A 55,157-nucleotide genomic window follows, 5' to 3' on the forward strand; every position below is an offset into this window, starting at 1 on the left:
CGCAGGGCGGTCGTGCCGGCGCGCGACCGTCCGTCGACCAGGGGCCCTACGGCGCGCCCGAAGACCGGCACCAGCGGGGCGCACAGGGTGATCGCCACCGCGGCGCCGAGCTCGAAGAACCGGAAGCCGGCCGTGAACTGGCCGAGCTCGGCCGCGCCCGCGAAGGCGGCCAGCATCATCAGGCTGATCCGGCCGTTGAGCGAGCCGAGGGCGTTCGAGACGCCCACCCCCGCCGCGGCCCGGATCGTCGCGAGCGCGTGCGGCAGCGAGGCGGGGCGGGCGGGCACGAGGCGCAGCGCCAACGCCAGCCCGACCGCGCCGTACGCGATGCCGGCGGCCACCGCCACGAGGCTGAGCGCCGCCTCCGGAAGCTGCAGCCAGAGCGCGAGTGCCGTCCCGCCGACCAGCAGGGCGGCGTTGGCGAGCGACGGCCAGACGGACCAGCCCGGCCGCCCGCAGACCTGGAACAGGGCGTCGAGGAAGCGGGCGGCCGCGAGCGGCATGAGGAGAGCGGCCAGCGCCAGGGCGGGCCGGATCGCGTCCGGCAGCATCGGCAGGACACCGAGGAGTGCGGCGCCGGTCCCGAGACCGAGGACGAGGCGCGCCGACAGCATTCGGCCGAATTCGGCCGCCCGCATCTCTGGCCCGATCGCGCCGAGCCGCGCCCCGAAGGTCAGGGTGGTGCCGAAATCCGCCGCGATCAGCGCCACCGCGAGGATCGCCAGGGCGAGGCCGTAGCGGCCCAGCGCCGCCGGGCCGGCGAAATGGCCGACCATCACGAAGGCCGCGAAGCCGGCCGCGAGGTAGACGCCGCGCCCCGCCGCCTGACCGAGCAGGTTCGCGCCGTAGCGCAGCCCGCCGGCGCGCCTCCGTCCCGACAATCGGTTTACCAAGCGAAGCATCTCTCGGTGAAGCCTGACTGAAAACTGCGACCTACGATTGCATCGTGGCAGGCTGCGTATGGCTTGCAACCGCAAGCTCAATTTATGGTTGCAGAGTTGTCGCGTTGGGAAAAACCGGAGGACTGCGTATGTCCGAGACAGCCGCTGGACCGGATCTGCGTCTCTCGCGCGGAGTGGACGCGGAGGCGGGGCGTCTCCGGTGGGCCGAGGTGCGGGCTGCCCTGTCCGCCGACCGCGATCACTGGCGCCGCCGCGGCGGCGGACCGGCCCGCCTGCGCCGGGGCTACCACGCGGTCTGGCTCTACCGCCTGTCCCGCTACGCCCACGAGCGCGGCTGGCGGGTGGCGGCGTGGCTGCTGTGGCTGGTGAACGGCTGGTGGACGGGCGCCGACATTCCGCCCTCCAGCCGCATCGCCGGCGGCCTGTTCCTGCCGCAGCCCTACGGGACGGTCATCGCCGGCGCCGTGGGCCGCGACGCCGCCTTCGGGATCCAGGCCTCCATCGGCGGCCTGCTGAAGGAGCCCGATCACGACATCGGCGGCGGCCCCGGCCTGCCGGTGCTGGGCGACGACGTCGTCCTGGAGGCCGGCGCCATCGTGCTCGGCGCCGTCCCGATCGGTGACCGGGCCCGGATCGGCCCGCGGACCACCATCCTCAAGCCCGTCCAGGCCGACGAGGAGGTCATGCCGCAGCCCTGGCGGCCGCTTCCCGGCCGGGGGGGCGCGGCGTGAGCGGCCCGATGACCGACCACGTCACCCTGCCGGGCCTGCGGCGCCTCCTGGCGGCCGACTTCGCCCGCGTCCTGCGCCAGACGACGGGCGGCAAGCCGACCTCGCGGCTGCGGCGCGCGATGCACCTCACGCTGCCGGCCATGCAGGTGGCGATCCTCCACCGGACCGCGCACCTGCTGCACGGCCGGGGCTGGCGCCGCTGCGCCGCCCTGGTGGCGGACCTGTCCCTGCGGCTGACCGGCGCCTGCCTGCATCCGGGCTCGCGCGTCGGGCCCGGCCTGTTCGTGCCGCACCCGGCGCGGGTCGCCTTCTGCGGCACCGGGGGCGCCGACCTGACGCTCCTGCCCGGCACCCTGGTCGGGCCGCGGGACTGGGTCTTCCCGAGCCAGCCGTTCCCCGCCGACGGCCCCCGTCTCGGCGACGGCGCCGTGGTCGGCGCGCACGCCGCCGTGCAGGGGGCGGTCGCCATCGGCGCGGGCGCGACGATCGGGATCGGGGTCTGCAGCCTCCGCGATGTCCCGGCCGGCACCGTGACGATGCTGGTCCAGCGGCAGCTCCGCAGCGGCGGGCGCGGCCCGGAGGCGGGCCGTGGGCGCTAGATCCGGACGCGCCGGGCCGGTGCCCGGCTCACGCGCGCCCGTGCTCCCGCCGGACGGCCGGCCGGGCCTCCCGGCCCTGGCGCCTGGGCGCCAGCTGGCGGCGCAGCACGCGCTCGTAGGCGTCGAAGATGCCGCGCCACGTGAACGCCTCGGCGTGGCGGCGACGGGACGCCTCGCCCATGACCTCGAGGCGGCGCGGCCCGGCCCGCACCAGGCCGAGGATGCCCCGCCGCAGCTCGGTCTCGTCACCGAAGTACAGCGCCTGCGGCCCTGCCACCCAGCGGTTGAACGGGTTGTCGTGGGCGAGGATCGGCGAGCCCGCCCCCAGCGCCTCGACCAGCGACGGGTTGGTCCCGCCCACGGTGTGGCCGTGGATGTGGAACCGGGCGTGGAAGCGGAGCGCGGCCACGCGCTCGGCCTCGTAGATCGCGCCGGCGAAGATCACGTCCGGCCCGCCTGCCGCGCGGACGGCGCGGTGGTACGGGTCAGACTCCGCGAGCTTGCCCAGCACGAGCAGCGGCAGGCCCGGCCGGACCTCGCTCCAGGCCCGGACGATCTGGAGCACGAGGTTCTCGGGCACCACCCGGGCGATCAGCAGGCCGTAATCCCGCGGGCGCAGGCCGAACGTCGCCAGCGGCTCGGTCGAGGCTTCCAGCACCGGGTCGGCGCCGTACGCGATGGTGGTGATCCGGGCGGCCGAGGTCCGGCGGGCGAGGTGCCGGGCGATCTCCGGATGGTCCGCCACGAGGTGGGTCGAGAACAGGCTGCCGAGCCGCTCGTTCAGCCAGAACCAGGCCTTGGCGGGCTTCGACCAGCGGTCGCGCTTCCACTCGATGCCGTCCATGTTCATCACGCTGCGCTTGGCGGTCAGCCGGTAGAGCAGCGAGAACACCGCGGTGTTGTAGCCGAGCACGAGGGGCAGGGCCGGACGGAAGGCCGCCCGCAGGGTGCATTTCAGGTCGAACACGATCGTCGAGACGGCGCCGTCGCCCCGGACCGCGACCGGGATCAGCAGGATCCCGCGCCAGACCATCGGCGGCGCCGGCTCGCGCACTTGGCAATAGACCTCGACCCGCCAGCCGCGCGCCACGAGCTCCAGCGCGAGGCGCTCCGCCAGCGTCTCGAACCCCCCGTGCGCCGCCGGCACCCCGCGGGTGCCGAGGATCGCCACCGTCGGGCGCCCGCCCGATCCCCCGGATTTCATATGCGCCGTCGGCGCAGCACGTTCAGAGGAGCCTGAGGCATGGTCACGGTCGAACAGCGTCTGTTCCGGGAGATGGGGGCCGGGGGCTATTCCCGGCACGACCACCGGATGGAGTACATCGTGCGCGTCAACGCGCTGCTCCGCTCCGACATGCGGGTCATGGAGTTCGGCGCGGGGCGCGGCAAGTGGAGCGATGACCCGGTCCCACTGCGGCGGCACCTCGGCGACTTCCGGGGGCGCTGCGCCCAGGTCGTCGCCTGCGACGTCGACGAGGCGGTCCTCGGCAACCGGTCGGCCGACGAGGTCCGGCTGATCGGTCACGACGGGGTGCTGCCATTTCCGGACGTGAGCTTCGACCTGATCTCGGCCTTCTCGGTCCTCGAGCATATCGAGCACCCCGAGGTCACCGCGGCGGAGCTCGGCCGGGTGCTCGCGCCGGGCGGCTGGCTCTGCGCCTGGACGCCGAACCGCTGGGGCTATGTCGGGATCGGGGCGCGGCTCGTGCCGAAGCGGCTGCACGCCCGGGTGCTGCGCCTCGTCGAGCCGCGGCGGGTCGAGATCGACTCGTTCGTGCCGCTCTACACGATGAACACGGAGGCGGCGCGGAAGCGGCTTTTCCCAACTGACCGGTTCGAGCACTTCACCTACAGTTTCGACGGGCAGCCGTTCTATCATGGCGAGAACATCGTCCTGGGCAAGTTCTGGGAGCTGCTGTTCCGGCTCACGCCGGGTCCCTTCAAGGGCTACCACATGGTGTTCATCCGCAAACGGCCGTGACGGTTCATCGCGGTCGGAGACGAAGACTGCGCAGGTGCCCGGAGAACCTGCGCATGTCCTCGGCCTTGCGGGCGAGGTCCGGCTGCCGGCGCAGCCGGGCCGCGACACCGTAGGCCACGGCCCGCAGGGTGAAGCCGAGCCGGAGCGGGCCGGAGAAGAAGACGGGCGACGACAGGAGCCGCCCGGCATTGCGCAGGCTGTAGATGGCCGCCAGCCCGTCGAGCCAGCGGGCCGAGCGGGCGCTTCCCGAGCCGCCCTGGAGGTGGGTGACGGCGATGTCCGGGCGGTAGGCGACGCGCAGGCCGGCATCGCGCAGGCGGCAGCCCCAGTCCACGTCCTCGCCGTAGAGGAACATCGGGCTCTCCAGGCCGCCGATCGCGGCGATCGCCGAGCGGCGCAGGAGCAGGCAGGCCCCGCAGATCCAGTCGACGTCGAGGGCCCGCGCCCCCCTGGCCTGGCGGCTCGCGAGGTAGAGGCCGCGCAGCCCGAGGCGGCCCGACAGGCCGGCGGCGTGCACCAGGATCGAGAGCGGGCGCGGCTCGTAGCCGGCGTCACCGACCTGATGCGTCCCGTCCGGGAAGGTCAGGCGCGGGCCGACCGCCCCGACATCCGGATGCGCATCGAGATGGTCCAGGAGGCCCGAGAGCGCGTCCGGGTCGTGCAGGAACGCGTCGGGGTTGAGGAGCAGGATCGCGGTGCCGCGCGCGTGCTCCAGCGCGCGCGCGTTGCCGCCCGCGAAGCCGTGATTGGTCGGCTCGGCGATGACCCGCACCCAGGGAAACGCCCGCGCGACGCGCTCCGGCGTCCCGTCGGTCGAGGCGTTGTCGACCAGGATCACCTCGTAGGGGCGTCTCACCCCGCTCGCCGCCAGCAGGTCCAGGCAGGTCTCGATGTCCCGGCCGGCATTGTAGGTGACGATCAGGACGCTGAGGCTGACGGCGCTCACGGACGGTCTCCGTACGCTGCGAGGGAGGGGCGACAGCCGGACGGCGAGGGGATCCGCTCCGGTCGCGCGCGCGCCGCGCCGATCGGGCCCGTCGACGCGACCGCCCGGGACGCCGCGACGGCCCTGCGCCGCTGCGCCGCCCGCACCCCGGCGATCAGCCCGAGGCCGGTGTAGAGCAGCTCGGCGATCCCGAGATTCAGGCGGAAGCCCGGATCGACCAGCCCGTGCAGCAGGTGCGCGATCAGGCCGACCGCGCAGGCGGCCGCGATCGCCGCGAGCGGATCGCCCACCGGCGCGCGGCGGGCGGCGCGGAAGCCCCGGGCGATGCCGATGCCGAAGACCAGCGCGAAGGCCGCGTAGCCGACGACCCCGACCTCGGTGAGGATCAGGATGTGCAGGTTGTGCACCACGTGGTTCGACCGGTCGAACAGTCCGGCGAGCCGGGACAGGCCGGTCCTGTCGAGGACCGCGAACTGGTTGCCGAAGTTGTTCAGGCCGACGCCGAAGATCGGGAACTGCTCGAACAGGGCGAGGGCCGCGGCGTTCAGCGGGCCGCGCTGGGCGGCCGAGCCGCCGTCGTCGGCGGTGAGCCGCTCCCAGATCAGCGGGCCGGCGTAGAGCGCCGCGACGGCGCCGACGACCGCCAGCAGGCCGAGGACGATCAGGCTCGTCCGGGAGAACAGGCGGTCGCGGTAGACCAGCAGGATCAGGAGGGCGGCCGAGACCGGGAAGGTCAGCCAGGACGCGCGCGACAGGGTCAGGACCACGCCGACCAAGGCCGAGGCGGCGCCCGCCGCCCCCGCGAGGCGCAGGAGCAGCGGGCCGCGCGACAGGGCCAGCGCCAGGGCGAGCGGCCAGACGAACTCGTAGTAGTAGCCGAGGATGTTCGGGTGGACCTTCAGTCCGCCGGCGCGGCGCTGAGCCGAGAAGTTGATGTTCTCCTCGACGATCTGTTCCTCGCCCAGCACCGAGAGGCCGAGTTCCGAGCCCGAGACGTATTGCAGGCCTGCCACCGCGGTCTGGACGAGGCAGAGGGCGCAGATCGCCAGCGCGAGGGTCCGGATGTCGGATTCGGACAGGTTCGAGACCGCGACCGAGACCAGGAGGAGGCCGGCGAAGCGCCACGTGTCGAACCAGAGATAGGCCGGGTCGGTGGCGTTGGAGAGCGAGAGCAGCCCCGCGATCAGGAAGCCGAGCTGCGTCAGCACGAGGGGCCGGTCGAGCCGCAGGCCCGGGGCATCCTCCCCGAGTCCGGTGAGCTTGGCGACGATCAGCGCCACGGCCACCAGCAGGGCGACGCTCACCGTCAGGCCGGCGCCGCCGCCGATGCTCGGCAGGTACTGCCCGACGGCCTCGAAATGCTGGAGGAAGCTGACGTCGAGCTTGACCGTCAGCCCGACCGCGAGGGCGACGAGCAGGAGCGGCGTGAGGCGATAGAGCCGCCCGACGATCAGGGCGCCGACCCCGCCGAAGGCCGCCGCGAGGCCGACGACGGCGAATTTGAGCGGTGCCGCGCTCAGGGCGATCGCCCCGGCCGCGGCCGCGAAGCCGATCCCGGCGAGCGGCAGGACCCGCAGCGCGCGGACGGGCGCCGCGCTCATCCGAGCCACCGGTAGAGCCATCGCGGGATCGGCCGCCGCGTGCGGTTCAGGACGACGCCGAGCGGCGCCCCGCCGGCGGCCTTGAGGTCGGCGAGGGCGCGCTGCGCCACGGCCCGACGGGTGCGCTCGGCGCCGATCACTACGATGAAGCCGTCCACGAAGGGGGAGAGCGCGGCGGCGTCGCCGATCTCGGTGATCGGCTCGCAATCCACGATCGCGAGCTCGAAGCGGTCGTCGACGAGCGCCAGGAAATCCTCCACGCGGCCGTCGTCCAGGGTTGCCTGGCGGATGGCCGACGGGCTGCCCGCGGGCACGACGCTGAGGTTGTCGGCGACCGGGTGGACGCCGCGGCTCGGGGCGACCGTGCCGGCGACGATGTCGGCGAAGCCCGGCTGGCCGGTCAGGCCGTAGGCCTCCGCCAGCGACGGGCGGGACCAGTTCGCCTCGATCAGCACGGCGCTGCGGCCCCGCCGGGCGTAGGCGCCGGCGAGTTCACGCGCGAGGGTGCTCACGCCCTCGCCGGGCTGGACCGCGGTGACGCCGACCCGGCGCACGCGCGCCTCGTGCCGGGTGAGCTGGACGAGGGCCGGCTCCAGGATCGCCGGATCGATCTTCGGCGCGATGGCGGCGGCGATCATGCGGCGGCTCCCGTCTGCAGCGGCACCGCGGCCAGCACCGGCACCCGCAGCGAGCGGGCGACCTCCGACGCGCTGCGGTAGGTCTGGGCCAGGATCTCCGCGAGGGCGACGTAGGCCAGGGCGGCGAGCAGGCCGAGACCGGCCGCGAGCCCGAGGATCAGCGGCCGGTTCGGGCCGGAGGGTAGCCGCGGCGGCACGGCGCGCGCCACGAGGGCCGAGGAGGTGACGGCCTGCGCGTCGAGACCCGTGCCGGTCTTCAGAGCGTCGATCCGCTTCTGGGTCTCGGTGATCTCGTCGGTGAGCAGGCCCTTCTGCTGGGTCAGCCGGCCGTAGGCCAGGGCGGCGTCGCTCTGGCCGATGGCCGCCCGGCGGCGACTCTGCTCGATCCCCGTGATGCTCTGGATCTTCTCGGCGAGGATGGCGAGCTTCGCCGTGTCGGCGGCGAGGAGCGCCTGATATTTCTGTCGGGCCAGGGCCGCGAGGTCCCGATCGAGGCTCACGAACTCGGGGGCGGTCGGCCGGAACCGCACCGCCAGCTCGGCGCGCTTCGTCCGCAGGTCCGCCCAGCGCTGGTCGAAGGCCGTGACCGTCGGGTCCGCGTCGGGCGGCGTTGGCTGCCAGCGGTCGGGTCCGGCCTCGCGGGTGCGCTTGAGCCGGGTCTCGACCACCTCGCGCTCGATCTGCGCCGCCGATTTCTGCTTGGCGAGGTCAGCGAGGGTGCCGAGGTCGTTCTGCTGCTCGATCTCGAAGCTCGCGGTGTTGTTGCCCTTGAGGTAGGTCGAGAGCTGCGCGTCGATGGCGGCGAGGTCGGCCCGGGCGCGCTCCAGCTTGCTCTGGTAGAACGAGGCGGGAGTCTCGTCGGCGTAGACCTCCACGTGGCGGCGCTTGTAGGCGTCGAGCAGCCGGTTCAGCGCCTGGGCGGCGAAGTGCGGGTCCGTCCAGGTGAAGCCCGTGAGGATCACGTCCGTCTCCTTCACGAAGACGACCTTGAACGCCGCGAGGTACGCCTCGTAGAGCTTCTCGTCCGGGGTCAGGTGGCGCAGCAGGCCCACCGCCTCGAACGGGATCCGCACCGTATCGACGACCCAGGTCTTGACCGCCTTCGCGCTCCGCACGGCCTGACGGCCCTGGTAGATCAGCCAGTCGGTCCAGTCCGCCGGGGGCGGCCCGAGGTCGCCGGTCGGGGTGATCGCCTTCAGCGTCGCGAACTCGTCGCGCACGATGCTGGGATCGCGCAGGATCTCGATCTCGTTGTTCACGTTCTGCGCGCGCTCCGAGAACATGTAGTTCTGGTTCGCGCCGCCCTGGAGCGGGGCGCCCGCCTTCTCGCGGCCGAGACGGATGATCAGCTTGGCGTCGGCCGTGTACTCGGCCGGCGTCAGCAGGAGGTAGATCCCGGCGCCGAGGATCGCCGCGACGAGGATCAGCAGCGCCGGCCGGATGTGCCGGAACAGGGCCGCGAGGGCGTCGCGGAGGTCGAAGGCCGGGCCCTCGACCGCGTCGGCGGCGGTCAGGTCGCTCTGCCTCACGTGCCGGACCTCACGGTGGCGCTGGTGGAGGTGCTGGCGGACGGGCCGGTGATGTAGTTCACGCCGAAGCCGGTCCCGTTGAAGAGCAGGATCTGGCGCACCACGAGGTCCACCGCGCGGGCGGTCTTGGCCAGGAGCGAGGGCGGCACGTAGACGGTGGCGTTGGGCGGCACCACGATCGAGTCCGCCAAGCCCGGCTGGCCGATGTCGACGATGCGCACGCTGCCGGCCGCCTCGGCATCGAAGCGGATGATCCGCACGGCCTCGCCGGCCGCGGTCGGCAGGACGCCGCCGGCCGAGCCCAGGACCTGCGCCAGCGTCCGCGGCCCCTGCAGGGTGACGGGACCCGGGGCGCGGACCTCGCCGAACACCATGGTGTTGGCCGGGACGAGGCTCGCGAGCCGGACGCTGGTCGTCACCGAGGCCAGCTGGTGCTTGTAGGCGGCGTTCAGGCTGCCCATGACCTCGTGGACGGTCCGGCCCGCCGCCTGCACCGGGGGCACCATCGGCAGGTTGATCTTGCCGTCCGGCTCGATCGCCAGGACCTTCACGCGGCCCATGTCGGCCCGCTGGGTGAGGTCGCGGAAATCGTCGGTGACGGTGCGGAACCGGCGCAGCATCAGGGTGACGACCGGATCGATCAGCACGTCGTCGTAGGTGCTCTTGATCAGCGCGGCGGCCGCCTCCGGCGACAGGCCCGCGACCTTGATGCCGTTCTTGCCCGGCAGCGAGATCCGGCCGTCCGGCCGGACGATCACCGTACGGTTGTATTCCGGGTGCGTGCGGAAATCGACGTCGAACTCGTCGTTCGGGTTCAGGCGGTAGGTCGGCTGGACGACGCTGGAATCGATCAGGAACGAGACTTCCAGGTTGTCGCCGACGTTGAGCCGGTAGTTCGCCAGCCCGAGGCGCATGGTCCGCCCGACCTCCTCCTGGGCGGCCGCGACCAGCGCGGCCGGGAGGCCCTCGGTCACCGAGCCGGTCTGAGCCACGTCGAGGCCGGAGCGCGCCGCGCTCTGCGGGCGCCCGGAACTGCAGCCGGCGAGCAGCGGCGCGCAGGCGACGAGCGCGAGCGCGACCGCCGCGGCACCGGATGGCCGGCCGGGACGCCGTCGCGCGACACCGAGGAACGCAGACAGGGTAAACGCCATCGACCTTCAGCCGCATCCTGCTCGAGTGCGCTCGTCCCATCACAACTCGTGATCGAACCGCGCACCGCGATACAATCGCCAGGCTTGGTTAACGAGGCTTGAACCCGGCTCTCGGCAACTCTATCAGAAGTTGTGTCTGGCAAGCCGTGGCAAAGTGCTGAGCCTCGCCCGCCGCGTAGAGGGGGGCGGGTTCCGGCGCAGGCCGAACGCGTGTGCGCGGCCGGGGCGCCGTCGTTCCCACCGTCGGCGGGTCGACGCGCGGATCCCGCCGCGGCGGTGCCGTCTCCCGACAAATCCCGCGCACGCTCCCGCCGATCTAAACCTGTAATTAGAGGGATGCTTGCCCGGATTTAAGAACGTGATCTATAGTTCGACGGTATGGAGCCGTACCGAGCGAGGACGAGAGTTCGACGAGCCGGCGCGGGGCGCCAGTATCCGGCGCGGCGGAGGCGCGTCACATGTCGGGCGTGAGGCCGGATCTCTTCGCCCGCCTGCACGACGACCTGGAGTCCGGCTTCCGGGAGGACCTCGAGGAGGCCGTGATCGATCCCGCGCGCTGGCCTGATTTGGCCGAGCGCGTCGTGCGGGCGTCCGGCAGCGAGGGCGCCCTGCTGCTGCGCTCCGACCGGACCGGCCTCGAATCGCTCTGCACCGCCTCCCTCGCCGACGCCTCGCGCCGCTACTTCGACGAGGGCTGGCACCGCGACGACCATCGCCTCCGCGGCATCCCGCTCATGCGGACGCGCGGGATCGCGGTCGATCAGGACTTCACCACGCCGGAGGAGATCGCGCGCCTGCCCTTCTACCAGGACCTGCTGGCCTCCCGCGGCCTGCGCTGGTTCGCCGGGATCGGCTTCTCCGTGAAGGGACGCCTGTGGTGCCTCTCCCTGCAGCGGACCGTGGAGCAGGGACCGTACGAGCCGCACGAGCAGCGGCGCCTCGCGACCCTGTCGCCGCTCCTGCAGCGCGCCGGCCTGCTGACGTCGATGGTCGAGCGGGCCCGGCTCGCGGGGCTGACGCAGGCCTTCGAGCTGATCGACCGCGCCGCCCTGATCCTCGACGCCGACGGACGGGCGCTCCGCTGGAACGACGCGTTCGGCGCCCTCCTCGGGCGCGACCTAAAGCTCTCGGGCGGCCGCCTCACCGCGGAAGATCCGGACGCCGCGCGGCAGCTCGAAGCCCTGGCGCGGCCCTCCGGCCGCCCGCCGATCTCGGCGGTCGTCGCGGCGCGACGGGACGGGCCGCCGCTCGTGATCCACGTCGTGCCGCTGGTCGGGCCGAGCCGCGGCCTGTTCGCCGGGGCGAGCACGCTGCTCCTCGGAAGCGTGCCCGGGGCCCCGGCCGCGCCCGCGACCGCGATCCTCCAGGCGGCCTATCGGCTGACGCCGGCGGAGGCGCGCCTCGCCCAGGCGCTGTCGAGCGGAATCTCGCTGGCCGAAGCCGCTTCGCGATTCGCGATCACCGCGGCGACCGCGCGCTCGCAGCTGAAGGCGATCTTCGCCAAGACCGGAGCGACGCGCCAGTCGGATCTCGTGCGGCTCGTGGCCGGGCTCGCGCGCTGAGGGGTCACGGTTTCGAGAGGCGCGCGGCCCTGTCGCGTCGGCGCCGGAACGGGTGGGGCCGGCCGCCGGTTGCCGCAGGAACGACAGGAGATGTCTCGATGACGAATCGGATCGCACTCGTTTCCGCCCTGGCCGTCGCGGGCCTGCTGGCCGGCGCGCCCGCCCAGGCGAAGGGCTGCCTCAAGGGCGCCGTGGTCGGCGGCGTCGCCGGGCACATGGCCGGACACGGCAAGATGGGCGCGGCCGCGGGCTGCGCGATCGGTCACCACAACGCCAACAAGAAGGCCAAGCAGGGCTGACCGTCCCGACGCCGTCTACTTTGACGGCGATCGGATCGGCCAAAGGGTGATGACCAAGTCATCGCCGCTTCTCCGAAGCCGGATTCCCAGCGGAATCCGGCTTCGCTGCGTTCTGGGCCATGGCGCCAGCGAGATCGGTTCGCGCGGCACCTGACCTTCTCACCCAGATGACGGGACCGTCGGCGCGGCGACCGCCGACCCGGACCGCCCGCGCGTCCACGTCTCCAGTCGCCCTCGCTCCACCCTTTCGCACCGCGTCGCGCTCGGCCGCCCGCCCGCAAGCCCCGCGCAAGCCGGCCGTTGACCTTACTTTCGAGCTATTCTAATTAAGAACTGTGGAGGGCGCGCCGCCGAGGCGGTCCCCTCCCTCCGAGATACCCGATGGAGAGACCCGATGGCCGGTTCCGCGAACGCCGCTTGCGAAAGCTGCCGCTTCTTCGACGATCACAAGCTCAACGGTGCCCAGGCGCAGGGTGACGAGGGCCTCTGCCGCTTCAATCCGCCGGTCAGCCAGCCGGCCCCCGAGTCGAAGGGCCTCTGGCCGGTCGTGGCCTCGAAGGACTGGTGCGGCCACTTCACGGCCGAGATGTCCGCCGCCGAGTAAGTCATCGCATCCTCGAGCCGTGCGGGATCTGCGCCGAGGCGCCGGTCCCGCCGAGGCTCCGCCACCGTCCGCGGGATCGAGCCGCGCCCGGCTCGTGCGGGGCAGATTGCCGGAGCCGCGCCGCCTCGCGTAACCTGCGGCCGTGACAGACGTGATACGCCCGGCCACGGAGGCCGACCTTCCCGCCATCGCGGCGATCTACGGCGACGCCGTCGCCTCCAGCACGGCCAGCTTCGAGACGGAGCCGCCGACGCTGGCCGAGATGACGCGCCGCTTCGAGGTGCTGCGCGCGGGCGGCTTTCCCTACCTCGTGGCCGAACGGGACGGCGCGGTCGCGGGCTACGCCTATGCCGGCCCCTATCACCAGCGCGCCGCCTATCGCTCGACCCTCGAGGATTCGATCTACGTCGCCCGGACGGCCCGCGGCGGCGGAGTCGGCCGGCGCCTGCTCGCCGCCCTGATCGCGGCGAGCGAGCAGATCGACTGCCGGACCCTGGTCGCCATCATCGCCGAGAGCGGCTCACCCGCCTCGATCGCGCTGCACGCGAGCCTCGGCTTCACGCCCGTCGGAACGCTCGCGGGAGTCGGCCACAAGCACGGGCGCTGGCTCGACGTGACGCTCATGCAGCGCAGCCTCGGACCCGGCCGCAGCCTTCCGCCGACCCGGATCTGACCGTCCAACGCGCACCGATCCCAGTATCGCCGGGTCGATTCCCGTCCAGAGTCCCGGCTGAGTTGTCATGATGCGGACAACTTCGCGCGGGAGAGGGCGGGCATGACGCGCACGCCGTCCGGTTCTCGGCGCGGGCGCGATGACGCGGAGGGAGCGATCCTTCCTGCGCGGAAGCGGCACACGCGAGGACGGGCGGTCAAGGCTCCATCACGACTCGCGAGGGATGGGAGTTCGGGTATGCGGTTTACATCGATCGGTCGCCGGGTTGCGCCGCTCGCGATCCTGGCGCTCTCGGCGCTGGCGGGCACGGCTCAGGCCAAGACGCCGACCGATCCCAGCGGCACCTATCTCACCGAGGACGGCCGCGCGCGCGTGCGCCTCGAGAAGTGCGGGACCGCGGGTGACCGGCTGTGCGGATACGTGGTCTGGCTGAAGGTCCCGCTGAACGACAAGGGCGAGCCGCGGATCGACTTCAAGAACCCCGATCCCAAGAAGCAGGCCCGGCCGTCCCTCGGACACCAGCTGATCCTGGGCCTGAAGCCGAATGCCGACGCCCATTACGAGGGCAAGATCTACAATTCCGAGGACGGCAAGTCCTACGACGTCACCATCTGGACCGAGACGGCCGGCGAGCTGACGGTGCGCGGCTGCCTGATCGCGTTCCTGTGCAAGTCGCAGACCTGGACCAAGGTGACCGATCTCGCGCCGGGCCAGCTCCCCGGCCCGACCAACGGTGCGAACGGTCCGCGCAGCGATCCCGAATACGCCACCGCCGCCCCGAAGCCGACCGCCAAGGCCGGCGCGAAGCCGGCTCAGAAGCCGGCCGCCGAGGCACCCAAGGAGGAATGACCGGCGCGGACCCGCGCGTGGCCGGCCCTCACTCGGCCAGGGCCGCGTAGGTCAGGACGCGCAGCTCGCGCCGGATCGGCAGGGCCGAGGACGGGACGAGCTGCGTCATGAGCACCACCGACAGGTCCTCGGCCGGGTCGATCCAGAACGCCGTCGAGGCGAGGCCGCCCCAGGCGACCTCGCCGGGCGTGCCGAGGATCTGGGCCCGGGCGGGGTCGAGCATCACCGAGAAGCCCAGGCCGAAGCCGATGCCGGTGTAGGAGGTCTCGGCGAAGCGCGGCGTGCCCATCGCGGCCAGGTCGCCCGGCAGGTGGTTCGCCAGCATCAGGTCGACCGACTTGCGGCCCAGCAGGCGCGCGCCGTCGAGGGTGCCCCGGTTGAGGATCATCCGGCAGAAGCGCTGATAGTCCGCCGCCGTCGAGACGAGGCCGCCGCCGCCCGACGCGATGGCGGGCGGGCGCGCGAAGGCCGTGTCCACGGAATCGTCGAACAGGCGCAGCTGCCGCGCGCGGTCGTACGCGTAGGTGGCGCAGAAGCGCGGCATCAGCTCGGGTCGCACGTGGAAGTCGGTATCGACCATGCCGAGGGGCCTGATCACCGCGTCGCGGAGATGGTCGGCGAACGGGCGGCCGGTCAGCGCGGCCACGTACTGGCCGAGCACGTCGGTGGCGACGCTGTAGTTCCAGGCGCTGCCCGGCTGAGCGAGGAGCGGCAGCTTCGCGACCCGCGCGGTCATCTCGGCGAGGGTGCCCTCGCGCGCCAGGAAGTCGACGCCCCGCTCGCGGTACTGCGCGTCGACCAGGGTCGCCTCCATGAAGCCGTAGGTCAGCCCGGCCGTGTGGGTCAGCAGGTCCCGCACGGTGATCGCCCGGCGGGCCGGCTCGGTCTCGAGCTTCGCCCGGTTGCCGCCCACGGCGACGCGCATCTCGGCGAACTCGGGCAGGACCCGGGAGATCGGATCGTCGAGCTGGAACAGGCCCTGCTCGTAGAGCTGCATCACCGCCACTGAGGTCAGCGGCTTGGTCATCGAGTAGATCCGGGTGACCGTGTCGAGGGTGAACGGCGTTGCCCGGGCGAGGTCGGCCTGCCCGCAGGCGCGCGCGAAGGCGATGCGCCCGCGCCGCGCCACGGTGACCGACAGTCCGGCCAGCCGGCCGTCGCCGACGAGGCGGTCCATCCACGGCGCGATCCGGGCGAGCCCCTCCGGGCTGAACCCGGCGCCGGTCGGATCGGTCTCGGTCAGCGCGCTCATGCGGTCTCCTCGGGGTGGCCTTCCGCGAACGTAGAAGGGGCGGGGGACGAAATCACCAGCCCATCGTTCCGGGACCGCCCTTGAACGGGCCGACGATGCCGGGCGTGATCCAGCCGCCGTAGAAGTTTCCCGGTTGCGGCGTCACCGGGTCCGCCCCGACGAAGCAGGCGTCCATCGGGCCGGCGTAGAACGCGACGTAGCCGGCGATCGCGCGGAAATCCGGGGTCGGATCCGGGTAGGCCCAGGCCGCCCCGGGCACGAGACGGTCGCCGCCGCGCACGTCGAACAGGACCGCCTGTCCCTTCCACTCGCAGATCCCGCCGCGTCGCCGGTTCACGAGCGTGCCGTCCGCGATGTCGATGGGCGGCAGGTAGTAGGTCGGCGGGTGCGAGGTCTCGAGCACCCGGAACCCGGAGCCCGTCTCGGCGATGACGCGGCCGCCGAGCACGACCCGCAGCCGGTCCGGGACGGATTCGAGCCGGGGCGGCCGCGGATAGTCCCAGACGCTCTCCTCGTCCGGTCCGACCGGATCGGGAACGGGCCGGAAGGGCGATCCGCGCATGGAGAACCTCGTGCTGTGCCGGTGCGGATTCAGATAGGGCAGTGCGGCCGGCGTTTGTCGTCCGGCGCGCCCGTGCTAGCCCGTCGCCGACACTCGAGCCCGGGATCCCCCGCGATGGACATCGCCCTCTTCCTCGACTTCGACGGCACGCTCGCCGAGATCGCGCCGCGTCCGGACGCCGTGCGGGTCGAGCCCGGCCTTGTGGAGGATCTGGAGCGGCTCCGGGCGCGACTCGACGGCGCCCTCGCCATCGTCACCGGCCGGCCGGTCACGGTGATCGACGGCTTCCTGGCGCCGTCCCGGTTGGATGCGGCCGGTCTCCACGGCGTCGAGCGCCGGGTCGCCGGCGCGCTCACGGGCGGCCGCGCGGAGGACCATCCGGATCTGCGCCGGCAGGTCGCGCGCCTGCAGGCCGAGACCGCCGCGCTCGCCCAGGTCCTGATCGAGGACAAGGGCGCCTCGGTGGCGGTCCACTGGCGGCTCGCGAGCCCGGACGATGCCCTGCGGGCCGAGACGCTGGTGAAGGGCGCGGCGGAGGCGCTCGGCGCCGAGTACCGCCTGCAACTCGGCAAGGCGGTCGGCGAGATCGTCCCCGCGCAGGCCACCAAGGCCCACGCGATCCGCGCCTTCATGGCGCAGGCGCCCTACGCCGGACGGGTCCCCGTCTTCTTCGGTGACGACCGCACCGACGAGATCGCCTTCGCGTCGATCAACGAGGACGGCGGCGTCGCGGTGCGCGTCGGTGACGGCGAGACCGTCGCCCGGCGGCGCCTGCCCGACCCCGCCGCCGTCCGTGCTCTGCTCAGCAACTGGGCTGCCGGTGGCGCGATCGACCCGGACGCGCTGCCGCCGGCCTGACGCGCCGCGCTGTCGAGGGGAGGTCGCGATGTCGGGGCGTTCCGTCACGGGCTGGCCGCGCCTGCTGCTGCGGCTGGAGGGGGGCTGCATCCTGGTCGCCGCCCTGCTCGCCTATGGGTGGCTCGGGCCGTCGTGGTGGCTCTTCGCGGCGCTGCTCTTCGTCCCCGACCTGAGCATGCTGGGCTACGCGGCCGGTCCCGTGGTCGGCGCGGTGCTCTACAACGCGGCCCACACGCTCGCGCTGCCGCTCGTCGGCCTGTCCCTGGCGATCGCTTCGGGCCGCCCCGAGGCCGTCGGGCCGGTCCTCATCTGGCTGGCCCATATCGGCCTCGACCGCGCCCTCGGTTACGGTCTCAAATACGGCAGCGGCTTCGGAGATACCCATCTCTGCGTGATCGGCCGGGCGCGTGACAAGACGATCGCGCAATCCTGAGCGGCGGATGCCGCCGATTGGGACTTGCCCGCGCGGTGTCGCGCGGCCGATGAATCGCCGGAGCCGTGCTGGACGCGAGTCCCGTCGCGGCGGGCCAGAGAGCAGGGGCAAGTTGCGATGTTCGAGTTTCCGGTTCTGGTCGGCGACATCGGCGGGACGAACGCGCGGTTCGGTCTGATCGAGACGTCCGGCGACCAGCCCCGCCTCCTCGCGCACGAGGCGACCGCCGACCATCCCGATCCGTCGAGCGCCATCAAGGCGTCGCTCGCCAAGGGTGACGGCCCGGCACCGCGCTCGGCGATCCTGGCGATCGCCGGCCGGGTCGACGGGCCGCAGATCCAGCTGACGAACGCGCACTGGAAGATCGCGGGCCAGCGCATCGCCGAGGATTTCGGGCTCTCCTCGGCGACGGTGGTCAACGACTACGTGCCGGTGGCGGCCGGCGCCGCCGATATCGAGCCCCACGACCTCACGCCGGTCGGCCCCTGTCCCCCCGTGCCCGGCGGCGCCCGCGTGGTGCTGGGCCCCGGGACCGGGTTCGGCGCGGCCGCGCTGGTCCCTTATTCGGCGCACCTCGCCATCGTCTCCACCGAGGTCGGCCACACCGATATCGGTCCGGCCGACGCATTCGAGGAGAAGGTCTGGCACGCGCTGGAGCGGGTCGAGAACCGGATCACCGTGGAGACGGTGCTGTCGGGGCCGGGCCTGTCGCGCCTCCACGCGGCCGTCGCCCATGTCCGGACCGGGCAGCCGCACGAGAAGATCGAGCCGGCCGCGGTCACCGAGGCCGGTCTGAACGCCACCGATCCGCACGCCGCGGAGACGCTCGCGCTGTTCGGCCGGGTGCTCGGACGCGTCTGCGGCGACCTCGCTCTGACCTTCCTGGCGACGAGCGGGGTCTATATCGGCGGAGGCATCGCGCCCCGGATCCTCAAGGTGCTGGAGGAGAGCGGCTTCCGCGACGCCTTCGAGAAGAAGGCGCCCTTCGCCGCCATGATGCGCCAGATCCCCACCAGCGTGATCACCGTCCACGACCCCGCTTTCCGGGGCCTGGCGGCCCTGGCGAACGAGGGCGCCAAGTTCGTCTACCACGGGCAGGTGTGGCGGAAGGGGGCGTGAGCGCCCGCGGCGGCGTCGGCCGGGCGCGGAGCGAGGCCGGACGGCTCCGCTCCGCGCGCGTCCCGCTGTCGCGCCGGGCCCGCCCTCAGGCCGCCGCCAGCGGCTTCGAGACCTCCTCCAGGGACTTGCCCTCCGCGGCGGTGCCCCAGATGCCTCCGACGACCGCCGCGATGAGCATCAGCACCGCGCCGAGGCCGTAGCCGAACAGCACCCAGTCGCGCGAGCCGGTCTCGACCAGCGTGCCGAACAGGAGCGGGCCCGAGACGCCGCCGATGCCGGTGCCGACCGCGTAGAAGACCGCGATGGCCAGCGCCCGGATCTCCAGCGGGAACGTCTCGGAGACCGTGAGATAGGCCGAGCTCGCCGCCGCCGAGGCGAAGAAGAACACCACCATCCAGGCCGCGGTCTGGCCGACCGACCCGAGGATGTCGAGGCGGAACAGCAGGCCGACGCCGGCGAGGAGCAGCGCCGAGATGCCGTACGTGAAGGCGATCATCTTGCGCCGACCGATCGTGTCGAACAGCCGCCCGAGGAGCAGCGGGCCGAGGAACGAGCCGAGCGCGAAGGGCAGCAGGTACCAGCCGACATGGTTGCCGGGCACCTGATAGAAGCGCTCCAGCACCAGCGCGTAGGTGAAGAACAGCGCGTTGTAGAAGAAGGCCTGCGCGATCATCAGCGCGAGGCCGACCATGGTCTCCTTGCGGCTCGTCACGAACAGCGCCTTGAACACCTCGGAGAGAGGGGTGTGGTCGCGGGTGCGGACCTTCATGCGCTTGCTCTCGTCCACCGGCGGCAGGGTCACGCCCTCGTCGGTGAAGCGCTTCTCGATGCCGGAGACGACCCGGTCGGCTTCCGCCGCGTAGCCGTGGGTCGCGAGCCAGCGCGGGCTCTCGGGGATCCAGGTGCGCAGGAGCAGGATCACGAGGCCGATGGCGCCGCCGGTGAAGAAGGCGACGCGCCAGCCCCAGGCCGGGTCGATCACCTCGGGCTTCAGGAGCACGATCGACATGAACGAGCCGAGCGCCGCGCCGATCCAGAACGAGCCGTTGATGACGAGGTTGGTCCAGCCGCGGACCCGGGCCGGGACCAGCTCCTGGATGGTCGAGTTGATCGCCGTGTACTCGCCGCCGATCCCCGCGCCCGTGAAAAAGCGGAAGAAGCAGAAGCTCCAGATGTTCCACGACAGGCCGGTGGCCGCCGTGGCGACGAGGTAGAGGGCCAGCGTGATGAAGAACAGCTTCTTCCGGCCGATCCGGTCGGTGAGCCAGCCGAAGCCGATCGCGCCGGTCACGGCGCCCACGAGGTAACAGGAGGCGGCGAGCCCGACGTCGAACTCGGAGAACGACATCGGCGGCTGGCGCAGCGCGCCCACCAGGGAGCCGGCGAGCGTCACCTCGAGGCCGTCCAGCACCCAGGTGATGCCGAGCGCCACGATCACGAGGACGTGGAAGCGGCCCCAGGGCAGCCGGTCCAGGCGCGCGGAGATGTCGGTGTCGATCACGCGGCCGATCTCCGCGCGCTCCGGCGTCCCGGATCCCCCCTCGACCTTGCTCGCCATGTCCGCGTGTCCTCCCGATTCACCTGTTTAACCGTGCCTGGACAGCGGGCATTTACCGCGACTGTAGGCAGGTGTTGGGAACGGGTTGGAAATCGATTCGGTTCGATTTCGTCTTCACGTGCGCGGCGCAGAACAGGGAGGTCCACGCGGTGCCCCTCCCATGCCTTCCAGTCCCGCCCGTCCCCGCCGATCCTGGCCCCGCTACGCCCTGCTGGCCGCGATGACGCTCGGCGGGCTCGCGACCGCCCCCACCGAGGGCGCGGACCGGCACCTCGAACGGCCCAAGCCCCGCGTCGCGATCCAGGCGGCCGAGCGCTGGCGCCTGCGGCCGACCGAGCCCGTCGTGGCGGCGACGACCGGCAGCATCCGCAAGCGGGCGGAGACCGCGATCCCCGAGGATCGGCGCAACGTCCGCCTCGTCTACCCGGCGCTGATCGAGGCGCGCTGACGGAGCCGGCGCCCGACCCATCTCGACGATCCGGATCCCGTCAGGCACAGCGCCTGCTTCGCCCGCGCGTGGACGGGCCGAGCGGTACGGTGCGGAGGATTTAGATGACGGAGGCGATCGCCCTGGTCGGGTGCAAGGGGCCGGATCAGGAGGCGGAGTACCTGCGGATCCTCTCGGCGGCCATGCCCGAGGAGCGCCTGATCGCGTTCCGGTCGATGGACGACGCGGCCCGGGCGGCCGCGCGGGTCGCCGTCGTGGCCAACCCCGATCCGGCCGAGGTCGCGGCGCTGCCGGGCCTCGTCTGGGTGCAGAGCCTGTGGGCCGGGGTCGAGAAGCTCGTCGGCGCCTTCGACCGGCCGCTGCCGATCGTCCGCCTCGTCGACCGCGAGATGGCCCGCACCATGGCCGAGGCCGTGCTGGCCTGGACCTACTATCTCCAGCGCGACATGCCGGCCTATGCCCGCCAGCAGCGCGACCGGGTCTGGCGCCCGCACGCCTACCGCAAGCCGTCCGAGACGACGGTGGGCCTGCTCGGCCTCGGGGCGCTCGGGACCGCGGCGGCGGAGCGGCTCACCGGAGCCGGCTTCCGCGTCGTCGGCTGGAGCCGCAGCCCCAAGGCGGTGCCGGGCCTCGAGACGTTCCACGGCGCCGACGGCCTCCCGGTGATGCTCGGCCGGTGCGACATCCTCGTCTGCCTCGTGCCGCTGACGCCGGAGACGCGGGGCCTCGTGAACGCCGAGCGCCTCGCCGCCCTGAAGCCCGGCGCCGCGCTGATCAACTTCGCCCGCGGACCGATCGTCGTCACCGAGGACCTGATCGCCGCCCTGGACAGGGGCCACCTCGCCCACGCCGTGCTCGACGTCTTCGCGGTCGAGCCCCTGCCGGCGGAGTCGCCGCTATGGTCGCATCCCGGCGTGACGGTGCTGCCGCACGTCTCGGGGCCGACCGACATGGAGTCGGCGGCCGCCACGGTGGCGGCCAACCTGAGGGCCTACCGGCGGACCGGCCAGGTGCCGGACGGCGTCGACGCGGCGCGGGGGTACTAGGGCGCGCGCCTCACAGCGTCGGGAATGTCGCCGCGAGGTGGTCGATCAGCACCCGCACGGCCGGCGGCAGCCCGCGCCGGGTCGTGAAGACGATGTGCACGATCCCGGGCTGACCTTGCCAGTCCGGGTAGACGGGCACGAGCCGGCTGGCCGCGACGGCATCGGTGCAGGCGTGGTCGGGCAGGAACGCGACCCCGAGGCCGTCGGCCGCCGCGTCGCACAGCGCGGCGAAGTCGCCGCAGGTCAGGCGCGGCTCGTGGCGCAGGGTGAAGATCGTGCCGTCCCGGTGCTCCAGCCGCCACTCCGCCTCGCCGGGATCGTCGCGGGTGCCGAGGGTCGGGACCGCCCCGAGCGCGGCGATGTCGGGGCCGAGGCCGCGCGCGATCCGCGGTGCGGCGACCAGGATCCACCGCGAGGTTCCGAGCGTGCGCATGGTCAGCGATGCGTCGCTCGTCAGGTCCCGTCGGACCCGCAGCGCCACGTCGATCCGCTCCTCGATCAGGTCGACGGGCCGGTCGGTCACGACCAGCTGCAGCCGCACCTTCGGGTATCGGACGAGGAAGCCGCGGACGCGCGCCGCGACGATGTCGGTGAGGCCCGTCGGACAGCTCATGCGGATCCGCCCGTGCGGCTCGATCTGCGCCTCCGCGACGAGCGCCTCGGCACGCTCCGCCTCGAGCATCATCGCCCGGCAGCGCTCGTAGAAGCCCTGGCCGACCTCGGTCACGCGGAAGCGTCGGCTCGACCGCTCGATCAGGCGGGCGCCCAGGCGCGCTTCCAGGGCCGCGATGCGGCGGCTCAGCTTCGACTTCGGCTGGTGCAGCGCCCGGCCGGCCGCGGCGAAGCCGCCGTGCGCGACGACCTCGGCGAAGTAGACGTAGTCGTTGAGATCGGCGCGGACCATCGTTCCTCCTCTGGAACGCTGAGTGCCACAATCGCCGACTACCCGCACCATCGTTCCGGCGGCATCTCTCCAAACAGCGGCGCGCACGGCGCCGAACAGCGGAGAACGACGATGACCGGCAGGTTTCAGGACAAGGTGGTGGTGGTGACCGGCGGCACCAGCGGCATCGGCCTCGCGACCGCTCAGGCCTTCGTGGACGAGGGGGCCTCGGTGTTCATCACCGGTCGCCGCCAGGAGGCGCTCGACGCGGCGGTGAAGCGGATCGGCGGCCGGATCACGGGCGTGCGCGGCGACATGGCGAACCTCGCCGACATCGACCGCCTGTACGACGCGGTCCAGCAGAAGCACGCGCAGATTGACGTGGTCTTCGCCAATGCCGGCGGCGGCAGCTTCGCGCCGCTCGGCGCGATCACCGAGGCGCATTATCAGAGCATCTTCGACACCAACGTGAAGGGCGTGCTCTTCACCGTGCAGAAGGCGCTGCCGCTCCTGCGGGACGGGGCCGCGATCGTCCTCACCGGATCGACCACCGGCAGTTCGGGCACGCAGGCCTTCAGCGTCTACTCGGCCACCAAGGCGGCCGTGCGCAACTTCGCCCGGAACTGGATCCTCGACCTGAAGGACCGGCGCATCCGGGTGAACACGATCAGCCCGGGCGTGACCGAGACCGCCGGCCTCGACGAGCTCTTCGGCGGCGGCGATCAGGCGGCGGCCACCAAGGACTATCTCGCGGGCCAGATCCCGGCCGGCCGCGTCGGCCGGCCCGAGGAGATCGCCCAGGCGGTGCTGTTCCTCGCCTCGGACGCGGCGAGCTTCGTCAACGGCGTCGAGCTGTTCGCCGACGGCGGGCAGGTCCAAATCTGAGGATCCGGGGCGGCCGGGACGCGACACCCGGTCCCGGCCGCCCCCGTGAACCCTGGCAATGGCCGGCGGTTAAAGGCCCGGCCCTCCGGTCCCGCTTCCTCGCGGGCGGGCGCCGGGAAGGACAAACGGTTTCCATGGGCTGGCCGCGCCGCATCCTGATCACCGCCGGACTCGTGACCGTCGCGGCCGGCGTCGCCCTGGGCGTCGGCCGCTTCAGCTACGCGCCGATGCCCGACCGGGCGGACCTGCTCAACCCGGACCGCTACCCGATCCAGACCGCCTTCGACATCCTCGGCCGCCGCGTCTCGCGCGCGGAGGCCGACCGGCTCACCGGCACGGAGGCCGGACGGAAGGCGCTCTCGCCGCAGAGCGGCGCGGTCGCGATCGATCCCGCGATGGTCGAGCGCGGCCGGCAGGCCTTCTATCAGGAGACGTTCGGCAACGAGGTCTTCCTCACCGACGTCATGGGCATGCTCGACGGCGGCCTGACTCCCACGCAGGTCGCCCTGGCGGTGGCCAAGCTCGGTGGCCAGGGCACCACCGATCTCAAAGTTGCCATGGCCAGGGACGTGCGCGTCGGCGACCGCGTCTACCGGGCGGGCGAGCTGGTCCCGACCGGGCTCGACGTGCCGAAGGGCGGCGCCTTCATCATCGGGATCAAGACCTTCTACGACCGCGGCCACCTTCGGATGGGGATCACCTGCGCCCTGTGCCACGCGGCGGTCGATCCCGGCACCGGCAGGGTCGTGGAGGGCGCGCCCAACACCGACCTCAATGCCGGGCTGCTGATGGCGCTCGCGAAGAACTCCTCGGCCTACTTCATGCACGCCAGCGTGCCGGAGGCCGATGCCAAGCCCCCCGCCGATCCGCAGCATACCGGCTCGACCGGCACGGGGCCGGCGCTCCCGGACGCCGCTTCCGTCGAGGCGGCCACGAAGGTGCAGGTGGCGAGCTGGCCGCCGGGCAGCTTCGACTCGTCCGCCGACCGGGTCACCAACCCGACCTCGATCCCGTCGAGCTTCTCGGCCCACGGCGAGCCCTACAGCTGGAGCGGGCGCGAGGCGATCGGGCCCTTCGCGGGCCTGTCCTCGCTCAACAACAACGTCCACGCGGCCAATTCCGACACGACCCAGCTCGCCGCCGCCGCGTCCTGGCTGTTCGGCATGGATCCCGAGACGTATCTCGGGATCGTGCTGCGCGGCTCGGCCACGGAGGCGTTCCGCTACAGGCCGGACGGCGGCCGGAGCCCGTCGGAGGTGCTGCGCAGCGTCGATCCGACCCCGGCCTCGCCGGGGCTGAACAGCTACGCGGTCCTGCCGACCTATCCGGCGACCAACTACGTCACCGACAACGGCCTGTTCACGTCCGTGCCCGGGGAGCCGGTCAACCACGCCAACAACGCCATGTCGGCCTTCCAGAACCTGCTGCACCCGCCGGCCGCCGGGCAGGATCCCGACCGGGTCCGCGCGGGCCGCGCGGTGTTCGAGAAGGCCGGCTGCGGCAGCTGCCATTCCGGCCCGGCGCTCACCAACCACCGGGTCGTCCCGGAGGCCGAGATCGGCACCGAGCCGACCCGGGCGCGGGCGGGCGCCAAGATGGAGGCGCGCCTGTCGGCGCCGGCGATGTTCGCCGCCGACACGCCGTTCCCGACCCCGGGCGACCCGGTCATCGTCCCGGTGCCGCTCGCGGGCGACGCCCTCGCCCAGGTGCAGCTCGCCTGGGGGCAGGGGGGCACGGAGGGCGGCTACAAGGTGCCGAACCTCGTGGGCCTCGCCTGGACGGCGCCGTACCTGCACGATTCCGGCGTCGCTGTCGGTTCCGACGCGGGATCGCAGCTCGGCGTCCCGGGCACGCTTTACCGGGGTGTCGCCCCAGATCCCGCCAACAGCCTGCGCGCCCTGGTCGACCGGGATCTCCGGGCGAAGGTGATCGCCGCCAACGCGGCCTCGGACACGGCGCGGATCGCCCGCGTGACCGGCAAGGGGCACGCCTACTGGGCGGATGCCGGCTCGGGCGTCTCGCGCGAAGAGCAGACGGCGCTGATCGCCTACCTGCTCTCGGTCGATCGCCTGACGGAGCCGGCCGCGACGCCCTGACCCGGCGCCCGCGAGCCGGATCTCCCATGTCGCGGACCCTCACCCCGGTCTTGGTCAGCCTCGGGGCCTGTTACCCGGCTCTGTGAAATCTCATCGTCCTCGCGGGCGGGGCGAAGCGATCCAGCAGCGCCGCGCGCGCCGGTGTCGCGCTGCCCTGGGTTGCTTCACTGCGTTCGCAAAGACGCCGCTCAGATCACCGTCTCGATCAGGCCGCGCCGCTTGGCCTCCTCGGCCTCGAGGTACCAGTTCGACGGTGCCTTCTCGAGCACCTCGTCGAGGGTGACGTCAGAGTCCTGGATCAGGTTGGCGAAGCCCTCGTTCTGGATGTCGATCGAGCACAGGATCTCGTTGAGCGTCGCCTTCACGGAGGCGATGCAGGTGGTGAGCGGTCCTTCGACCTGCAGCTGCTTGTTCATCTTGCGCTCGTGGATCATCAGCCGCGTCCCGCAGGTGAGATACCGGTTGGGCCGGACGAAGAAGCTCATGAAGGTCGTGCCGGCCGAGTAGATCGCGGCCTTGCCGAGGAAGACGAACCGCCGGTTCGGATCCATCGCGCTGTTGAAGCGGATGTCCTCGCCCATCATCCGGGCGACCTCCGGGTCGCCGCCGAGCGTCGTCAGCTCGACGACGACGAGGTCGCGGTCCCCCGCCGCGTCGAGCTGGCGGCGGAAGTCCTTGTACATGTCGTAGTCGACCGGTCCGGAGAGCAGGACGGCCGGGGCCCGGAAGGCGGTGGGGCCGAGGGGAGTTGTGTCCATGGTCCTCCTGGTCGCGCGACCGGCCGGCTGGTCAGCGCGCCGGGTCGGGCGCGCCCGCGCCCTTGCCCACGAACGGGATGCCCTCGATCGGGCATTCCTCCGTGCCGACGCTCTGGCGGGTAATGGCCCGTACGGCGTCGCGGGTTCCGTCGGGATCCTCGATCCAGCGCCGGTAGAAATCGTAGGGGCATTCCGACATCCCGTGCCGGTTCTCCTTCGAGTTGATCATGCCCGTGTAGCCGCGGTGCAGCAGCTTGAAGAGATGGTTCTCCGACTGGCCGTGGGCGCGGAAGTCCCGGATCAGGAACTTCGACAGGGCGGCGTACTGGATGCCCATCTCCTCCTCGCCGCACTCGCCGAGCGTGCGGCCGTCGAAGCCGATGATCGCGGAGTGGCCGAAATAGGTGTAGACGCCGTCGAAGCCGGCCGCGTTGGCCACCGCCACGTAGGTGTTGTTGGCGAAGGCCATCGCCTTCGAGATGACGACCTGCTGCTCCTTGGCCGGGTACATGTAGCCCTGGCAGCGGATGATCAGCTCGGCGCCCCGCATGGCGCAGTCGCGCCAGATTTCGGGATAGTTGCCGTCGTCGCAGATGATCAGGCTGATCTTCAGCCCCTTCGGCCCGTCCGACACGTAGGTGCGGTCGCCCGGGTACCAGCCCTCGATCGGGGTCCAGGGCATGATCTTGCGGTACTTCTGCACGATCTCGCCCTGGTCGTTCATCAGGATCAGGGTGTTGTAGGGCGCCTTGTGCGGGTGCTCCTCGTGGCGCTCGCCGGTGAGCGAGAACACACCCCAGACCTTGGCCTCCCGGCAGGCGGCGGCGAACACCTCTGTCTCCGCGCCCGGGACCGTCGAGGCGGTCTCGTACATCTCGGCGGCGTCGTACATGATGCCGTGGGTCGAGTATTCGGGGAAGATCACGAGGTCGAGGCCGGGCAGGCCGGTCTTCATCCCGACGATCATCTTGCCGATCGCCTTGGCGTTCTCCAGCACCTCCGCGCGGGTGTGCAGGCGCGGCATCTTGTAGTTCACGACGGCGACGCCGACGCTGTCCTGGCTGGACGAGATGTCTCCGTGCATCATGGCGTGATGTCCTCCTGACCTTGATCGTCCCCCCGGTTGAGGGCGGCTCAGTGGCTGATCATCCACGGCCGCGCCTTCGGGAAGCTCTTGGCGGCGGCCGGAGCGGCGCTCGCTTTCTTGGGTGAGCAGCAGCCGCAGCCGGCCCCGTGACTGCCCGAGCGCCTGGGCGCGTGGCGGCTGCGCTCGTTGGTGGCGTGGGCGGTCCTGAGGCCCGCATCCATGCCGGCGATGCGCGGCGCGGTGAGGAAGGCGCGCTGGCTCGCGCCGCCGCAATCCGGGCAGGCATGTGGCTCGCGGAACTCCGCCATCGGCCGCATCACCGTGAAGGGCCCGCAGACCTCGCAGGCGTAGTCGTAGACGGGCATGGGAGGCTCCCGGAATGAACTTGAGAGGTACGAACGGTGCCGAAGGATCGCGGGCCCCCTCTCCCGCACGGGAGAGGAGGCCTGTCGCGTCAGCCGCGACCGGCAGGGAAACGAACCATCACAGATCCGGCGAGAGCGGCATCTGGATCGAGCCGTCGAGGAACTTGGTCGGTCCGTCGGCGCCCGGGTTGATGTCGAACTCGAAGATCTTGGTCGGGATCCAGAGCGTCGCGCAGGCGTTCGGGATGTCGACGACGCCCGAGATGTGGCCCTGGACCGGCGCCGTGCCGAGGATCGAGTAGGCCTGCGCGCCCGAGTAGCCGAACTTTTTCAGGTACTCGATCGCGTTCAGGCAGGCCTGCCGGTAGGCGATGTGCACGTCGAGGTAGTGCTGGCCGCCGCTCTCGTCGACCGAGATCCCCTCGAAGATCAGGTGATCGTCGTATTTCGGCGTGATCGGCGACGGCTTGAAGATCGGGTTCTTGATCCCGTACTTGGCCATGCCGTCCTTGATCAGCTCGACCTTGAGATGCACCCAGCCGGCCATCTCGATGGCGCCGCAGAAGGTGATCTCGCCGTCGCCCTGGCTGAAATGCAGGTCGCCCATCGAGAGGCCGGCGCCGGGGACGTAGACCGGGAAGTAGATCTTCGAGCCGCGCGACAGGTCCTTGATGTCGCAATTGCCGCCGTGCTCGCGGGGCGGGACCGTGCGGGCGCCGGTGGCGGCGGCCGCGTCTTTCGCGTCGCCCGTCAGGCGGCCCATATGGGCCGTCGGGCCGAAGGGCAGGGTGGCGAGCGCCGGCACCCGCTCCGGGTCGGTGTCGTAGAGCGCCTTCTCGCGGGTGTTCCAGGTCTCCAGCATCTTCGGATCGGGCAGGCAGCCGATCAGGCCGGGATGGATCAGACCGGGAAAGCGCACGCCCGGGACGTGACGCGACTTGGTGAACATGCCCTCGAAGTCCCAGATCGACTTCTGGGCCTGCGGGAAGTGCTCGGTGAGGAAGCCGCCGCCGTTTTTCTTCGAGAAGAAGCCGTTGAAGCCCCACTGGCTCTCGGGCTTGGCGCCGATGTCGAGGAGGTCGACAACCAGCAGGTCACCGGGCTCAGCGCCCTCGACGCCGATGGGACCCGAGAGGAAGTGCACGATCGACAGGTCGATGTCGCGCACGTCGTCGGCGGAATCGTTGTTCTTGATGAAGCCGCCGGTCCAGTCGTAGGTCTCGACGATGAAGTCGGCGCCGGGTTTCACATACGCGACCATCGGGATGTCGGGGTGCCAGCGGTTGTGCACCATGTCGTTGTCGTAGGCCGATTGCGTGAGATCGACCTTGATCAGCGTCTCGGGCATCTCGTGTCTCCAGCTCCCTGACTTAACCGGGGCACAGGCCCCGTCCGCGCGCCGCTGCGCGTCTCTCACCCGCTCGCGAGCAGCTCTTTCAGTGCGTCGTCGAGGACCTTGATGTCTTCCGGGCTGGTGCCGGGCCCGCCTGCGAAGTGGCCCCACCACGTGTCGATCACGCGCAGCTCCGCGTTCGGCATGGCGGTCGCCTCGATGGCGTTGTCCTCGGGCGGGAAATAGAGATCGGTCGAGGCGGGCATCAGGATCGCCTTGGCGCGGATGGCGCCGAGCGCGGCCTTGAAGTCGCCCTTGAAGGTGTCGTTGGCGCTGATGTCGCCGTGCTGCCACGTCCACAGCATGGCGAGCAGGTTGTTGGCGTCGCGCTCGTAGAACAGGCCTTCCCAGAACCCGATCAGGAAGTCCTCCAGCGAGGCGTAGCCCATGTGGGTGATGTCGGCCTCAAGGCGGTAGAAGGTCTGCGACAGGCCCCAGCCCGCGTAGACCCGGCCGAAGGCGCGCAGGCCCCGGGTCGGCGGGCTCGTGTACCAGCCCTCCGCCCAGGCGGCGTCGGCCTGGAGCGCCGCCTTGGCGCCCTCCAGGAAGACGTAATTATGCCGGGAGCACTTCGCCGAGCCCTGAAACGGCAGGATTCTCGGCACCATGTCGGGGTACATCGACGCCCAGTGGTAGGTCTGGAGCGCGCCCATCGACCACCCGGTGACGAGCACGAGTTTCTCGATGCCGAAATGCTCGGTGACGAGGCGGTGCTGGGCACGGACGTTGTCGTGGGCGGTGACGTTAGGAAAGCGCGGCCCGTTCCAGGGCGCGGGCGTGTTGCTCGGCGAGGATGACAGCCCGTTACCGAACATGTTCGGGATGATGATGAAGTACTTGTCCGGGTCGAGCGCCATGCCGGGGCCGATCAGCCATTCGTTCTCGGTGTGCTGGCCCGAGTACCAAGTCGGGTAGACGATGGCGTTGTCCTTGGCTGGGCTCAGCGTCCCGAAGGTCTTGAAGGCGAGCTTGGCCGCGCGCAGCGTCTTGCCGCACTGGAGCACGAAGTCGCCGAGCTCGAAGATCTCGTGATCGGCCATGCTGCGCCCCTAAACCGACAGGAACCGGGCGACGGCGGCCTCGTCGATCCCGTCGCGCGGGGCCTCGTGGACGATGGCGCCGTTCTCCAGCACGATCACCCGGTCGGCGACGTCGAGGGCGAAGCTCAGGACCTGCTCGGACACGACGATGGAGAGGCCGCGCGCGTCGCGGATCGCCTTCAGCGTCCGGCCCATCTCGCGGATGATCGAGGGCTGTATGCCCTCGGTCGGCTCGTCGAGGAGCAGGACCTTCGGGCGGCTCGCCAGGGCCCGGGCGATGGCGAGCTGCTGCTGCTGCCCGCCCGACAGGTTGCCGCCGCGCCGTCCCTTCATCTCCAGGAGCACCGGGAACATGTCGTAGAGGTCCTGCGGCACCTTGCGGGCGCCCGTGACCGTCAGGCCGGTCTCGATGTTCTCCTGCACCGTCATGGTCGAGAAGATCATCCGGCCCTGCGGCACGTAGGCGAGGCCCCTGGCGACCCGGGCGTGGCTCTTCAGCCCGGCGACGTCCGCGCCCTCGACCTGGATCGAGCCGGCCCTGACCGGCACGAGGCCCATCAGGGTCTTCATCAGCGTGGTCTTGCCCATGCCGTTGCGGCCCATCACGGCGACGATCTCGCCGGGCGCCACCGAGAAGGTCAGCCCGTGCAGGACCTCGCTCTGGCCGTAGGCGGCGTGCAGGTCCTCGACGGCGAGGGCTGGCGTCGCGGACGGGGCCGCGGCGAGCGGGGGCGCCTGGACGCCGGGGATGTGCGCAGTCTGGAGCGACGCCATCGTCAATGTCCCAGGTACACTTCGATGACCTTCGGGTCGTTCTTGACCCGCTCCATCGAACCTTCGGAGAGCACCTTGCCCTGGTGCAGGACGGTCACCCGGTGAGCGATGTCCTCGACGAACTTCATGTCGTGCTCGATCACCAGCACCGAGCGGCCCTTGATGATCTGGTTGAGCAGCTCGGCGGTCTTGATCCGCTCGCCGACGCTCATCCCGGCGACCGGCTCGTCGAGCATCAGCAACTCCGGGTCCTGGATCAGCAGCATGCCGATCTCCAGCCACTGCTTCTGGCCGTGGCTCAGGAACTCGGCCCGCTCCCTGAGCTGATCCTTCAGGAAGATCGTCTCGGCGATGGCGTGGATGCGGTCGCGGACCTCCGCATCGCGCTTGAACGTCAGCGCACCGAAGACCGAGCGGCCGCGGGGGAACGAGATCTCCAGGTTCTCGAACACCGTCAGGTCGTCGTAGATCGACGGCGTCTGGAACTTGCGGCCGACGCCGGCCTGCACGATGGCGCTCTCGGAGAGCCGGGTGAGCTCCTGGCCCTTGTACTTGATCGAGCCGGCGCTGGCCCGGGTGCGCCCGCAGATCAGGTCGAGGACCGTGGTCTTGCCGGCGCCGTTCGGGCCGATGATCACCCGGATCTCGTCCGGGTCGACGTAGAACGACACGTCGTTTACCGCCTTGAACCCGTCGAACGAGACCGTGAGCGCCTCGACGGCGAGGAGGTAGTCGGGCGGGGCCGCCTCGGCGCCGACCACGGGGGAGGAGAGGATCGCGGCGTTCATGGCTTGCTCACTCGGCCGGAGTGCCGTGGGGCGGGACGATGGCGGGCGGCGGGGCGCGCAGCCCCTTCACCCGGCGGGTGAGGCGAGGCTCGATATGCTCGCGCCAGATGCCGGCGAGGCCGTTCGGGAAGGCCAGCACCACCGCGATGAACAGGGCGCCGAGGCCGAACAGCCAGAGATCCGGAAAACTCTCGGAGAAGCTGGTCTTGGCCCAGTTCACGAGCAGCGTGCCCCAGACGGCGCCGAACAGCGACAGGCGCCCGCCGACCGCGGCGTAGATCACCATCTCGATCGAGGGGACGATGCCCACGAAGGAGGGCGACATGAACCCGACCTGCAGGGTGAACATCGCGCCGCCGATCGCCGCCAGTCCGGCGGCGAAGCAGAAGGCGAAGACCTTGAACCCCGCCACCGAGTAACCGGAGAACCGGACCCGGTCCTCCTTGTCGCGCATGGCGACGAGGATGCGGCCGAGCTTCGACTTCTTCACGTACTGCGCCGCCAGGATGCAGGCGATCAGCAGGCCGCCGTTGACGAAGTACAGGATGAACTTCGCCGAGTCGGTGCGGATGTCCCAGCCGTGGAGGGTGCGCAGGTCCGTGATGCCGTTGATGCCGCCGGTATAGCCCTGCTGGCCGACGATCAGGATGGTCAGGATCGCGGCGATCGCCTGGGTGATGATGGCGAAGTAGGTGCCGCCGACCCGGCGCTTGAACATCGCGAAGGAGATCAGCATCGCGAACAGGACCGGGACGGCGACCGCCAGGATCAGCGTCAGCGGCAGGCTCTTGAACGGCTGCCAGAACCAGGGGAGGGCGGTGATCTGGTTCCAGTCCATGAAGTCCGGGATGCCGGGAGTCGACTGGATTTTCGTATTCTCGATGCTCGAAGCTTCCAGCTTCAAGTACATCGCCATGCAGTAGCCGCCCAATCCGAAAAAGACGCCCTGGCCGAGGGAGAGGATACCCGCGTAGCCCCAGCAGATCACCAGCCCGAGGGCGACGAAGGCGTAGGTGAGGTACTTGCCGACGAGGTTGAGGCGGAAGCTGTCGAGCACCAGCGGCAGGACGACCAGGATCACCCCGGCCAGGAGGAGCAGGCTCAGCCACTCCACCGGCTTCATGAACGGGTTGTCGTTGACGGTGACGGATTTGGTGAGAGTCTGGACCGGGTTCGTCATCGGGAAAACATCCTCAGCGCCGGACCTTGAGGGTGAAGAGGCCCTGCGGCCTCAACATCAGGATGCCGACCACCGCGAGCAGGGTGATGACCTTGGCCATCGAGCCGGAGAGGAAGAACTCCAGGGTCGACTGCGTCTGGGAGATCGAGAAGGCCGACGCGATGGTGCCGAGCAGGCTCGCGGCCCCGCCGAACACGACGATCAGGAAGGTGTCGACGATGTAGAGCTGGCCCGAGGTCGGCCCGGTCGAGCCGATCATCGTGAAGGCCGAGCCGGCGATGCCCGCGATGCCGCAGCCGAGGCCGAACGTGTAGCGATCGACCTTCTCGGTATCGATGCCGACCGCCCCCGCCATGGCGCGGTTCGACATCACGGCGCGGACCTGCTGGCCGAAGCGCGACCGGAAGATCAGCAGCGCGACGCTGACGGTGATCAGGATGGTGACGGCCATGACGAACAGGCCGTTGATCGGGATCTCGATCGTGTCGGTGACCTGCACCGAGCCGATCAGCCAGGACGGCAATTCGACGCCGACCTCGCGGGCGCCGAAGATCGACCGGTAGGCCTGCTGGAGGATCAGCGAAAGGCCCCAGGTGGCGAGCAGCGTGTCGAGCGGGCGCTTGTAGAGGAACCGGATCAGGCCCCATTCCACCAGCATGCCCAGAGCCCCGGAGGCGAGGAACGCCAAGCCCATCGCGATGAAGAAGTAGATCGGGAAGAGCGCCGGCAGGTAGGTCTGGAAGAAGGTCGAGCAGAGATAGGTGACGTAGGCGCCGAGGATCATGAACTCCCCGTGGGCCATGTTGATCACGCCCATCTGGCCGAAGATGATCGCGAGTCCCAGCGCCATCAGCAGGTAGACGGAGAACAGGATCAGGCCGGCGAAGCCCTGCATGGCGAAGATCGCGCCGAGGTCGCCGAGGGAGTAGTCGCCGAGCATGACTTGGTCTTCCGCAAAAGGAGTGCGTCTTCTGCCGACTCGTCACGGCCTCCGGGCGAACCGGGCCGTCTTTGCGAGCGGAGCGAAGCAATCCAGGGACGCGCTTCGTGCCGGGAAGTCCCGCTGCCCTGGGTCGCTTCGCTGCGCTCGCGATGACGCTGGGGAGGGGCGAATTCGCCCCTCCGAACAATGTGACTACTGGTAGCCCTTCGGGAAGGGATCGGGCTTGATCAGCTCGGGGCTGGTGTAGACGATCTCGAACTGGCCGTCGGGCTTGGCCCGGCCGACCCGGGTCTTCGACCAGAGATGGTGGTTCTCGTCGATCTTCACGTAGCCTTCCGGCGCGCCCTTGAACTCGATCCCGGGCGAGGCCGCCACCACCTTGTCGACGTCGAACGAGCCGGCCTTCTCGCAGGCCATCTTCCACAGGAACGGGCCGAGATAGGCCGCCTGCGTCACGTCGCCGATGACCGTCTTCTCGCCCCACATCTTCTTGAACGCGGCCACGAACGCCTTGTTGTTCTCGTTCTGGATCGACTCGAAGTACTTCATGCAGGCGTAGGCCCCGGCGATGTTCTCGCCGCCGATGCCGTCGATCTCGTCCTCGGTGACCGAGATCGTCATCAGCACCTGCTTCGACAGGTCGATGCCCGCCGCCTTGAGCTGCTTGTAGAACGCCACGTTCGAGCCGCCGACCACGTCGGCGAAGATCACCTTGGGCTTGGTGAGCTTGATCTTGTTGATGACCGAGTTGAACTGCGTGTGGCCGAGGGGGAAGTACTCCTCGCCGACGACCTTGCCCTTGAGCACGTTCTCCACGTGCTTGCGGGCGATCTTGTTGGAGGTGCGCGGCCAGATGTAGTCGGAGCCGATGAAGTAGAAGCTGTCGCCGCCCTTCTCCTTGTGGACCCAGTCGAGGCCGGCGAGGATCTGCTGCGTGGCCTCCTGGCCGGTGTAGAAGACGTTCTTCGACTGCTCCAGGCCCTCGTAGAAGGTCGGATAGTACAGCAGGCCGTTGTACTGCTCGAAGACCGGCAGCACCGCCTTGCGCGAGGCCGAGGTCCAGCAGCCCATCACGGCGGCGCAGTGGTCGTTGACGAGGAGCTTCTTGGCCTTCTCGGCGAAGGTCGGCCAGTCGGAGGCGCCGTCCTCCTGGATGATCTTGATCTTGCGGCCGAGCACGCCGCCGGCGTCGTTGATCTGCTGGATCGCCAGCTTCTCCGCTTCCTGCGCGCCCGTCTCCGAGATCGCCATGGTGCCTGTGACCGAGTGCAGGATGCCGACCGTCACCTCGCTGTCGGTCACCGCGAGGCCCGTGGTGTTGACCGCCGCGGTCGGCGGCGCCGCCCAGGCGGTGCGCGGCAACAGCGCCAGCGCCGGGGCGCCGGCCAATCCCATGAGCAGCCTGCGCCGCAGCGGGGAGCGCAAGCCGTGATCGGCGCCGGTCTCGGTGTCGTCTGCCATGTGCCTGACCCTGTTCGCGTCCGGGCCTTGAGAGGCGGCCCGGATCGACGAGCGCAGGCTAGGTCCTGGGTTGCAGTGCGGCCTATACGCGATTTTGCGTATGGCCGTGGTCTTGCATGCGCCGCACCATCGCGGCGGAATACTTTGAGGTCGGGGTGGCTGAGAGCGCGAATAGTGGGAGCACCGCTCCGGTGCCCGGTCTTTCGCGCGCGCGCGCGTCGCGCGGCCGCCCGTGCGCGACGCTGCCCGGGCACGACGGGCTGATCGTCCCGGCCGGGGCCCGATGAGCGGTCCGCAGCGCATCATCCCCATCCGCCGGGACTACAACCGCTTCGTCGCCGACGAGACACTGGAGGATTACGCCCTCCGCTTCACCGCCAAGAAGGCGCGGCGCTGGTCGAGCCTCGAGGTGGCGCAGACGGCCCTCGGCTCGATCTCGTTCCTCGCGCTGGAGGCGATCGGCGGGACGCTGGCGCTCACAGCGGGATTTCCCAACACGGTGGCGGCCGTGCTGGTCGTCGGCCTGATCATCTTCGCCACGGCGGCGCCGATCACGGTCTACGCCGCCCGCTACGGCGTCGACATGGACCTGCTCACCCGAGGCGCCGGCTTCGGCTATCTCGGCTCGACCGTCACCTCGCTGATCTACGCGAGCTTCACCTTCCTGTTCTTCGCCATCGAGGCGGCGATCATGGCTCTGGCGCTGCAGCTCTGCTTCGGGCTGCCGCTCGGCGTCGGCTACCTGCTCTGCGCCGGGGCGGTGATTCCCCTCGTCGTCTACGGGATCCGGCTGATCAGCCGGTTCCAGATCTGGACGCAGCCGATCTGGATCGGGTTGAGCCTGCTGCCGCTGATCTTCGTGGCGGCGCAGGGCGCGGGGCCGCTGCGGGCGCTCGCCGGCTACCCGGGCCTCGACGGCGCCGGGGGCGGCTTCGACCTCGCGCGCTTCGGTCTCGCCACCGGGGTCCTGCTGGCGCTGCTCGCCCAGGTCGGCGAGCAAGTCGACTTCCTGCGCTTCGTGCCGGAGCCGCGGGGCCCGCGCGACCGCCGCTGGTGGCTCGCCGTTCTCTCGGGCGGCGCCGGCTGGATCCTGCCCGGGATGCTGAAGATCCTGCTCGGCGCCGCGCTGGCGGTCCTGGCGCTGGGGCGCGGCGTCCCCGCCGAGCACGCCGCCGAGCCGACCCGCATGTACGCGGTGGCCTTCGGCTACCTGACGGGGGAGGGGAGCCGGGCGGCGCTGCTGCTCACCGGGCTGTTCGTCCTCGTGTCGCAGCTCAAGATCAACCTGACCAACGCCTATGCCGGCTCGATCGCGTGGTCGAACTTCTTCTCGCGCCTGACCCACAGCCATCCGGGACGGGTGGTCTGGCTCGTGTTCAACGTCGCCATCGCGGTGCTCCTGATGGAGCTCGGCATCGACAAGACCATCGAGAGCACCCTGCCACTCTACGCCTCCGTGGTCTCGGCCTGGGTCGGCGCGCTCGCCGCCGACCTCGCGGTCAACAAGCCGCTCGGACTCTCGCCCCCGGGCATCGAGTTCAAGCGCGCCCATCTCTACGCGGTGAATCCCGTGGGGACCGGCGCCATGGCGCTATCCCTCGCGGCCGGGGGCGCGGCCTATGTCGGCTGGCTCGGCGCGACCCTGCAGCCCTTCGCGCCATTGCTGACCCTGGCGATCGCGTTCTGCGCCGCGCCGGCGATCGCCTGGGCGACGGCGGGGCGCTGGTACCTGGCGCGGGTCCCGAAGCGGGATTGGGGCGCGGCCGAGGTGGTCTGCCGGGTCTGCGAATTGCCCTTCGAGGGCGAGGACATGGCCCATTGTCCGGCCTACGACGCCCCGATCTGCTCCCTCTGCTGCTCGCTCGACGCCCGCTGCGGCGACCTGTGCAAGCCCCACGGGCGCCTGGAGGTGCAGGCGCAGGCCGCCGTCGCGCGGATCCTGCCGGGCCGCACCGCTGCCTGGATCGGCGCGCCACTGGGCCGCTACCTCGCGGTGATGCTGACGCTCTGCGCGGTGATCGGCCTGATCCTCGGCATCGTGCACGCGGGCGCGACGATCGCCCACCCGGAGAATCGCGAGTTCCTGCGCACGGCGCTGACCAGCGTGTTCTTCACCCTGGTGGTGATCCTCGGCGTCGTGGCGTGGCTCTTCGTGCTCGCCCAGGAGAGCCGGCGCGTCGCCCAGGCCGAGACGATGCGCCAGACCGCGCTCTACCAGGCCGAGATCGCCGCCCATAAGATCACCGACGCCAAGCTGCAGGAGGCCAAGGAGCGGGCTGAGGCCGCCAACCAGGCCAAGAGCCGCTACGTGGTCGGGATCAGCCACGAGCTGCGCACGCCGCTCTCCACCGTGCTCGGCTACGCCCAGCTCCTCGAATCCGACCCCGCGATCCCGGCCCACCGCGTCAACGGCCTGCGGGTGATCCGGCGCAGTGCCCAGCACCTGTCAGGCCTGATCGACGGCCTCCTCGACATCTCGCGCATGGAGGCCGGGCGCCTCCAGATCCACCGCGACGAGGTCAGGCTGACCGACTTCCTCGACCAGCTGGTCGACATGGTCCGCCTCCAGGCGCGGGAGGCCGGACTGGAGTTCCGGTTCTCAAGGCCCGAGATCCTGCCGGCGGTGGTCGCCACCGACGAGAAGCGCCTGCGACAGGTGCTGCTCAATCTCCTGTCGAACGCCATCAAGTTCACGGAAGCCGGCACCGTCTCGCTGGACCTCAGCTACCGGAGCCAGATCGCGGTGTTCACGATCCGCGATACCGGGCCGGGCATCCCGGAGGCGGACCTCGCGCGGATCTTCGAGCCGTTCGAGCGCGGCTCGACCCCGGCCGCCCGCAGCACGCCGGGGACCGGGCTCGGGCTCACCATCGCCAACCTGCTGGCGCAGCTCCTGGGCGGCGAGATCACCGTGACCGCCGCCCCCGGCGGCGGCACGCAGGCGCGGCTGCGCCTGATGCTGGCCTCCGTGGCCCAGCCCGCGCCGATCGCCCCGGCCGCGCCGGCCGCACCCCCGGAGCGGGCCTACGCGGGCGCGCGCCGCACCGTTCTGGTCGCCGACGACGACAGCGCTCACCGCGCGCTGATGCGGGCGATCCTGGAGCCGCAGGGCATCTCCGTGCGGGAGGCCGGCTCCGGATCCGAGTGCCTCGCGACGGTCGCGCAAGGCGGCGTCGACCTCGTCCTCCTCGACATCGCGATGCCCGGGATGAGCGGCTGGGCGGCGGCGGCGGCCCTGCGGCAGGCCGGGCATACCGGCCCGATCGCCATGATGTCCGCCAACGTCCACGAGATCAGCCCGACCCGGGGTGACGACGCCCCGCACGACGCGATCTTCGCCAAGCCCTTCGACCTGCGCGACGTGATGGAGTGGATCGGCAAGCTCCTGCACCTCGAATGGACCGAGGGCGCCGCGCCGGGGCGGTCCGGGGCGGCCGCGGCCGCGGCGGACGTCCCGGGGCCGGGGCCCGAGCATGTCGGCGAGCTCCTGCGCCTCGGCCGGATCGGGCATATCCGCGCCATAGAGGCCAAGCTGACCCAGATGGAGCAGGACGCGACGGTGCCGCCCGCTTTCGTCGCCCGGATGCGCGGGCTCGTCGAGGGATACGACCTTCGCCGCTACCTCGCGGTCCTGCAGGAACTCGCCCGCCATGACTGAGGTGCCGAAGGTCCAGCCGCACCGGGACATCGTCCTGGTGATCGACGATTCGCCCGACACGCTGAGCTTCCTCACCGAGGCGATCGAGCGGTCCGGCGCCACCGTGCTGGTCGCGGTCGGCGGCGACCTCGCCCTGACCCTGGTGGACGAGATCACCCCCGACGTGATCCTCCTCGACGCGGTGATGCCGGGCCTCGACGGGTTCGAGACCTGCCGGCGGCTCAAGGCCAAGCCGCAGCTCGCCGGCGTGCCGGTGATCTTCATGACCGGGCTGAGCGAGACCGAGCACATCGTGAAGGGGCTCTCCGCCGGCGGGATCGACTACGTCACGAAGCCCATCGCCCCCGACGAGATCCTGGCCCGGATCCGCGTGCATCTCGCGAGCGCCCGCGCCGCGCAGAGCGCCCGGACCGCCCTCGACACGGCCGGGCGGACCCTGTTCGCGGTCGCCGAGGACGGCACGATCCTGTGGTCGACCCCGCAGGCCGGACGCCTGCTCGCCGGGCTCGGCGCGGTACCCTCCGGCGCCCCCGCGCTGCCCGCCGGCGCCCGCGAGTGGCTGCGCGGTTGCCTCGCCGGCGCCGCCCAGCCCCTCGCGCTGACCGATCGCGACGGCGTCGCCTACGCCCTGAGCTTCATCGGCCGCACCCCGGACGAGATCCTGCTCCGCCTGTCGCGCGACGCGCTGTCGGCGGGGGTCGAGCGGCTGCGGGTGCGCCTGCCGGTCACCGGGCGCGAGGCGGAGGTCCTCCTCTGGCTGTCCCGGGGCAAGTCGAGCCGCGACATCGGCGAGATCCTCGGGCTCAGCCACCGGACCGTGACGAAGCACCTCGAGAGCATCTACGCGAAGCTCGGCGTGGAGAACCGCACGGCCGCCTCGATCATCGCGGCGCGGCACCTGCAGGATTGAGCCCGCGCGGAGGCCTGTCGGCAGGGTTGCGCCGGCCGCGGATCCCCAAGCTTGTCCACAGGCGTCGATCCCCGGCGAAACGCCTTGGTAAGCCCCGCCGCCCCACGGTCCCGGCTCAGCCCGACAAGCCGAGTCCGGATGCGATGATGACCAGCCAGCAGCTCGCCGACGAACTGAAGCGGATCGCCACCACCCAGGTCAGCGACATCACGCGGGCGGTGAAGGAAGGCCAGAAGTCGATCGCCCTCAACGAGGTGCGGGACATGGCGCGGCGCCTCGGCCTGCTCGCGGACGCCTTCGATCCGAAATCCGCGGCCGAGAGATCCGAGGCCGACGGCGCGAGCGTCGCCGAAGCGGTCGACGACGCCCAGGCCGCCTGACACCCGTTGCCGGCGGCGCCCCGCCGGTCCCCTCCCAGGAGCGCTCCATGGTTCGCGCGCACTTCACCATCCGCCTCGGCAACGCCTCGCTCCCGGCCTCGGCGGCCCAGTGGGTCGAGGATGTCGAGGCCGCCCGGTCGACCGCGCGCACGATCGTGCAGGGGCTGATGCGTCAGCACGGCGGCGACCCGCGCCTCATGGAGGCCGCGATGGTGATCACCGGCGACGACGGTGCCGTGCTGCTCGAGATGTCCTTCTTCGACACGCTGTACCTGCCGGTCGAGCCGGTGCCCGACGCCGACCGGCGCCGGCCGCGCGCGCCCCGCGGGGCCGCGCCGCGGGGACTGACGGCCGCCCTCGGCCCGGTCCGGCGCCTCGCCGGCGCGCTGGGCATGCGCGCGCAGCCGCAGCCGCGACCGCTGCCCGGGCGCTGAGACGCTTCAGCCGTAGAGATCGCTGACCACGAAGCCCCGCGGCGCGAGGCGCTCGGCCAGCACGCGCCGGTGGCAGCCGGCCGGATCGCGCTCGAAGCAGAGCAGGCAGATCGGCGACGCCTCGGCGAGCGCGGCGAGTTCGTCGAGCGCCGCGATCCCGGCAGCGGTGTCCAGCACTTCCTCGCAGTAGATCCGGCGCATCAGCGCCGCGTCCCCGGCCCGCGCCGCCTGCCGGCCGGATTTCGGGGTGCCGAGGCTGCGCAGATGCGCGTAGCCGAGCCCGGCCTCGCGCAGGGAGGTGCCGAGCGCGCCCTTCGAGAAGCCGCGCTTGCGCGAGTTCGCCACCGCCCGGACATCCGCCAGCACCGCGACCCCGGCCGAGCGCAGGACGCCGACGAGGCGCTCCGAGTCGAGGCCTTCGTAGCCTATGGTAAAGAGTTGCTTACTCACGGCGCCCCGTCCGGACTCGCGTTGCGGGACCGCGACTTAGCCGTATGCGGCCCTGTGAACCAGCCGGGGATCGACGCCGTATGTCGCGGGGATGCAACGCGTCCCGGAATTCCGCCGCAATGATCGCAAAGCTCCGTTAACCGCGCCAGGGCCATCGAATACGCCTGTCTGTGGCGCATCTTCGGTGGCGGGCTAAACACTGATGTCGCGGATCTACACGCCTTCGCGGTCACCGATCGAAGATCTCGCTCGGGGCCTGATCAGTCGCCTCAAGCCGGCCCGGCGTCTCGCCGGGCGCTTCGCCGCCGCCGCGATCCTGGCCGGCCTCGCCGCCTGCGCGTCGAACAACGACTTCTATCCGACGAAGGGCGACGCCAAGCCCCATCCGGGCGTGGCCAAGGCCAAGCTTCACCCGATCCAGGGCATCGATATCTCGAAGTGGCAGGGCAACGTCGACTGGGCCTCGGTCCGCGCCGCCGGCACCCAGTTCGCCTTCATCAAGGCCACCGAGGGCGGCGACCACGTCGACGAGCGCTTCCGGACCAACTGGGACGGCGCGGCCCGGGCCGGCGTGCCGCGCGGGGCCTACCACTTCGTGTTCTGGTGCCGCTCCGCCCGGGAGCAGATGGACTGGTTCAAGAAGAACGTCCCCAACGACCCCACCGCCCTGCCGCCGGTCCTCGACGTCGAGTGGAACGGCCACTCGCAGACCTGCCCGAAGAAGCTGCCCAAGGCCCAGGCCCTGGCGATGGTCACCGAGATGCTGGAGGAGATGGAGCGCTACACCGGCAAGCGCCCGATCATCTACACCGACATCACGTTCCACAAGGACGTCCTGGAGGGCGAGCTCCCCGATTACCCGCACTGGCTGCGCTCCACCGCGGCCGAGCCGGAGCAGCGCTTCGTCAACCGCAAGTGGATGCTGTGGCAGTTCACGTCCACGGGCCGGGTTCCGGGCGTGCGCGGCGACGTCGACCGCAACGCCTTCTACGGCACCCCGTCCGAATGGGCCTCGTTCCTGACGACCGACTGCGACCCGCGCGAGCACAAGCGGCTCTCCGAGCAGGGGCTCTGCACGGACAAGTAGATGAAAGGCGTCGGCGAAACCTAGGTTAGTTCAAGGACGTAGAGCGCGGGGTATGGCTGACGAGCCCGCGCACCGGCGGGCGAGCCCGAGAGGATCCTGACGGGAGACTCTCCTCCCGCACCTCTCCGTCCCCCATGCCGATCGACTCTGCCGCCTCCACCGGCAACCTGCTCCTCGACGCGCTGCCGGGTTCGGATCGCGCCCTGATCGCCCCCCACCTGGAGCCGGTGACCTTCGCCAAGGGGGATACAGCGCTGGCGGCGGGCGCCGCGGCGAGCCACGTCATCTTCCCCCGCGACCAGACCGTCGTGGCGCTGATCGTCGCCACGCGGGACGGCCGGACGGCCGAGATCGCGAGCGTCGGGCACGAGGGCGCGATCGGCGGGATCATCGGCGAGGGGCGGCTGCCGCCCGCGGTCAGCGGGCTGGCGCAGATCGGCGGCGCGGCTTTGCGCCTCGACGCGGCGCGGCTCCGGCAGGCCGAGCTCGAGTCATCGACGCTCCGCGACCTGTTCGCGCGCTACGCCGACTGCTTCCTGGCTCAGCTGTTCCAGATCGCGGCCTGCAACGCCCTGCACCCGATCGAACAGCGCTGCCTGCGCTGGCTGCTGTCGCTGCAGGACCGGACGGGCGGCGACACCCTCCCGATCACGCACGAGGTCCTGGCCTCCATGCTGGGGGTCCAGCGGACCTACCTCACGCGGATCCTGCGGGTGCTGCAGGAGCAGGGCCTCATCCGGGTCGGCCGCGGGCGCATCACGATCCTCGACCGCCGGGCGGTCTCGAACGCCGCCTGCGAGTGCCACGCCCGCGTGCGGATGCAGTGCGAGGCGGTGCTCGGCGCGGTTTTCCGGGCCGAGGAGCCCCGCCGCACCGAGCCGGTCGAGACGCTGTCGCGCGCCGGGTGAGGGACCGGCCCGCGATCCGTCGACCACGTCAGGCAACGACCGGCACGCAGACCGGCGCCGCGAGGCCGGGCACCGGCGCCACCACCACGTCGATCCCGTAGATCAGGCGCAGCAGCTCCGGCGTGACCGTCGCGGCGGCGGGTCCGTCGGCGACGAGGCGGCCCGCGTGCAGGGCGATGAGGCGGTCGGCGCAGAGCAGGGCGTGCCCGGGATCGTGCGTCGAGAACAGCACGGCGATGCCGGCCTCGGCGAGGCGGCGGACCTGCCCGAGGACGCGGGCCTGGTTGCCGAAATCGAGGCTCGCGGTCGGCTCGTCCATGACGAGGAGCCGCGGCTCGCCGCTGAGCGCCCGCGCGATCAGCGCGAGCTGGCGCTCGCCGCCGCTGATCTCGGTGTAGACCTGATCGGCGAGATGCCCGATCCCGAGCGCGGCCAGCGCCCGCTCGGCGGCCGCGACGTCCGACGGCCCGGGGGCGGCGAACGGGCCGAGACGGCTCGCCCGGCCCATCACGACGACCTCGCGCACCGTGAACGGGAAGTACGCCGCGTGCGCCTGCGGCACGGCGGCGATGGTGCGGGCGACGGCTTTCCGCGACAGGCGCGACAGGTCGGTGCCGTCGAGGATCACCCGCCCGGCGCGGGCGGGCAGCAGGCCGAGCAGCGTCTGGAACAGCGTGGTCTTGCCGCCGCCGTTCGGCCCGACGAGGCACAGCACCTCGCCGGCGGCGAGGTCGAACGACACGTCGTGGCCGACGATCCGGCTGCCGTAGCCGAAGGCGAGGTCCCGGACCCGGAGCAGCATCAGCTGAAGCCCCGGCGCCCGGACGCCAGCAGCCAGAGGAAGAACGGCGCCCCGACCAGGGCCGTCAGGATGCCGAGGGGCACCTCGACGGTGCCGAGATTGCGGGCGATCAGGTCGACCAGCACGAGGTAGCCCGCCCCGAGAACGAGCGAGGCGGGCAGCAGGCGGCGGTAATCCGGCCCGACCAGCAGCCGGGCGACGTGCGGCACGATCAGCCCGATCCAGCCGATGACCCCGGTCATCGCCACGGCCGCCGCCGTGATCAGGGTCGCGCCGGCGATCAGGACGGGGCGCAGCACCCGCGTCTCCACGCCGAGGGCCCGCGCCTCCGCGTCGCCGAGGCTCATCAGGTTCATGCGCCAGCGCAGCAGCACCAGCGGCACGAGGCCGAGAAGCAGCATCGGCAGGGTGGCGGCGACGTCGCCGAGGGTGACCGAGGAAAGGCTGCCGAGGAGCCAGAAGGTGATCGCCGGCAGCTGGTTGTAGGGATCGGCCAGCACCTTGAGGAGCGAGATGCCCGCCCCGAGCACCGCGCCCACCGCGACCCCGGCGAGGACCAGCGTCAGGACCTGGTCGTGCCGCCGCACGGCGAGGCCGACGCCGTACACCGCCGCGACGGCGCCGAGCCCGCCCAGGAAGGCCAGGGCCTGGATCGGCGCCACCGGCAGGCCGAGATAGATCCCCAGGACGGCGCCGAGCCCGGCGCCGGCCGAGACGCCGAGGATGTCGGGCGAGACCAGCGGGTTGCGGAACAGGCCCTGGTAGGTCGCCCCCGCGGCCGACAGGGCCGCGCCGACGACCAGCGCGGCGATCACCCGGGGCAGGCGCACCTGCATCACGACCGTCTCCGCCGTTGCCGGAACCCGGAGGGGCAGCCCGAGCAGGCGGTGGCCGAGGATCGCGGCGAGGTCGGCGGGCGCGACCGGGTACTTGCCGATCGCCAGCGCCACGGCGGTCAGCGTCAGCAGGGCGAGCCCGGCCAGCAGCGCCGCGGGCAGGCGGAGGCGGCTGCGCGCCCGGATCGTCTCGGCGGCGGCCGGGACGCGACTCACCGCGCCGGGCCCGGGGGGCCGCCAGGCGGCGTCGGGCCGAGGAGGGCGTCGGCCTGACCGAAATTGAGGTCGACATGGTAGAAGCGGCCGTAGAATGCGCGCACCACCTCGGGCATCGGCTGCGGGAACAGGTCCGGATGAAGCCGGGCCGCCAGCCAGCGCAGGCCGATCAGCCGGTTGACCCCCGGCGGGGCGTCGAACCACGGGAAAGGCTGGAGCGGCGCCACGTAGACCCGCCCGGTCTGCACGGCCCGGACGTCCCGCCACAGCGGGTCGGCGCGCAGCCCGGCCGCGAAGGCCGGGTCGAGGGTGACGATCACGTCGGGGTTCCAGGCGAGCACCTGCTCGGGCGAGACGTTGCCGAGGCGGCCGCCCCCGTCCTGCGCGACGTTGCGGCCGCCGGCGGCCTCGACCAGCTCGGTGTTGATCGAGCCGGCGAACCCCGTCTCCAGCCCGCGCGGTCCGCGCGCGTAGTAGACCCGCGGCCGCTTGTCCTCCGGGACCGTCGCGACGGCGCGGTCCACCGTGTCGGCGAGGCTCTGGGCCTCCGCTGCCAGGGCGTCCGCGTCGGACTGACGGCCCAGGGCCGCGCCGAGCTGCCGATACGCCTCCGGGGTCTTCGCGAAGCTGCCGTCGAGCAGGATGTAGGGGATCCCGGTCTGGGCCTGGACCCGGTCGGCGAGCGACGCGTAGGTCGGCCCGAGGCTGCCCGAATCCACGATCAGGTCCGGCTTGGCGGCCAGCACCGCCTCGACATTCGCCGTGCCGCCGCGCCCGGTCAGGCGGCCGTAGGCGGGGAGGGCCCGGGTCCGGGGCGCGAGGAAGGGCAGCGCCTCGGGATGCGGGGCGCTCACCCAGCCGGCCATGAGGTCGGGCGCCAGCGTGTAGAGGAGCACCGCGGCCGGCGGTCCCGCGGCGAGCACTCGCCCGACCCGTTCGGGGAGTTCGACCGTGCGGCCGGCCGCGTCCGTGAACGGGCGCGCCGCCGCCCCGCCGGACGCCGCCAGCAGCAGGATCAGCGCCGCGGTGAGGGCGCGGCGGCGCGCGGGTCGCGGCGCCATCAGGCGGATTTCCGCTCCAGGATCTCGATCAGCGCCCCGTCGGGGCCCTCCACGAAGGCGATCCGCAGGCCGGGGCCGCGCTCCGTGATGCCGGTCCGCACGGGCACGCCCCGGGCGGTGAGATCGGCCATCGCGGCCTCGATGTCGGCGACGCGCAGCCCGAAATGCTCGATTCCGAGGCAGGGCGTGGCGGTCGCCGGCGCGATCTCGTCCGGGGCCTGCTCGATGAAGACGGTGAGGCCGCCGAGGTCGAGCACGACGCGCTGCACCGGGTCCGCGCCGACGCGCTTCACCTCCCGGGCCCCGAAGGTCTCGACGTAGAAGGAGGCGGCCGCGACGGCGTCGCGGCTGCGCAGGTGGAGGTGGTCGCAGGCGTAGTGCATCGGCTCTCCGGCCCCGGATGATGTGGGCGGGAGCGGCCTCTGGGTCGTCCCACCCAAGGCGCCGTCGCGCGCCGCGTCCGACGATAGGGCCCGCGCGGAGCTGCGGCGAGGGCGACCGCTTGACGTTCGCCACGAACCCGCAGACTTTCGCCGCCAGAACCGTTGCAGGGATGCAACATCCATCCCACATCCCGGTTGCGAACCCACATCGCACAGCCAACCGCACAGCCAAGAGATCCATGCGCAATCCCTACGACGTGCTGGGCGTGGCCAAGGGGGCGAGCGAGGCCGAGATCAAGAAGGCCTATCGCAAGCTCGCCAAGGACTTCCACCCCGATCGCAACAAGAACGACGCCAAGGCCAAGGACCGGTTCGCCGAGGCGAATTCGGCCTACGAGATCCTGGGCGATTCCGAGAAGCGCAAGCAGTTCGACCGCGGCGAGATCGACGCCGAGGGCAAGCCGCGCGCGACCGGCTTCGAGGGGTTCGGCGGCTTCGGCGGCGGGCGCGGGGGCAATTTCGATTTCGAGAACATGGCGCGCGCGCAGCGCGGCGGCGGTGGCGGGATGGGTGAGGACATCTTCTCGCACATCTTCGGGGAGGCCTTCCGCGCCGGCGGGGCCGGTCCGGGCGGCCAGCGTCAAGCGGCCAGGGGCGAGGACGTCGCCGCGGAGCTGCTGGTGACGCTGGAGCAGGTCGCCAGCGAGGAGAAGCTGCGCCTCGCCCTGCCCACGGGCCGTGAGGTCGACGTCGTGATTCCCCGCGGCGTGGTCGACGGCCAGACCATCCGGCTTCGCGGCCTCGGCCAGAGTGGCGGCCTCCGGGCCGAGCCGGGCGACGCCCTCCTCACCATCCGGATCCGGCCGCACCCGCGCTTCACCGTCGAGGGGGCCGACCTGCGCACCAGCGTCGACGTTCCGCTGGAGGATGCCGTGCTCGGCGGCACGATCCGCGTGCCGACCCTCACCGGCGCCGTCGAGATGAAGATCCCGGCGATGACGAGTTCCGGCCGCACCTTCCGCCTGCGCGGCAAGGGTCTGCCGAAGAAGGACGGCACCCGCGGCGACCTGTTCGCCACGACGGCGATCGTCCTGCCGGAGGGTGAGGACGCGGCCCTGACGGAATTCGCCCGCGGCCGGCGTGCCGCCAATGCGGCCTGAGGGCCCCCGCGTGAGCCAGCGGCGCCGTCCTGTCGGCGCTCGGCGGCGTCCCGGACTTCCGTCGCCGGGCCGCCTCCGCTAAGGAGGCCCCCCGGCCCCGAGAGGGGTCGCGCGGCTTCGGGATCGATCATGGCGGAACACGGGCAGGGCCTTCTGGCGGGCAAGCGGGGCATCGTCCTCGGGGTCGCCAACAACCGCTCGATCGCCTGGGGCATCGCCCGCAGCGCCCGCGCCCACGGGGCCGAACTGGCCTTCACCTACCAGGGCGACGCCCTGCGCAAGCGTGTCGAGCCCCTGGCCAAGGAACTCGACGCCCACGTGATCGGGCACTGCGACGTCACCGAGGCGGCCACGATCGACGCGGTCTTCGCGGAGGCCGCGAAGGTCTTCCCCGACGGCATCGACTTCGTCGTCCACTGCGTCGCCTTCTCCGACAAGGACGAGCTGACCGGCCGCTACATCGAGACCTCCGAGGACAATTTCACCAAGTCGCTCCTGGTCTCCTGCTACTCGTTCACCGCCGTGGCCCAGCGCGCCGAGAAGATCATGCGCCCGGGCGGCTCGCTGGTGACGCTGACCTATTACGGCGCCGAGAAGTGGATGCCCCACTACAACGTTATGGGCGTCGCCAAGGCGGCCCTGGAGGCGTCGGTGCGCTACCTCGCGGCCGATCTCGGCCCGAAGAACATCCGGGTCAATGCCATCTCGGCCGGCCCGATCAAGACCCTCGCGGCCTCCGGGATCGGCGATTTCCGCTACATCCTGAAGTGGAACGAGTACAACGCGCCCCTGCGCCGGACCGTGACGATCGGGGAGGTCGGCGAGACCGCGTCCTACCTCGTTTCCGACATGGCGGCCGGCATGACCGGCGAGATCCTCCACGTGGATGCCGGCTACCACGTCGTCGGCATGAAGAATCCCGAGGCACCGGATCTCACCCTCGACAAGGACTGAGACGGGTCGCTCGTCGCGGCGGCCCGGACCTGAGGCGTGAGCGGCCCGGTGCGGCTCACGCGTCCTCCGCCTCGTCGAACTCCCCCGAGAGCGTGAGCCCGTCGATCCAGGTCTCGCCGTCGCGCTTGATGACGGTGCGCGGCCGGACCTTCCCGTGCTCCGCGATGCCGACCGCCAGCCGCTCCGAGTGCGTGACGAGCCAGACCTGCGTGCGCTCCGCGGCCCGCGCGATCAGCCGCGCCAGCGGATCCATGAGATCGGGATGCAGGCTGGTTTCGGGCTCGTTCAGCGCGATGAACGGCGGCAGCCGGTAGCCGAGCAGCGCGCCGGCCAGGGCGAGGTAGCGCAGGGTGCCGTCCGACAGTTCCGGCGGATCGAAGGTCCGGCCCGGGAAGTCGGGGAAGCGCAGGCCGAAGCGCGCGTGACGGCCCGGCTCCGGCAGCACGAGTGCCGCGCCCGGGAAGGCGCCGTCGACGGCCTCGTCGATCTCGGTCGTGTCCTCCCGGATATGCGCCAGGGTGGCGAAGACGGCGGCGAGGTCCGCGCCGTCGGACGCGAGGGTCGGCGTCGTCACCGCGAGGCATGGCCGGCGCAGGGGCGACTCGGCATCCGTCCGGAAATCGTGGTGGAAGCGCCACCCCGCCAGGGCGAGGCGGACCACGGCGATCTCGGGATGGCCGGTGGCGTCGAGGAGGCTGCCGAGGGCGGTCTCGGTCGGCAGCAGGTCGCCGCCGAGGGTGCGCTTGCGGCCCTCCGCGTCCCGGACGAAGCCGCTCCGCCCGTCGCGATCGAGGATCACGGCCGCGCGGCCGCGGGTGCGGACCGTCAGGCGCTCGGCCTTGACCTGCGGCTCCTTCCGGAAGGCGGCGCCGAAGGTCGTCCCGCCGACCTGCTGCACCAGCCCGATCTCGACGGCGTAGACGAATTCCTGCCCGATCGTGTCGTGGCGCAGGGTGGCCGACAGGCGGATCCGCGCCGCCTCGCCCTGCCGCCGGCGGCCGGCCCAGAGGGCGGAGTCCATGCCGCCCTCGGCGGCGAGGTCGCGGGTGAGGGTGCCCCGGGCGGCGGCCTGCAGCAGCTCCAGGGCCCGGTAGAGGTTGGTTTTGCCGGTGCCGTTGCCGCCGACGAAGACCGACAGCGCGTCGACCGGGAAGCCGATCCGCCGCAGCGAGCGGTAGCCCGAGACCGCGACCTCTCGAACCACCAGCATCCCGGATTCTCCCGCGTCAGTCGGGGACCGTCAGATCCGCGATGCCTTTGGCGGCCTCGGGGAATCGCGGGTCCATGGCCTCCAGCGTATCCGCCACGGTCCGGGCAATCACGTAGTTGCGGAACCACTTGTGGTTGGCCGGCACCACCAGCCAGGGCGCCTCGGGCGTCGAGCAGCGGCCGAGGGCGTCCGCGAAGGCCTGCTGGTAGGCGTCCCAGGATTTCCGCTCGACCAGGTCGGCCGGGTCGAACTTCCAGTGCTTCTCGGGGTCGGCGATCCGGGCCTCCAGGCGCCGCTTCTGCTCCGCCTTGGAGATGTGCAGGAAGAACTTCACGACCGTCGTGCCCGACTCGGTGAGCAGGCGCTCGAAATCGTTGATCCGGCCGTAGCGGCTCTGCCAGACCGCGTCCGGCACGAGGCCTTTCACCCGCACGACGAGCACGTCCTCGTAGTGGCTGCGGTTGAACACACCGATCATGCCGCGCCCCGGCACCCGTGCGTGGTAGCGCCACAGGAAGTCGTGATCGAGCTCCTCGCTCGAGGGCACCTTGAACGAGGCCACCGCGCAGCCCTGGGGGTTCACCCCCTTGAGCACCGACCGGATCGTGCCGTCCTTGCCGCCCGTGTCGATCGCCTGGAACACCAGCAGGAGGCTCCGGGCGCGCTCCGCGTAGAGGCGCTCCTGGAGGGCGACGATGCGCGCCCGCTCCTGGGCGAGGGCGTCCTTGGCCCAGTCCTTGTCGAGACCGCCGACGTCGTCGGGATCGACCGTGCCGAGATCGAAGGGCGCCCCCGGTTCGACCGCCACGATGCCGGGCGCCGGGCGGATCGGTACCGGCCCGTACCGGCCGAGCGCCGCCGGGACGGATTCGGCCACGCTGTCGACGCTGCCGGCCCAGCGGGCCGTCGACGGGCGGTGATCCACGGTGGCGCCATGCAGATCAGCCTCACCTGTCATGCCGTCACCGCGTTTGTGGCCGCGATGATGCTTGCCGTGCTTCTTGGACATGGGGCAGGACCTAGTTCCGGATATTGCCGACCGCCGGCGAGAACGGCCGGTAGTCCAGGCTGTTCCGGACGCCTGTGCAGGACGGGGTTGAGACGGTTGGGTACGATCTACTTCATCCGGCACGGCCAGACCGCCTGGAACGCCGAGGGGCGCCTCCAGGGCGGGCGCGACACCGACCTCAATGCCCAGGGGGAGGCACAGGCCGCGGCCGTGGCGGAGCGCCTCGCCGCCGCGGCAGGGCCGGCCCTGGCAGAGGCCGATTTCGTCGCGAGCCCGCTCAAGCGCACCCGGCGCACCATAGAGATCCTGCGGGGCGCCCTCGGCCTGCCGCCCGAGGCGTACCGCGTCGACCCGCGCCTGCGGGAGATCGGTTTCGGCAGCTGGGAAGGCTCCACCTGGGCGGAGATCCGCCGCCGCGACCCGGCCGGGGCCGCCGGCCGCGACCGGGACCGCTGGCACTACCGCCCGCCCGGCCTCGGCGCGGAGAGCTATGCTGGCCTCGTCGAGCGCGTCGGGCCGATGATCGCGGGGCTGGAGCGGGACACGGTCATCGTCGCCCATGGCGGCGTCGCGCGGGCAGCGCTGGTCGCCCTCGGCCACCTCGACGTCTACGCGGCGCCCCGCCTGGGCATCCGCCAGGGCGAGGTCCTGATCCTCGAGCCCGGTGGCTGGCGCTGGGCTTGATCCCGTGCGCCGGCGCAGTGCAAAGCCGCCTCGATAACGGCATGATCGGCAGGCTATAGGGCGGCGGCCAGGACAGGCGCCGGCCCGAGCGGGCGGCCAGCGGAGCAGCGGATGAGCGACGTCGCCGAGAAGACCCGGCCCGGACCGACGGCCGGGGAGCCCGCGCCTCTCGGAGCCGCGGCGGCGATCCTGCGCGGCGACCACCGGCCCGACCTCATCCGCGACGAGGTCCTGGCCGAGATCTTCCTGCACGCGGCCGAGACCCGGCCCGATCATCCCTGCCTGGTCGACGGCGCCGGCGTCGGCGCCGGGGGCGTCCACCCGCACCTGACCTACGCGGAGGTCGCCGCCCGGGCCGGCCGGATCGCCGCTGGCCTCGCCCATCGCGGCATCGGGCCGGGTGACATCGTTGGCCTCTGGATGGCCCGTGGCCCGGACCTCCTCGTGGCGCAGATCGGCATCACGATGTCGGGCGCGGCCTGGCTGCCCTTCGACGCCGAGGCGCCGGCGGACCGGGTGGGCGTGTGCCTCGCCGACGCGGGCGCGAAGGCGCTGCTGGTCTCCCCGGCGCTCGCCGCGGCGGCGCCCGACGTCGCCCCGGCCCTGACGCCCGCCGATCTCGACTCCGGGACGCCCGCCGGCGCGCCGCTGCCCGATCCGCGCGCGGCCGGGCTGACGCCCGAGCACCCCGCCTACCTGATCTACACCTCGGGCTCGACCGGCGTGCCCAAGGGCATCGTCATCAGCCACGCCAACATCTGCCACTTCCTGCGGTCCGGGAACGCCCTCTACGGGATGCGCGCCGACGACGTGGTCTTCCAGGGCGCCTCGGTGGCCTTCGATCTCTCCATGGAGGAGATCTGGGTGCCGTATCTCGTGGGCGCGACCCTGTTCGTGGCGAGCCCCGCCATGATGGGCGACCTGGAATCGCTCCCCGGCATCCTGGAGGCCGAGGGGATTACGGTGCTCGACACCGTCCCGACGCTCCTGGCGATGATCTCCGGCGACCTGCCGCGGGTGCGCCTCGTCCTGCTCGGCGGCGAGGCGCTGCCCGAGCCGCTGATCGCCCGCTGGGCGACCGGCGGCCGCCAGCTGTTCAACACCTACGGCCCGACGGAGGCCACCGTGGTGGCCACCGCGGCCGAGATGCGGCCCGGCGAGCCGGTGACCATCGGCGGCCCGATCCCGAACTACTCCGTCTACGTCGCCGGCGAGGATCTGACCCTGCTCGGCCGAGACCAGCAGGGCGAGCTGCTGATCGGCGGTCCCGGCGTGGCGCGGGGCTACCTCGCCCGTCCCGAGCTGACCGCGGAGAAATTCATCGCCAACCCGTTCGCGTCGGACGGGACCGACCCGGTGCTCTACCGCTCGGGCGACGCGGTCTCCCTCGATGCCGCCGGCCGGATCGTGTTCCACGGCCGGATCGACGACCAGGTGAAGATCCGCGGCTTCCGCGTGGAACTCGGCGAGATCGAGTCCCGGATCCGGGCGGTGCCCGACGTCAACCAGGCCGCCGTCGTGCTGCGGAACGACGACGGCGTCGACCGCCTCGTCGCCTTCCTGATCCCGGAGCGCGGCCGGTCCATCGACGCCGCCGCCCTGCGCCGGACCCTCGCCGGGCAGATGCCGCCCTACATGGTGCCCGGCCATTTCGAGGTGGCCGAGACTTTGCCTCGGCTCACGTCCGGCAAGGTCGACCGCAAGGCGCTCAAGGTCGCCCCGCTCACGGTGGTCGCCGCCGACGGCGAGCAGGAGACGCCCGCCAACGAGACCGAGGCGGCCCTGGTCGCCGCGGCCAAGCAGATCTTCGGCAACCAGCCGATCGCCCTCGAGGGCGACTTCTTCGCCGATCTCGGCGGCCACTCGCTGCTCGCCGCGCGCTTCGTCTCGGCGGTGCGCGAGAACCCGCCGCTGGCCGGGATCACGCTACCGGACGTCTACGCCCTGCGCACCGTGCGGGCGATGGCCGACGCGCTCATCGCCCGGACGGGCGGCATGGGCGCCGGGGCCGCGACCCGCGACCTGAGCTTCGCGCCGCCGCCGCTGCTGCGTCGGGCGCTGTGCGGCCTCGCGCAGCTCGTCGCGCTGCCCTTCGTGATCGCGCTGGCCACCGCGCAGTGGCTCGGCATGTTCGTGACCTACCTGCTGCTCACCGGCGGAGGCCTGAGCTTCTTCGCCGAACTCGGCGTGCTGCTCCTCGTCTACGTGGCGATCAACGGCGTGACCGCGGTCGCGGCGGTCGCCGGCAAGTGGCTGATCCTCGGCCGGACCAAGCCGGGCCGGTACCCGCTCTGGGGCACCTACTATTATCGCTGGTGGCTCGCGCAGCGGCTGGCGCCCCTCGTCCACGTGAAGTGGCTTCAGGGCTCGCCCGCGATCGCCGTCTACCTCCGGCTGATGGGCGCGAAGGTCGGGCGCGACACGCTCATCTCCGACATCGAGATCGGCGCGGCCGACCTCCTGACCATCGGGGACGGCGCGTCCCTGGGCGGCCGCCTCGTCATCGCCAACGCGGAGATCGTCGGCAACGAGCTGGTCATCGGCAGGGTCGAGATCGGCGCGGACGCGGCGGTGGGCACCTCCTGCGTGATCAGCCACGACGCGGTGATCGGGCCGCAGGCGGAGATCGCCGACCTCACCACGATCCCCACGGGCTCGCGGGTGGGCGCGGCCGAGCGGTGGGACGGCTCGCCCGGCCGCAAGGTCGGGATGGCCGACCCCGCGGAGCTGCCCGAACCCGCCGAGGCTTCCTTCGCGCGCCGCGCGGCGTTCATGGCGGCCTACGTGGTGCTGCTCGGCGCGATCCCCGCGGTGGGTCTGCTGCCGATCTTCCCGGCCTTCTTCATCTTCGACCAGATCTCGGACTCGCTCTCCGACATCACCGACATCGACTACCACTGGTACCTGCCGATCCTCACCTGGCCGACCGCCATGCTGATGACCGCCGGCACGGTGCTGCTGATCGCCGGCATCCGCTGGGTGGTGCTGCCGCGGACCCGCTCCGGCACCTACTCGGTCCACTCGCTGTTCTACCTGCGGAAATGGTCGCTGGCGCTCGCCGTCGAGGTCACCCTGGAGACGCTCTCGTCGCTGTTCGCGACCGTCTACATGCGGGCCTGGTACCGGCTGATGGGCGCCAATATGGGCCACGGCGCCGAGATCTCGACCAACCTCGCGGGCCGCTACGACCTCGCCGAGGTCGGCGCGAAGAACTTCATCGCCGACGAGGTGGTGTACGGCGAGGAGGAGATCCGGCGCGGCTGGATGCACCTGGAGCCGGTGCGGACCGGCGCCCGGGTCTTCGTCGGCAACGACGCCGTTGTGCCGCCCGGCGCCGTCATTCCCGACGACGTTCTCATCGGCATCAAGTCGAAGCCGCCCGAGAACGCCGCGATGAGCCCCGGCGAGACGTGGTTCGGCTCGCCGCCGATCCGGCTGCCGGCCCGCCAGAAGGTCGATCTCGGCTCGACCGCCCAGACCTACGAGCCCGGCGCGTGGCCGAAGATCCGGCGCGGCGTCTTCGAGGCCTTCGCGACCTCTTTCTCGCCGATGCTCTACATCACCCTCGCGATCACGGCGATCGACTGGTACTTCTACCCGGCCATCCTAGAGCAGGACTGGTGGGGCCTTGCCTACAGCTTCGTCGGTGCGAGCGTCGCCATCGCGCTGATCCAGTCCTCGGCGGTCATCGCGATGAAGTGGCTGCTGATGGGCGTCTACAAGCCCGGCATGCAGCCGATGTGGTCGTGGTGGGCGATGCGCACCGAGGCGATCGCGGTGGCCTACTGGGGGCTCGCCGGCAAGGTGCTGCTCGAGCACCTCCAGGGCACGCCCTTCCTGCCCTGGGTGCTCCGGCTGTTCGGCGTGAAGGTCGGCAAGGGCGTCTGCATGCTCACCACCGACATCACCGAATTCGACTGCGTCACCATCGGCGACTACGCCACGATCAACCGCGTCTCGGCACTGCAGACGCACCTCTACGAGGACCGGATCATGAAGATCGGCCGCGTCGTCGTCGGGC

At 71.6% G+C, this 55,157-nt stretch carries 53 protein-coding genes (2 of these 53 cut by a window edge); 25 read left to right on the top strand and 28 right to left on the bottom strand.

The genetic code is table 11. The features are described from left to right. Positions 1-881, bottom strand: partial view of a lipopolysaccharide biosynthesis protein gene (locus ACLBYG_RS06905; protein WP_447680979.1) — the 5' portion only. The gene continues 577 nt to the left of window position 1, outside the view; the window shows 881 of its 1,458 coding nt (coding positions 1-881); the start codon lies at positions 879-881; the stop codon falls past the left edge of the window. Between the two features lie 230 nt (positions 882-1,111). Between ACLBYG_RS06905 and ACLBYG_RS06910 the strand changes: the two genes are divergently transcribed. Together ACLBYG_RS06910 and ACLBYG_RS06915 are read left to right on the top strand one after the other, a co-directional pair. Further along, a complete protein-coding gene (locus ACLBYG_RS06910; protein WP_447680980.1) occupies positions 1,112-1,633 on the top strand; it encodes a serine acetyltransferase in 522 nt (173 codons plus the stop codon). An 8-nt stretch (positions 1,634-1,641) separates the two neighbouring features. Next, positions 1,642-2,232: a serine acetyltransferase gene (locus ACLBYG_RS06915; RefSeq protein WP_447680981.1), complete on the top strand. Its 591-nt coding sequence runs from the start codon at positions 1,642-1,644 to the stop codon at positions 2,230-2,232. 28 nt (positions 2,233-2,260) lie between these two features. Here ACLBYG_RS06915 and ACLBYG_RS06920 read toward each other — a convergent pair whose 3' ends face one another. Then, entirely contained in the window at positions 2,261-3,436 is a 1,176-nt protein-coding gene (locus tag ACLBYG_RS06920; RefSeq protein ID WP_056531829.1) for a DUF1972 domain-containing protein, read from the bottom strand. Positions 3,437-3,475: 39 nt separating this feature from the next. Here ACLBYG_RS06920 and ACLBYG_RS06925 point away from each other — a divergent pair, with 39 nt between their 5' ends. Then, on the top strand, positions 3,476-4,213 hold the full coding sequence (locus ACLBYG_RS06925; protein ID WP_447680982.1) for a class I SAM-dependent methyltransferase: 738 nt from the start codon (positions 3,476-3,478) through the stop codon (positions 4,211-4,213). 4 nt (positions 4,214-4,217) lie between these two features. Here ACLBYG_RS06925 and ACLBYG_RS06930 read toward each other — a convergent pair whose 3' ends face one another. The 5 genes from ACLBYG_RS06930 to ACLBYG_RS06950 are packed head-to-tail and all read right to left on the bottom strand — an operon-like array spanning position 4,218 to position 10,078. Further along, a complete protein-coding gene (locus tag ACLBYG_RS06930) occupies positions 4,218-5,159 on the bottom strand; it encodes a glycosyltransferase family 2 protein (RefSeq protein ID WP_447680983.1) in 942 nt (313 codons plus the stop codon). Continuing rightward, complete coding sequence (locus tag ACLBYG_RS06935; RefSeq protein WP_447680984.1) at positions 5,156-6,760, bottom strand: O-antigen ligase family protein; 1,605 nt, start codon at positions 6,758-6,760, stop codon at positions 5,156-5,158. The genes ACLBYG_RS06930 and ACLBYG_RS06935 overlap by 4 nt, the downstream gene beginning before the upstream one ends. Further along, positions 6,757-7,398: a CpsD/CapB family tyrosine-protein kinase gene (locus ACLBYG_RS06940; RefSeq protein ID WP_331302063.1), complete on the bottom strand. Its 642-nt coding sequence runs from the start codon at positions 7,396-7,398 to the stop codon at positions 6,757-6,759. The genes ACLBYG_RS06935 and ACLBYG_RS06940 overlap by 4 nt, the downstream gene beginning before the upstream one ends. Next, entirely contained in the window at positions 7,395-8,927 is a 1,533-nt protein-coding gene (locus tag ACLBYG_RS06945; protein WP_447680985.1) for a GumC family protein, read from the bottom strand. The genes ACLBYG_RS06940 and ACLBYG_RS06945 overlap by 4 nt, the downstream gene beginning before the upstream one ends. Further along, complete coding sequence (locus tag ACLBYG_RS06950; RefSeq protein WP_091679028.1) at positions 8,924-10,078, bottom strand: polysaccharide biosynthesis/export family protein; 1,155 nt, start codon at positions 10,076-10,078, stop codon at positions 8,924-8,926. The genes ACLBYG_RS06945 and ACLBYG_RS06950 overlap by 4 nt, the downstream gene beginning before the upstream one ends. Before the next feature lie 458 nt (positions 10,079-10,536). On the opposite strand from ACLBYG_RS06950, the gene ACLBYG_RS06955 reads away from it, so the two are divergent. From ACLBYG_RS06955 to ACLBYG_RS06975, 5 genes are all read left to right on the top strand, one after another. Further along, the gene (locus tag ACLBYG_RS06955; protein ID WP_447680986.1) at positions 10,537-11,640 is read left to right on the top strand and encodes a helix-turn-helix transcriptional regulator; all 1,104 of its coding nucleotides are present in this window, start codon (positions 10,537-10,539) and stop codon (positions 11,638-11,640) included. A 98-nt stretch (positions 11,641-11,738) separates the two neighbouring features. Further along, positions 11,739-11,939 (top strand): hypothetical protein, encoded by a 201-nt coding sequence (locus ACLBYG_RS06960; protein WP_012322375.1) that lies wholly within the window; start codon positions 11,739-11,741, stop codon positions 11,937-11,939. Positions 11,940-12,333: 394 nt separating this feature from the next. Then, positions 12,334-12,543, top strand: coding sequence for a hypothetical protein (locus ACLBYG_RS06965; RefSeq protein WP_020090567.1), 210 nt, complete (start codon positions 12,334-12,336; stop codon positions 12,541-12,543). A 142-nt stretch (positions 12,544-12,685) separates the two neighbouring features. Next, on the top strand, positions 12,686-13,216 hold the full coding sequence (locus ACLBYG_RS06970) for a GNAT family N-acetyltransferase (protein ID WP_020090566.1): 531 nt from the start codon (positions 12,686-12,688) through the stop codon (positions 13,214-13,216). A 237-nt stretch (positions 13,217-13,453) separates the two neighbouring features. Next, positions 13,454-14,065 (top strand): DUF2147 domain-containing protein, encoded by a 612-nt coding sequence (locus ACLBYG_RS06975; protein WP_020090565.1) that lies wholly within the window; start codon positions 13,454-13,456, stop codon positions 14,063-14,065. A 28-nt stretch (positions 14,066-14,093) separates the two neighbouring features. On the opposite strand, the gene ACLBYG_RS06980 is transcribed toward ACLBYG_RS06975, so the two are convergent. Both ACLBYG_RS06980 and ACLBYG_RS06985 read right to left on the bottom strand, forming a co-directional pair. Continuing rightward, positions 14,094-15,317 carry a serine hydrolase domain-containing protein gene (locus tag ACLBYG_RS06980; RefSeq protein WP_447680987.1) on the bottom strand — a complete coding sequence of 408 codons (1,224 nt, stop codon included), beginning with the start codon at positions 15,315-15,317 and terminating at the stop codon, positions 14,094-14,096. A gap of 52 nt (positions 15,318-15,369) precedes the next feature. Next, positions 15,370-15,879, bottom strand: coding sequence for a DUF427 domain-containing protein (locus tag ACLBYG_RS06985; protein ID WP_447680988.1), 510 nt, complete (start codon positions 15,877-15,879; stop codon positions 15,370-15,372). A 114-nt stretch (positions 15,880-15,993) separates the two neighbouring features. On the opposite strand from ACLBYG_RS06985, the gene otsB reads away from it, so the two are divergent. The 3 genes from otsB to ACLBYG_RS07000 all read left to right on the top strand — a co-directional run bounded on the left by otsB (position 15,994) and on the right by ACLBYG_RS07000 (position 18,289). Further along, entirely contained in the window at positions 15,994-16,737 is a 744-nt protein-coding gene (otsB, locus tag ACLBYG_RS06990) for a trehalose-phosphatase (protein ID WP_447680989.1), read from the top strand. A 28-nt stretch (positions 16,738-16,765) separates the two neighbouring features. Then, complete coding sequence (locus ACLBYG_RS06995; RefSeq protein WP_447680990.1) at positions 16,766-17,170, top strand: DUF4260 domain-containing protein; 405 nt, start codon at positions 16,766-16,768, stop codon at positions 17,168-17,170. A 117-nt stretch (positions 17,171-17,287) separates the two neighbouring features. Further along, entirely contained in the window at positions 17,288-18,289 is a 1,002-nt protein-coding gene (locus tag ACLBYG_RS07000) for a glucokinase (protein WP_447680991.1), read from the top strand. An 85-nt stretch (positions 18,290-18,374) separates the two neighbouring features. On the opposite strand, the gene ACLBYG_RS07005 is transcribed toward ACLBYG_RS07000, so the two are convergent. Beyond that, a complete protein-coding gene (locus tag ACLBYG_RS07005) occupies positions 18,375-19,847 on the bottom strand; it encodes an MFS transporter (protein ID WP_447680992.1) in 1,473 nt (490 codons plus the stop codon). 160 nt (positions 19,848-20,007) lie between these two features. On the opposite strand from ACLBYG_RS07005, the gene ACLBYG_RS07010 reads away from it, so the two are divergent. Together ACLBYG_RS07010 and ACLBYG_RS07015 are read left to right on the top strand one after the other, a co-directional pair. Then, a complete protein-coding gene (locus ACLBYG_RS07010) occupies positions 20,008-20,295 on the top strand; it encodes a hypothetical protein (protein WP_244492186.1) in 288 nt (95 codons plus the stop codon). Between the two features lie 104 nt (positions 20,296-20,399). Then, a complete protein-coding gene (locus tag ACLBYG_RS07015; protein WP_447680993.1) occupies positions 20,400-21,341 on the top strand; it encodes a 2-hydroxyacid dehydrogenase in 942 nt (313 codons plus the stop codon). Positions 21,342-21,351: 10 nt separating this feature from the next. Here the strand turns inward: ACLBYG_RS07015 and ACLBYG_RS07020 are convergent, their stop codons facing one another. Then, the gene (locus tag ACLBYG_RS07020; RefSeq protein ID WP_447680994.1) at positions 21,352-22,245 is read right to left on the bottom strand and encodes a LysR substrate-binding domain-containing protein; all 894 of its coding nucleotides are present in this window, start codon (positions 22,243-22,245) and stop codon (positions 21,352-21,354) included. A 111-nt stretch (positions 22,246-22,356) separates the two neighbouring features. On the opposite strand from ACLBYG_RS07020, the gene ACLBYG_RS07025 reads away from it, so the two are divergent. Next, a complete protein-coding gene (locus tag ACLBYG_RS07025) occupies positions 22,357-23,109 on the top strand; it encodes an SDR family NAD(P)-dependent oxidoreductase (protein ID WP_447680995.1) in 753 nt (250 codons plus the stop codon). Positions 23,110-23,243: 134 nt separating this feature from the next. Next, complete coding sequence (locus tag ACLBYG_RS07030; RefSeq protein WP_447680996.1) at positions 23,244-25,205, top strand: cytochrome C oxidase Cbb3; 1,962 nt, start codon at positions 23,244-23,246, stop codon at positions 25,203-25,205. Between the two features lie 188 nt (positions 25,206-25,393). Here the strand turns inward: ACLBYG_RS07030 and ACLBYG_RS07035 are convergent, their stop codons facing one another. The 10 genes from ACLBYG_RS07035 to urtA form a co-directional block, all read right to left on the bottom strand. Further along, positions 25,394-25,963, bottom strand: coding sequence for a ClpP family protease (locus tag ACLBYG_RS07035; protein ID WP_447680997.1), 570 nt, complete (start codon positions 25,961-25,963; stop codon positions 25,394-25,396). Positions 25,964-25,994: 31 nt separating this feature from the next. Then, entirely contained in the window at positions 25,995-27,050 is a 1,056-nt protein-coding gene (locus ACLBYG_RS07040) for an aliphatic amidase (protein WP_020090552.1), read from the bottom strand. A 47-nt stretch (positions 27,051-27,097) separates the two neighbouring features. After that, positions 27,098-27,415, bottom strand: a complete 318-nt coding sequence (locus ACLBYG_RS07045; protein ID WP_447680998.1) for an FmdB family zinc ribbon protein — start codon at positions 27,413-27,415, stop codon at positions 27,098-27,100. A gap of 118 nt (positions 27,416-27,533) precedes the next feature. Further along, entirely contained in the window at positions 27,534-28,763 is a 1,230-nt protein-coding gene (gene fmdA, locus ACLBYG_RS07050; protein WP_447680999.1) for a formamidase, read from the bottom strand. Between the two features lie 65 nt (positions 28,764-28,828). Next, entirely contained in the window at positions 28,829-29,848 is a 1,020-nt protein-coding gene (locus ACLBYG_RS07055; protein ID WP_447681000.1) for an alpha/beta fold hydrolase, read from the bottom strand. A gap of 9 nt (positions 29,849-29,857) precedes the next feature. Continuing rightward, complete coding sequence (gene urtE, locus ACLBYG_RS07060; RefSeq protein ID WP_447681001.1) at positions 29,858-30,622, bottom strand: urea ABC transporter ATP-binding subunit UrtE; 765 nt, start codon at positions 30,620-30,622, stop codon at positions 29,858-29,860. Between the two features lie 2 nt (positions 30,623-30,624). Beyond that, a complete protein-coding gene (gene urtD, locus ACLBYG_RS07065; protein ID WP_447681002.1) occupies positions 30,625-31,410 on the bottom strand; it encodes an urea ABC transporter ATP-binding protein UrtD in 786 nt (261 codons plus the stop codon). 7 nt (positions 31,411-31,417) lie between these two features. After that, positions 31,418-32,590: an urea ABC transporter permease subunit UrtC gene (gene urtC, locus ACLBYG_RS07070; protein WP_020090546.1), complete on the bottom strand. Its 1,173-nt coding sequence runs from the start codon at positions 32,588-32,590 to the stop codon at positions 31,418-31,420. Between the two features lie 13 nt (positions 32,591-32,603). Then, on the bottom strand, positions 32,604-33,530 hold the full coding sequence (urtB, locus tag ACLBYG_RS07075) for an urea ABC transporter permease subunit UrtB (RefSeq protein WP_012322399.1): 927 nt from the start codon (positions 33,528-33,530) through the stop codon (positions 32,604-32,606). Between the two features lie 195 nt (positions 33,531-33,725). Continuing rightward, positions 33,726-34,994 (bottom strand): urea ABC transporter substrate-binding protein, encoded by a 1,269-nt coding sequence (urtA, locus tag ACLBYG_RS07080; RefSeq protein WP_042669481.1) that lies wholly within the window; start codon positions 34,992-34,994, stop codon positions 33,726-33,728. Between the two features lie 283 nt (positions 34,995-35,277). Here urtA and ACLBYG_RS07085 point away from each other — a divergent pair, with 283 nt between their 5' ends. From ACLBYG_RS07085 to ACLBYG_RS07100, 4 genes are all read left to right on the top strand, one after another. Next, positions 35,278-38,652, top strand: a complete 3,375-nt coding sequence (locus tag ACLBYG_RS07085) for a hybrid sensor histidine kinase/response regulator (RefSeq protein ID WP_447681003.1) — start codon at positions 35,278-35,280, stop codon at positions 38,650-38,652. After that, a complete protein-coding gene (locus tag ACLBYG_RS07090; RefSeq protein WP_447681004.1) occupies positions 38,645-39,562 on the top strand; it encodes a response regulator transcription factor in 918 nt (305 codons plus the stop codon). The genes ACLBYG_RS07085 and ACLBYG_RS07090 overlap by 8 nt, the downstream gene beginning before the upstream one ends. Positions 39,563-39,705: 143 nt before the next feature. Next, positions 39,706-39,942 carry a hypothetical protein gene (locus tag ACLBYG_RS07095; protein ID WP_020092961.1) on the top strand — a complete coding sequence of 79 codons (237 nt, stop codon included), beginning with the start codon at positions 39,706-39,708 and terminating at the stop codon, positions 39,940-39,942. Positions 39,943-39,989: 47 nt separating this feature from the next. Further along, positions 39,990-40,376, top strand: coding sequence for a DUF6894 family protein (locus ACLBYG_RS07100; RefSeq protein ID WP_091678986.1), 387 nt, complete (start codon positions 39,990-39,992; stop codon positions 40,374-40,376). Between the two features lie 6 nt (positions 40,377-40,382). On the opposite strand, the gene ACLBYG_RS07105 is transcribed toward ACLBYG_RS07100, so the two are convergent. Beyond that, the gene (locus ACLBYG_RS07105) at positions 40,383-40,826 is read right to left on the bottom strand and encodes a DUF488 domain-containing protein (RefSeq protein ID WP_020092959.1); all 444 of its coding nucleotides are present in this window, start codon (positions 40,824-40,826) and stop codon (positions 40,383-40,385) included. 202 nt (positions 40,827-41,028) lie between these two features. Between ACLBYG_RS07105 and ACLBYG_RS07110 the strand changes: the two genes are divergently transcribed. After that, positions 41,029-41,913: a glycoside hydrolase family 25 protein gene (locus tag ACLBYG_RS07110; protein ID WP_020092958.1), complete on the top strand. Its 885-nt coding sequence runs from the start codon at positions 41,029-41,031 to the stop codon at positions 41,911-41,913. 134 nt (positions 41,914-42,047) lie between these two features. Then, entirely contained in the window at positions 42,048-42,821 is a 774-nt protein-coding gene (locus ACLBYG_RS07115; RefSeq protein ID WP_020092957.1) for a Crp/Fnr family transcriptional regulator, read from the top strand. A 28-nt stretch (positions 42,822-42,849) separates the two neighbouring features. On the opposite strand, the gene ACLBYG_RS07120 is transcribed toward ACLBYG_RS07115, so the two are convergent. From ACLBYG_RS07120 to ACLBYG_RS07135, 4 genes are read right to left on the bottom strand one after another with little or no spacing between them, the layout of a single operon-like run. Then, positions 42,850-43,623: an ABC transporter ATP-binding protein gene (locus tag ACLBYG_RS07120; RefSeq protein WP_132366062.1), complete on the bottom strand. Its 774-nt coding sequence runs from the start codon at positions 43,621-43,623 to the stop codon at positions 42,850-42,852. Continuing rightward, a complete protein-coding gene (locus ACLBYG_RS07125) occupies positions 43,623-44,675 on the bottom strand; it encodes a FecCD family ABC transporter permease (protein WP_447681005.1) in 1,053 nt (350 codons plus the stop codon). Before ACLBYG_RS07125 ends, ACLBYG_RS07120 begins: the two co-directional genes overlap by 1 nt. After that, the gene (locus tag ACLBYG_RS07130; RefSeq protein ID WP_447681006.1) at positions 44,672-45,736 is read right to left on the bottom strand and encodes an iron ABC transporter substrate-binding protein; all 1,065 of its coding nucleotides are present in this window, start codon (positions 45,734-45,736) and stop codon (positions 44,672-44,674) included. The genes ACLBYG_RS07125 and ACLBYG_RS07130 overlap by 4 nt, the downstream gene beginning before the upstream one ends. Further along, a complete protein-coding gene (locus tag ACLBYG_RS07135) occupies positions 45,736-46,119 on the bottom strand; it encodes a VOC family protein (RefSeq protein ID WP_447681007.1) in 384 nt (127 codons plus the stop codon). The genes ACLBYG_RS07130 and ACLBYG_RS07135 overlap by 1 nt, the downstream gene beginning before the upstream one ends. 239 nt (positions 46,120-46,358) lie before the next feature. Between ACLBYG_RS07135 and ACLBYG_RS07140 the strand changes: the two genes are divergently transcribed. Continuing rightward, positions 46,359-47,279, top strand: a complete 921-nt coding sequence (locus tag ACLBYG_RS07140) for a DnaJ C-terminal domain-containing protein (protein WP_056531888.1) — start codon at positions 46,359-46,361, stop codon at positions 47,277-47,279. 129 nt (positions 47,280-47,408) lie between these two features. Beyond that, a complete protein-coding gene (fabI, locus tag ACLBYG_RS07145; protein ID WP_043381765.1) occupies positions 47,409-48,233 on the top strand; it encodes an enoyl-ACP reductase FabI in 825 nt (274 codons plus the stop codon). A gap of 55 nt (positions 48,234-48,288) precedes the next feature. Here fabI and ACLBYG_RS07150 read toward each other — a convergent pair whose 3' ends face one another. Next, on the bottom strand, positions 48,289-49,443 hold the full coding sequence (locus ACLBYG_RS07150; protein ID WP_447681008.1) for an AAA family ATPase: 1,155 nt from the start codon (positions 49,441-49,443) through the stop codon (positions 48,289-48,291). A gap of 16 nt (positions 49,444-49,459) precedes the next feature. Beyond that, a complete protein-coding gene (locus ACLBYG_RS07155) occupies positions 49,460-50,452 on the bottom strand; it encodes a polyphosphate kinase 2 family protein (RefSeq protein ID WP_447681009.1) in 993 nt (330 codons plus the stop codon). A gap of 96 nt (positions 50,453-50,548) precedes the next feature. On the opposite strand from ACLBYG_RS07155, the gene ACLBYG_RS07160 reads away from it, so the two are divergent. Both ACLBYG_RS07160 and ACLBYG_RS07165 read left to right on the top strand, forming a co-directional pair. After that, positions 50,549-51,136, top strand: a complete 588-nt coding sequence (locus ACLBYG_RS07160; RefSeq protein ID WP_447681010.1) for a histidine phosphatase family protein — start codon at positions 50,549-50,551, stop codon at positions 51,134-51,136. 111 nt (positions 51,137-51,247) lie between these two features. After that, positions 51,248-55,157, top strand: partial view of a Pls/PosA family non-ribosomal peptide synthetase gene (locus ACLBYG_RS07165; RefSeq protein ID WP_447681011.1) — the 5' portion only. 161 nt of this gene lie beyond the right edge of the window; the window shows 3,910 of its 4,071 coding nt (coding positions 1-3,910); the start codon lies at positions 51,248-51,250; the stop codon falls past the right edge of the window.

It is taken from the genome of Methylobacterium sp. D53M, assembly GCF_053345625.1.

What these genes read in the sequence shown, in the direction of transcription:
- ACLBYG_RS06915 (WP_447680981.1), top strand. Translation starts at nt 1,642, where the DNA reads ATGACCGACCACGTCACCCTGCCGGGCCTGCGGCGCCTCCTGGCGGCC.
- ACLBYG_RS06920 (WP_056531829.1), bottom strand. Translation starts at nt 3,436, where the DNA reads ATGAAATCCGGGGGATCGGGCGGGCGCCCGACGGTGGCGATCCTCGGC.
- ACLBYG_RS06925 (WP_447680982.1), top strand. Translation starts at nt 3,476, where the DNA reads ATGGTCACGGTCGAACAGCGTCTGTTCCGGGAGATGGGGGCCGGGGGC.
- ACLBYG_RS06935 (WP_447680984.1), bottom strand. Translation starts at nt 6,760, where the DNA reads ATGAGCGCGGCGCCCGTCCGCGCGCTGCGGGTCCTGCCGCTCGCCGGG.
- ACLBYG_RS06940 (WP_331302063.1), bottom strand. Translation starts at nt 7,398, where the DNA reads ATGATCGCCGCCGCCATCGCGCCGAAGATCGATCCGGCGATCCTGGAG.
- ACLBYG_RS06950 (WP_091679028.1), bottom strand. Translation starts at nt 10,078, where the DNA reads ATGGCGTTTACCCTGTCTGCGTTCCTCGGTGTCGCGCGACGGCGTCCC.
- ACLBYG_RS06955 (WP_447680986.1), top strand. Translation starts at nt 10,537, where the DNA reads ATGTCGGGCGTGAGGCCGGATCTCTTCGCCCGCCTGCACGACGACCTG.
- ACLBYG_RS06960 (WP_012322375.1), top strand. Translation starts at nt 11,739, where the DNA reads ATGACGAATCGGATCGCACTCGTTTCCGCCCTGGCCGTCGCGGGCCTG.
- ACLBYG_RS06965 (WP_020090567.1), top strand. Translation starts at nt 12,334, where the DNA reads ATGGCCGGTTCCGCGAACGCCGCTTGCGAAAGCTGCCGCTTCTTCGAC.
- ACLBYG_RS06975 (WP_020090565.1), top strand. Translation starts at nt 13,454, where the DNA reads ATGCGGTTTACATCGATCGGTCGCCGGGTTGCGCCGCTCGCGATCCTG.
- ACLBYG_RS06980 (WP_447680987.1), bottom strand. Translation starts at nt 15,317, where the DNA reads ATGAGCGCGCTGACCGAGACCGATCCGACCGGCGCCGGGTTCAGCCCG.
- ACLBYG_RS06985 (WP_447680988.1), bottom strand. Translation starts at nt 15,879, where the DNA reads ATGCGCGGATCGCCCTTCCGGCCCGTTCCCGATCCGGTCGGACCGGAC.
- otsB (WP_447680989.1), top strand. Translation starts at nt 15,994, where the DNA reads ATGGACATCGCCCTCTTCCTCGACTTCGACGGCACGCTCGCCGAGATC.
- ACLBYG_RS06995 (WP_447680990.1), top strand. Translation starts at nt 16,766, where the DNA reads ATGTCGGGGCGTTCCGTCACGGGCTGGCCGCGCCTGCTGCTGCGGCTG.
- ACLBYG_RS07000 (WP_447680991.1), top strand. Translation starts at nt 17,288, where the DNA reads ATGTTCGAGTTTCCGGTTCTGGTCGGCGACATCGGCGGGACGAACGCG.
- ACLBYG_RS07005 (WP_447680992.1), bottom strand. Translation starts at nt 19,847, where the DNA reads ATGGCGAGCAAGGTCGAGGGGGGATCCGGGACGCCGGAGCGCGCGGAG.
- ACLBYG_RS07010 (WP_244492186.1), top strand. Translation starts at nt 20,008, where the DNA reads ATGCCTTCCAGTCCCGCCCGTCCCCGCCGATCCTGGCCCCGCTACGCC.
- ACLBYG_RS07015 (WP_447680993.1), top strand. Translation starts at nt 20,400, where the DNA reads ATGACGGAGGCGATCGCCCTGGTCGGGTGCAAGGGGCCGGATCAGGAG.
- ACLBYG_RS07020 (WP_447680994.1), bottom strand. Translation starts at nt 22,245, where the DNA reads ATGGTCCGCGCCGATCTCAACGACTACGTCTACTTCGCCGAGGTCGTC.
- ACLBYG_RS07025 (WP_447680995.1), top strand. Translation starts at nt 22,357, where the DNA reads ATGACCGGCAGGTTTCAGGACAAGGTGGTGGTGGTGACCGGCGGCACC.
- ACLBYG_RS07030 (WP_447680996.1), top strand. Translation starts at nt 23,244, where the DNA reads ATGGGCTGGCCGCGCCGCATCCTGATCACCGCCGGACTCGTGACCGTC.
- ACLBYG_RS07035 (WP_447680997.1), bottom strand. Translation starts at nt 25,963, where the DNA reads ATGGACACAACTCCCCTCGGCCCCACCGCCTTCCGGGCCCCGGCCGTC.
- ACLBYG_RS07040 (WP_020090552.1), bottom strand. Translation starts at nt 27,050, where the DNA reads ATGATGCACGGAGACATCTCGTCCAGCCAGGACAGCGTCGGCGTCGCC.
- ACLBYG_RS07045 (WP_447680998.1), bottom strand. Translation starts at nt 27,415, where the DNA reads ATGCCCGTCTACGACTACGCCTGCGAGGTCTGCGGGCCCTTCACGGTG.
- fmdA (WP_447680999.1), bottom strand. Translation starts at nt 28,763, where the DNA reads ATGCCCGAGACGCTGATCAAGGTCGATCTCACGCAATCGGCCTACGAC.
- ACLBYG_RS07055 (WP_447681000.1), bottom strand. Translation starts at nt 29,848, where the DNA reads ATGGCCGATCACGAGATCTTCGAGCTCGGCGACTTCGTGCTCCAGTGC.
- urtE (WP_447681001.1), bottom strand. Translation starts at nt 30,622, where the DNA reads ATGGCGTCGCTCCAGACTGCGCACATCCCCGGCGTCCAGGCGCCCCCG.
- urtD (WP_447681002.1), bottom strand. Translation starts at nt 31,410, where the DNA reads ATGAACGCCGCGATCCTCTCCTCCCCCGTGGTCGGCGCCGAGGCGGCC.
- urtC (WP_020090546.1), bottom strand. Translation starts at nt 32,590, where the DNA reads ATGACGAACCCGGTCCAGACTCTCACCAAATCCGTCACCGTCAACGAC.
- urtB (WP_012322399.1), bottom strand. Translation starts at nt 33,530, where the DNA reads ATGCTCGGCGACTACTCCCTCGGCGACCTCGGCGCGATCTTCGCCATG.
- urtA (WP_042669481.1), bottom strand. Translation starts at nt 34,994, where the DNA reads ATGGCAGACGACACCGAGACCGGCGCCGATCACGGCTTGCGCTCCCCG.
- ACLBYG_RS07085 (WP_447681003.1), top strand. Translation starts at nt 35,278, where the DNA reads ATGAGCGGTCCGCAGCGCATCATCCCCATCCGCCGGGACTACAACCGC.
- ACLBYG_RS07090 (WP_447681004.1), top strand. Translation starts at nt 38,645, where the DNA reads ATGACTGAGGTGCCGAAGGTCCAGCCGCACCGGGACATCGTCCTGGTG.
- ACLBYG_RS07095 (WP_020092961.1), top strand. Translation starts at nt 39,706, where the DNA reads ATGATGACCAGCCAGCAGCTCGCCGACGAACTGAAGCGGATCGCCACC.
- ACLBYG_RS07100 (WP_091678986.1), top strand. Translation starts at nt 39,990, where the DNA reads ATGGTTCGCGCGCACTTCACCATCCGCCTCGGCAACGCCTCGCTCCCG.
- ACLBYG_RS07110 (WP_020092958.1), top strand. Translation starts at nt 41,029, where the DNA reads ATGTCGCGGATCTACACGCCTTCGCGGTCACCGATCGAAGATCTCGCT.
- ACLBYG_RS07115 (WP_020092957.1), top strand. Translation starts at nt 42,048, where the DNA reads ATGCCGATCGACTCTGCCGCCTCCACCGGCAACCTGCTCCTCGACGCG.
- ACLBYG_RS07120 (WP_132366062.1), bottom strand. Translation starts at nt 43,623, where the DNA reads ATGCTGCTCCGGGTCCGGGACCTCGCCTTCGGCTACGGCAGCCGGATC.
- ACLBYG_RS07130 (WP_447681006.1), bottom strand. Translation starts at nt 45,736, where the DNA reads ATGGCGCCGCGACCCGCGCGCCGCCGCGCCCTCACCGCGGCGCTGATC.
- ACLBYG_RS07135 (WP_447681007.1), bottom strand. Translation starts at nt 46,119, where the DNA reads ATGCACTACGCCTGCGACCACCTCCACCTGCGCAGCCGCGACGCCGTC.
- ACLBYG_RS07140 (WP_056531888.1), top strand. Translation starts at nt 46,359, where the DNA reads ATGCGCAATCCCTACGACGTGCTGGGCGTGGCCAAGGGGGCGAGCGAG.
- fabI (WP_043381765.1), top strand. Translation starts at nt 47,409, where the DNA reads ATGGCGGAACACGGGCAGGGCCTTCTGGCGGGCAAGCGGGGCATCGTC.
- ACLBYG_RS07150 (WP_447681008.1), bottom strand. Translation starts at nt 49,443, where the DNA reads ATGCTGGTGGTTCGAGAGGTCGCGGTCTCGGGCTACCGCTCGCTGCGG.
- ACLBYG_RS07155 (WP_447681009.1), bottom strand. Translation starts at nt 50,452, where the DNA reads ATGTCCAAGAAGCACGGCAAGCATCATCGCGGCCACAAACGCGGTGAC.